The sequence below is a fragment of the Streptomyces sp. NPDC031100 genome, from assembly GCF_055570785.1.
The window spans coordinates 286,289-343,959 of the sequence record NZ_JBVIGN010000005.1 but is presented as its reverse complement, the minus strand read 5'-3'; the positions used below and the strand labels follow the sequence as shown (position 1 = coordinate 343,959).

Sequence of the window (57,671 nt, the reverse complement as noted above, 5' to 3'; positions counted from 1 at the left end):
TCGGCCGAGTCGGCGCCTGCAGCTGTTGCGGCTCCTCACCGCCCGCATTTGACTCGTTCTTTGCGGAATCCTGCAGAGAGGTGTCTTCCATGCTGTCGGCCAAGAGTCTGTTCCAGGAGATCCTCGACAACGACGAGTCCTTCCGGCTCTTCTGCTCCATCGCCGCCAGCGGGGAGTCGCAGGGCGGCTGGGAGAACGGCCGGATCGCCGCGCTGGTACCGCAGAGCGAACGCGCACTGGCCCCCAAGATCGCCCGCCACGGCGCTGACGAGGACAAGCACGGGCGCATCTTCAGCGCGTTGATGAAGAAGCGCGGCCTCACCCCGGTTCCCGTCCCGCCCGAGACCGACTACACGATGCTCCTGGAGCGCGCGGGCATCGGTCTCGCCCACGACAAGCTGAGGCGGGACGAGCCGCTCACCGTGCGGGACATCATCGTCTACCTCTCCCACAGCCGGGTCACCGAACAGCGCGCAGCCGAGCAGATGGTGATGCTCCGCAGGGTCTTCGCCGACCACCCCGACGTCGGCAAGGCCGTACGGATGATCTCGGACGACGAGGACAACCACCTCGCCTACACCCACGAGGAGCTCCTGCGCTTCGCCGCCGCCGGGCACGGCCGGCTCATCCAGCGCACCCTGCGCGAGTGCGCCCTCGCCGAGATCCGCATCCATCGGGACGTCAGCCTCGCCGTCATGACCCGCATGGGCCGCATCCTCGGCTGGTCCGGGGCCAGGACGGCCGTCCTCGCGGCCGGTGTTCACGCCCTGTACGTCTACGAGCGCCTCGGCGGCTGGCGCCGCATGGTGACCCTGCGCATGCCCGAGCACCGCAACGCCCTCGGTGGGCCCGCGACACCCGCACACGAGTTCGCCTGAGGCCCGCTCACAGCCAGCCGCGCCGCTTGAACGTCTGGTACAGCAGCACCTCCAGGGCGGCCATCAGCAGGATCACCGCCGGATACGACCACAGCCAGTGCAGCTCGGGCATGTGGTCGAAGTTCATGCCGTAGACGCCCGCGATCATCGTGGGGACAGCGGCCATCGCCGCCCAGGCGGAGATCTTCCGCATGTCGTCGTTCTGCCGCACGCTCATCTGCGCCAGATGGGCCGACAGGATGTCCGACACCAGCCGGTCCAGGCCCTCCACGGACTCGTTCACGCGCGCGAGATGGTCGTTGACGTCCCGGAAGAAGGGCCGCGCCTTCTCGTGCACGAAGGGCACGCCGACGCCGAGCGTGCCGGTACCGCCCAGCCGGGTCAGCGGGACCGCCAGGGGCACGGTGGCCCGGCGGAACTCCAGGATCTGCCGCTTGAAGGTGTAGATCCGGGACGCGGTGTGGCGGGTGCCGCCGCGGTCCGGCTCGAACACCTCGGCCTCCAGTTCCTCCAGGTCCGTCTGCAGCTCCGTCGCCACCTCCAGGTAGTGGTCGACCGTGGCGTCGGAGATCGCGTACAGCACCGCGGTGGGGCCCTTGGCCAGCATCTCCGGGTCCTCCTCCAGCCGGTGCCGTACGGCGGCGAGCGGCGAGTGCTCGCCGTGACGGACGGTCACCACGAAGCCGTCGCCGATGAAGACCATGACCTCGCCGGCCGAGACGGTGTCGCTCTTGGGCTCGTAGACCACCGGCTTGAGGACCATGAACAGCGAGTCGTCGTACACCTCCAGCTTGGGCCGCTGGTGCGCCTTGAGAGCGTCCTCGACCGCCAGTGGATGCAGCACGAACTCCTCGGTGACCAGGTCGAACTCCCGCTCCGACGGCTCGTACAGCCCGATCCACACGAACCCGCCCGCCGCCCGCGCCTCGTCCAGCGCGTCGGAGAGGTCCTCCGGGCCCTCGGTACGGTGCCCGTCCCGGTACACGGCACAGTCCACGATCACGGAGCGCATTCTCCCGCCGCCCGGCCACCTGCGCATGTCGGGATGCGCTTACCCTGGGCCGCATGCCCACGCTGATCCTCGTCAGGCACGGACGGTCGACCGCGAACACCTCGGGCGTGCTCGCCGGGTGGACGCCAGGCGTCGCCCTGGACGAGCGGGGGGCCGCACAGGCCGCCGCGCTGCCCGGCCGCCTCGAGGGGCTGCCGATCTCCGAGGTCGTCGCAAGCCCCCTGCAGCGCTGCCAGGAGACCGTACGGCCGCTCCTCGACGCCCGGCCCGGGCTGCGCGCCCACACCGACGAGCGGATCGGGGAGTGCCACTACGGGGACTGGTCGGGCCGCAAGCTCGCCGAGCTGAAGGACGAGCCCCTGATGGAGGTCGTCCAGGCGCACCCGTCGGCCGCCGCCTTCCCCGGCGGCGAGTCCCTGCGTGCCATGCAGACCCGCGCCGCCGAGGCCGTACGCGAGTGGAACGCGCGCGTGGAGCGCGACCACGGCGCCGACGCGATCTACCTCATGTGTTCGCACGGCGACATCATCAAGTCGCTCGTCGCGGACGCCCTCGGACTTCACCTCGACCTCTTCCAGCGGATCTCCGTGGAACCGTGTTCCGTCACCGCGATCCGTTACACCCGCCTCAGGCCGTTTCTCGTTCGTCTCGGCGACACCGGCGATTTCGCCTCCCTTGCCCCACGCGAGGAACCTCCGGGGGACGACGCACCGGTCGGAGGTGGTGCGGGCGCACCGTGATCGTCGGCCGCAGTAGGGTGAAGCGATCCGCACAGTCGCCTTCCCGCTCGGCCCGCATTGCCGTAACTCTCGAATCCAATGGAGACAGGACGTGTCCCGTCAGGTGTTCCTCTACGATCCGCCGGACCGCTTCGTGGCCGGCACGGTCGGGCTGCCCGGACGCCGTACGTTCTTCCTCCAGGCCACCGCAGGTGCCCGAGTGACCAGCGTGGCTCTGGAGAAGACCCAGGTCGCCGCGCTCGCCGAGCGCATGGACGAGCTGCTGGACGAGGTCGTACGGCGCAGTGGCGGCAGCGCCGCCGTCCCCGCCGTGGCACCCACGGAGATCGCCGACACCGCCCCCCTGGACACCCCCATCGAGGAGGAGTTCCGTGTCGGCACCATGGCCCTCGCCTGGGACGGCGAGGAACAGCGCATGATCGTCGAGGCCCAGGCCCTCGTGGAGCTGGAGGCCGACACCGAGGAGGATCTCGCCGAGGCCGAGGAGCGGCTGCTCCAGGACGAGGAGAACGGGCCCCCGATGCTGCGGGTCCGGCTGACCGGCGCGCAGGCCAGGGCCTTCGCCAAGCGCGCCCTGGACGTCGTCAACGCCGGGCGGCCGCCGTGCCCGCTGTGCAGCCTCCCGCTCGATCCGGAAGGACACGTATGTCCGCGCCAGAACGGATACCGCCGCGGAGCGTGACCGCCGCCGAACTGCTCGCCGTCGGTGAGCTGAAGGTGCGCGGCCGGATCCGCGAGGCGTCCAACGCGGCGCTGTTCTGCACGGTCGTGTACGACGGCAGCGAAGCCTCCTGTGTGTACAAGCCCGTGGCCGGCGAGCGTCCGCTGTGGGACTTCCCCGACGGCACCCTGGCCGGCCGCGAGGTGGCCGCCTACGAGGTCTCCGAGGCCACCGGCTGGGGGCTCGTGCCCCCGACCGTGCTGCGCGACGGCCCCTACGGCGAGGGCATGTGCCAGCTGTGGATCGACGTCAGCCCCGAGTCCGAGCTGCTCGCCCTGGTCGACGGCGAGGAGCCGGAGCCCGGCTGGAAGGCGATCGGCTTCGCCGAGGTCGGCGAGGGCCGCACCGCGCTGCTCGTGCACGCCGACGACGAGCGGCTGCGCCGGCTCGCCGTCCTCGACGCGGTGATCAACAACGCCGACCGCAAGGGCGGCCATCTGCTGCCCACCACCGACGGCCGGCTCTACGCCATCGACCACGGGGTCACCTTCAACATCGAGAACAAGCTGCGCACGCTGCTGTGGGGCTGGGCCGGGGAACCGCTCGCCCCGGACGCCGTCGAGGTGCTCCAGGAGCTGAAGAAGTCCCTCGCCGAGGGCGGGGAGCTGGCCGCGCGCCTGGCCCCACTGATCACGTCGGCCGAAATCGATGCCACGCGCGCGCGGGTCGAGGCGCTGCTCGCCTCCGGACGGCACCCGGAGCCGGGCGGGCAGTGGCCGGCGATCCCCTGGCCACCGGTGTAAGCACATCGGGCGCCGAGGTTCAAGAACGCCCAACCGGTCATCCGGCCTGATCCCGTTCGTATACGCAGCTCGTGGCCGGTTAGGCTCATGTACATGCATGCCTGGCCCGCTTCCGAGGTCCCCGCCCTGCCTGGTCAGGGCCGCGACCTGAGGATCCACGACACCGCGACCGGCGGTCCGGTGACCCTCGACCCCGGTCCTGTCGCCCGTATCTACGTCTGCGGCATCACGCCGTACGACGCGACCCACATGGGTCACGCGGCGACCTACAACGCGTTCGACCTGGTTCAGCGCGTGTGGCTCGACACCAAGCGGCAGGTCCACTACGTCCAGAACGTCACCGACGTCGACGATCCGCTGCTGGAGCGCGCGGAGCGGGACGGCGTCGACTGGGTCGCCCTCGCCGAGAAGGAGACGGCCCTCTTCCGCGAGGACATGACCGCTCTGCGCATGCTCCCGCCGCAGCACTACATAGGCGCCGTCGAGGCGATACCCGGCATCGTCCCGCTCGTGGCGCGGCTGCGTGACCTCGGCGCGGCCTACGAGCTGGAGGGCGACATCTACTTCTCGGTCGAGTCCGACCCGCACTTCGGCCAGGTCTCGAACCTCGACGCGGCCGCGATGCGGCTGCTGTCCGCCGAGCGCGGCGGCGACCCGGACCGCCCGGGCAAGAAGAACCCGCTCGACCCGATGCTGTGGATGGCCGCCCGTGAGGGCGAGCCCAGCTGGGACGGCGGCTCGCTCGGCCGCGGCCGCCCCGGCTGGCACATCGAGTGCGTGGCCATCGCCCTCGACCACCTCGGCATGGGCTTCGACGTCCAGGGCGGCGGCTCCGACCTGGCCTTCCCGCACCACGAGATGGGCGCCTCCCACGCCCAGGTGCTCACCGGCGACTTCCCCATGGCCAAGGCGTACGTGCACGCCGGCATGGTCGCCCTGCACGGCGAGAAGATGTCCAAGTCCAAGGGCAACCTCGTCTTCGTCTCCCGGCTGCGCCGGGACGGCGTCGACCCGGCCGCCATCCGGCTGTCCCTGCTCGCCCACCACTACCGCGCCGACTGGGAGTGGACCGACCAGGTGCTCCAGGACGCCGTGGACCGCCTCGGCCGCTGGCGCTCGGCCGTCTCCCGGCCCGACGGCCCGTCCGCCGACGCGCTCGTGGAGGACATCCGCGAGGCGCTGGCCCAGGACCTGGACGCGCCCGCCGCGCTGGCCGCGGTGGACCGCTGGGCGGCCCGCCAGGAGGCGGAGGGCGGCACCGACACCGGCGCGCCCGGCCTCGTGACCCGGGCGGTGGACGCGCTGCTCGGCGTGGCGCTGTAGCCGTAGGCACGACGAAGGGGCGGTTCCCACCAGGGGAACCGCCCCTTTGTTGCCTGTCTCAGTCCTCCGAGGTGTCCTCGTCGCCGCCCTCGGCGGAACCCTCTGCGGGTCCCTCGGCGGCGCCGTCCGAGAGGCCCTCCGCGGCCCCGGAGGCTCCCGGCTTGGGCGGTTTGGGCGGCCGGTTCCTGCCGCCGGGGCCGTCCCGCAGGTACGAGGCGTCCCCGCCGTCCGCCGTGGCGTGTCCGCCGGGCGGGCTGACGTCCCGGCGCCTCAGATACCGCTCGAACTCGCGCGCGATCGCCTCGCCGGAGGCCTCCGGCAGCTCGGCGGTGTCCCGGGCCTCCTCCAGCGTCTGGACGTACTCCGCGACCTCGCTGTCCTCGGCCGCCAGCTGGTCCACGCCCACCTGCCAGGCGCGCGCGTCCTCGGGCAGCTCGCCCTGCGGGATGCGCAGGTCGAGCAGGTCCTCCAGGCGGTTCAGCAGCGCCAGCGTGGCCTTCGGGTTGGGCGGCTGGGACACGTAGTGCGGTACGGCCGCCCACAGCGACACCGCCGGGACGCCCGCGTGCGTGCACGCCTCCTGCAGGACGCCGACGATGCCCGTCGGACCCTCGTACTTGGTCTCCTCCAGGTCCATGCGCCGGGCCAGGTCGGGGTCGGAGGTGACCCCGCTGACCGGCACCGGACGCGTGTGCGGGGTGTCACCGAGCAGGGCGCCCAGGACGACCACCAGCTCCACGCCCAGCTCGTGCGCGAAGCCGAGCAGCTCGTTGCAGAACGAGCGCCAGCGCATGGACGGTTCGATGCCGCGGACCAGCACCAGGTCGCGCGGCTTCTCGCCGCCGACCCGGACCACCGACAACCTTGTCGTCGGCCACGTGATCTTGCGCACTCCGCCGTCCATGAACACCGTGGGGCGGTTCACCTGGAAGTCGTAGTAGTCCTCGGCGTCCAGCGCCGCGAACACCTCGCCCTTCCACTCGCGTTCCAGATGCGCGACCGCCGTGGAGGCGGCGTCGCCGGCATCGTTCCAGCCCTCGAACGCGGCCACCATGACTGGGTCGATCAGCTCGGGAACCCCCTCCAGCTCGATCACCCAGTGCCTCCTTCCGACGTGCCCTCGCCTGACGTCCCAACCTTACGGCGTCCGGCGGGGGCGTCCGCAGCCCCCCGGGCCGGGGGATGCACGGATCACTGCCCCGTTCGCCGGTGTGGAACACCCGCCGTCGAAGCGGAGCCCCGCGCGCCGCACACCGGCACGTCACAGGGTGCTGCGCAGCCACTGCTCCACGCTCGCGATGTGCACCGTGGCCCAGGAGCGGGCCGCCTCCGCGTCCCGGTCGCGCAGCGCGGCGAGGATCGCCCGGTGCTCGCGCAGGGTGCGCACGACCGCGTCCTCCTGGGTGAGCCCCCGCCAGATCCGGGCCCGCGTGGTCGGGCCGGACAGACCGTCAAGCAGCGAGCAGAGCACCGAGTTGCCGGCGCTCTGCACGATGCCCCGGTGGAACTCCAGGTCGCAGGCGACCAGCTCCTCCACCGAGGGCTCGGCGCCGAGCGCGTCCAACTGGGCCGACAGCGCGTCGAGTTGCTGCTCGCTGATCCGCGAGGCCGCCAGCGCAGTCGCGGCCGGCTCCAGGATCCGGCGTACCGCGAGGAACTCCAGCACGGTGTCGTCGCGGTGGAAGTCCACGACGAAACTCATCGCCTCCAGCAGCAACTGCGGATCGAGGCTGGTGACATACGTGCCGTCGCCCTGCCGCACGTCCAGGATCCGGATCAGCGACAGGGCCCGTACGGCCTCCCGCAGGGAGTTGCGGGACAGGCCCAGCTCGGCGGCGAGTTCGCTCTCCTTCGGCAGCCGGTCGCCCGGGCGCAGGGCACCGGAGACGATCATGTCCTTGATCTTCTCGATCGCCTCGTCGGTGACTGCCATGACCGGCCTCCCTGTCGCCCAGACATCGGATGTCTCGGCACATTATGTGGGGGAGCATCCGACGGCTGTCAGCTCGCGTCGAACCACTCCTTGCCGGCGGCCCAGTGCGCGACCCAGCCGGCGAAGCCGGACCCGGCCGTGGTGTGACCGAACTCCGCGCCGAACGGTAGGGCGCCCTCACCGGTGATCTGCCATATGTGGCCCCGGTGGGGGCCGGTGACGATCAGGTGCCAGTTCATGCCGCAGCCGTCGGTGCCCAGCATGATCGAGCCGTGGCGGTGGACGCGCTCGATGACGGCATCGGGGTCCTCGTACGGCCCGTCGTCCTCCTCCCACAGCCACAACTCCGTGAGCGGGAACGGCTCGCCCGGCTTCTGGTCCTCCCCCTCTCCGGCGAGTCCCAGGAGCCCGTACGACGGCGGTCCCTGGTGCGACCCGTCGGTCATCTCCGCCACGAACGTCCGGTACGGCTCCGGCAGCACGATCCCGTGCTTCGTCTCGAAGGCCCGCACCGCCTCCCAGCCCAGCGCCGACTCGCCACCGTCGTCGACGCCGAACGCCTCCCGCAGGGCCGCCAGCTCACCGGGATCCGCATGATCGTTGTTCATACGGCCATGGAATCACCCGGCACTGACAACGGCCCCGGGCAGACGAAGAAGGGCGGCCCCATCGGCGTGGGGCCGCCCCTCTCACCCTCCGGCCCCTCGTGCGGGAGGGGCCGTCCCTCATCCGTTCCGGCCCCGGTCAGGGGGAGGGGCCGGCCGGGACCTACTTCTTGTCGAGCAGGTCCTGGACCTTGGCGCGGACCTCGTCCGTGGCCAGGCCCCGGATGGTCAGCGTCGTCCGGCGGCGCAGCACGTCGTCCGGCGTCTCGGCCCACTCGTGGTCGCGGGCCCAGACGACCTGCGCCCAGATCTCCGGGGCGTCCGGGTGGACGCGCTCGGCCAGCTCCGGGTTCTCGTTCGCGATACGGGCGATGTCGAAGGCCAGCGAACCGTAGTGGGTGGCCAGGTGCTTGGCGGTGTCGGCGGCCATGCGCGGGCCGGGCGCCGGGTGGTCCACCAGCAGGCGGTGGGCGACGGCGCGCGGGTTGGCGACGCCGGGCAGCGGGAGCTTCTTCGGCAGCGAGGAGATCGGCTCGAAGTCGTCGCCGAGCGGGTGGCCCGGCAGCGCCTCCAGCTTCTGCATCACGGTGCGGCCGATGTGACGGAACGTCGTCCACTTGCCGCCGGCCACGGACAGCATGCCGCCCTTGCCCTCGGTGACGACGGTCTCGCGCTTGGCCTTGGCCGTGTCACCGGGGCCGCCCGGCAGCACGCGCAGGCCGGCGAAGGCGTAGGTGATCAGGTCGCGCTGCAGCTGCTGGTCCCGGACGGAGAACGCGGCCTCGTCCAGGATCTGGGCTATGTCCTTCTCGTTGACCGCGACGTCCGCCGGGTCGCCCTCGTACTCCTCGTCGGTGGTGCCGAGCAGCAGCATGTCCTCCCAGGGGAGGGCGAAGGTGATGCGGTACTTGTCGATGGGCGTCGCGAGCGCCGCCTTCCAGGGGGAGGTGCGCTTGAGGACCAGGTGCGCGCCCTTGGACAGGCGGATGGACGGCGCCGCGTTCGGGTCCTCCATCCTGCGCAGGTGGTCGACCCAGGGGCCGGTCGCGTTCAGGACGAGACGGGCGCTCACGCCGAACTCGTCGCCGGACGTCCGGTCCCTCAGCTCGGCACCCGTCACCCGGCCCTTGGTGAAGCGCAGGCCGGTGACCTCGGCGTGGTTGAGGACGACCGCGCCCGACTCGACGGCCGCACGGACCGTCATCAGCGCCATGCGCGCGTCGTTCATCTGGTCGTCGCCGTACACGGCCACGGCCTTGAGGTTCTCGGTGCGCAGCTCGGGCACGTCCTGCGCGGCCTTCGCGGGGCTGAGCAGGTGGCCGACGCCGTCGCCGAACGCGGAGAGCGCGGAGTAGGCGAAGACGCCCGCGCCGAGCTTCGCCGCGCCGTGCGGCCCGCCCTTGTACACGGGGAGGTAGAAGGTGAGCGGGTTCGCCAGGTGGGGGGCCACCTGGCGGGAGACCGCACGGCGCTCGAAGTGGTTCTCCGCCACCAGCTTCACCGCGCCGGTCTGCAGGTAGCGCAGACCGCCGTGGAGCAGCTTGGAGGAGGCGGAGGAGGTGGCGCCGGCGAAGTCGCCGGCGTCGACCAGCGCCACCCTGAGTCCGGACTGCGCGGCGTGCCAGGCGGTGGAGATGCCCAGGATGCCGCCGCCGATCACAAGGAGGTCGTACGACGCCTTGGCGAGCTGCTCCCTGGTCTCGGCGCGGCTCGGGTTGGAGCCGGAGGCCGGGTGCGTTCCCAGGGCAGGCACGGACTGCAGGGTGGACTGACTGGTCATATCGGGTACTTACTCCTCGTCAGAGCTGTCAGAGCTGTCTGATCGGCTCAGCTCTCGTGCTCGATCCAGCCCATGGTCCGGTCGACGGCCTTGAGCCAGTTCTTGTACTCACGGTCGCGGGTCTCCGCGTCCATGTGGGGGGTCCACTCGGCGGCCCGGCGCCAGTTGGCGCGCAGTTCGTCGGTGCTGGACCAGAAGCCGACGGCGAGACCGGCGGCGTAGGCGGCGCCGAGGCAGGTGGTCTCGGCGACCATCGGGCGCACCACCGGTGCGTCCAGGACGTCCGCCAGGGTCTGCATCAGCAGGTTGTTGGAGGTCATGCCGCCGTCGACCTTCAGGGCCACCAGCTCGTCGCCGGAGTCCTTGACCATGGCGTCGGCGATCTCCCGGGTCTGCCAGGCGGTGGCCTCCAGGACGGCGCGCGCGAGGTGCGCCTTGGTGACGTACCGGGTCAGACCGGCGATCACACCGCGGGCGTCGGAGCGCCAGTGCGGGGCGAACAGACCGGAGAAGGCCGGCACGAAGTAGGCGCCGCCGTTGTCCTCGACCGAGAGCGCGAGCGTCTCGATCTCGGCGGCGGTGGAGATCAGGCCCATCTGGTCGCGCATCCACTGCACCAGCGAGCCGGTGACGGCGATCGAGCCCTCCAGGGCGTACACGGTCGGCTGCTCGCCGATCTTGTAGCCGACCGTGGTCAGCAGGCCCGCGTAGGAGTTGATGATCTTGTCACCGGTGTTCATCACCATGAAGGTGCCGGTGCCGTAGGTGGACTTGGTCTCGCCCTCGGCGAAGCAGCACTGGCCGAACAGGGCCGCCTGCTGGTCGCCGAGCGCGGAGGCGACCGGGATGCCGCCGAGCAGGTCGCCCAGCTTGCCGCCGGTGACCTCGCCGTAGACCTCGGCGGAGGAGCGGATCTCCGGGAGGATCGCCAGCGGGACACCGATGGACTCGGCGATCTTCTCGTCCCACTGCATGGTGTGCAGATTCATCAGCATGGTGCGGGAGGCGTTGGTCACGTCGGTGACGTGGTGGCCGCCGTTGACACCGCCGGTCAGGTTCCAGATGACCCAGGTGTCCATGGTGCCGAAGAGGATGTCGCCCGCCTCGGCGCGCTCGCGCAGGCCGTCGACGTGGTCGAGCAGCCAGCGGGCCTTGGGGCCGGAGAAGTACGACGCGAGCGGGAGGCCGGTCTCGCGGCGGAAGCGGTCCTGGCCGACGTTGCGGCCCAGCTCCTTGCAGAGGGCGTCGGTGCGGGTGTCCTGCCAGACGATGGCGTTGTGGACGGGCTCACCGGTGTTCTTGTCCCACAGCACGGTGGTCTCGCGCTGGTTGGTGATGCCGATGGCCTTGATGTCGTCGCGGGTGATGCCGGCCTTCTGGATGGCTCCGGCGACGACCTCCTGGACGTTGGTCCAGATCTCGTTGGCGTTGTGCTCGACCCAGCCCGGCTTCGGGAAGATCTGCTCGTGCTCCTTCTGGTCGACGGAGACGATCCGGCCGTCCTTGTCGAAGACGATGCAGCGCGAGGAGGTCGTGCCCTGGTCGATAGCCGCGATGAACGGGCCTGCGGTGTGGGCGTCGGTCACTGTGTGCTCCTGAAAGATCCGTGGTGATGAAGCTGTACGTACGGCGCGTGCTCGAAGACTCGGTGCTTCCTAAGCAAAGGCGACGTTGTAGATGCCTGCAGCGACGGCGGCGCCGATCAGCGGACCGACCACCGGGATCCAGGCGTAGCTCCAGTCGGAGCCGCCCTTGTTGGGCAGAGGCAGGAGGGCGTGCACGATGCGCGGGCCGAGGTCACGGGCCGGGTTGATCGCGTAGCCGGTCGGGCCGCCGAGCGAGAGGCCGATGCCGACGACCACGAACGAGGTGATCAGGGCACCCAGGGTGCCCAGGCCGTTGCCCTTGTCGTTCAGGCCCTGCGTGAGGACGGCGAGCACCAGCACCACGGTGCCGATGATCTCGGTGAGGAGGTTCTGCACCGCGTTCCGGATCTCCGGACCGGTGGAGAAGATGCCCAGGACCGGGCCGGCCCCCTTCTCCTGGGCCTCGACGGCCTTGGCCGCCGTGGCCTGCGCCCCCGGACCGCCGACGATCTCCTTGTCGGTGAGGTGCGCGTGGAACTGGCCGTAGTAGGCGACCCAGACCAGGGCCGCGCCGATCATGGCGCCGAGCAGCTGGCCGCCCCAGTAGGTGGGCAGGTTGCTGAAGTCCTTGTCCTTGATCGCGAGCGCGAGCGTAACGGCCGGGTTCAGGTGGGCGCCGGAGAGCGGCGCCGAGGTGTAGACGGCCGTCAGCACGGCGAAACCCCACCCGAAGGTGATGGCGAGCCAACCGGCGTTACGGGCCTTGGAGGCCTTCAGCGTCACGGCGGCGCAGACGCCGCCACCGAGCAGGATGAGTATGGCGGTACCGATGGTCTCGCCGATGAAGATGTCGGAGCTGGACACCCGCGACTCCTTTGTCCTTCGTCCAGGGAAGCCGAACCCCGGGTCCCGCCGGGGGTTCTGGCGCCCTCGGGGGTGAGAGCGAATCCGGCCCTTGGCGTTGTCACACTCTAGCGCGTATTGCCGGTAGGTGTTCGACAATGCCGACCGATGGACGGGAGTCTTGCTTCGGCTTACGCATGCGTCAAGGGTTCTGTTATCGAAAACAGGATCGTTATTGATCGCTGCCGGTTATCGCTCTTCATGCGCTGACGTGCCTTATGACCCAATATGTCCATCTCAGGGTAGGGCGAGAACCGGAACGCCGCCCTGCGTCCCGGTCGTCCCCCGGTGGGTCACTGCTGGTCAGCGGCTCAGCGGCCGCTCAGAAACGCCCCGCGCCCAGGTCGCGGGAGACCGCGCGGGCACAGTCCCGCACTGCCGCGATCAGCTCGGGGCGCACCTCGCCGTCCCGGCCGATCCGTTCCACGGCGCCGGTGATGCCGACCGCGCCCACGGGCATCCGGCGCCGGTCGTGGATGGGGGCGGCGATCGAGGCCACGCCCTCCCAGGTCTCCTCCACGTCCGCCGCGTACCCACGCGCGCGCGTGATGTCGAGAAGGTGCTCGAACTCCTCCAGGCCGCACACCGTGCGCTCCGTGAAGGGTTTGCGATCGGCCTCCAGGGCCTCGCTGTGCGCCACCGGGTCGTACGCCGACAGCACCTTGCCCAGGGCCGTGGAGTGCAGCGGCTGCATGGCCCCTATCTCCAGCACCTGCCGGCTGTCGTCGGGCCGGAAGACGTGGTGCACGATCAGCACGCCCTGCTGGTGCAGGACGCCCAGATACACGCTCTCCCCGCTGGAGCGGGCCAGGTCGTCGGTCCACACCAGGGCCCGCGCCCGCAGCTCGTGCACATCCAGATAGGTGGTGCCCAGGCGCAGCAGCTCGGCGCCCAGCTGATAGCGGCCGGAGGCGTCGTCCTGTTCGACGAACCCCTCCTGCTGGAGGGTGCGCAGGATGCCGTGGGCCGTGCCCTTGGCGAGGCCCAGCGACGAGGCGATGTCCGACAGGCCCAGCCGTCGCTCGCCGCCCGCGAGCAGCCGCAGCATCGCGGCCGCCCGTTCGAGCGACTGGATGTTCCGTGCCATCGCCGTCCTGCCTCCGTCCTCTTCGCCATGTCGGCAGCCGCCGGCGGGAACTGCCGGGCCCTGCCAGGTACTGCCGTACACCATCGTCAACGACGTTCGGCAATGTCGAACACTACCGGTCGACGTCGACCTCCCGCTAATAAACGGTCGACACCTGTTACATCTCCCGTGACCTGCGCGTGGCAGCTCGGCCGTCCGGGTCGGCGCCCGGCGTCCGCCTCGTGGACGCCGGTGCCCATCCAAGCTCACTCCCGGTTACTCTGGCGCCGTGCCCCTCGCCCGGCCCTGCCGGGGAAGGCGCATAGCCGACAGCCGTCGCATCCCAGGGAGCCCCTTCATGGCCTCGTTGCCAACGACCCCTTCCGCCGACAGCCGGACCCGTGTGTCCGCGCTCCGAGAGGCGCTCGCCACCCGTGTGGTGGTCGCCGACGGAGCGATGGGCACGATGCTCCAGGCCCAGGAGCCGACGCTCGAGGACTTCCAGAATCTCGAGGGCTGCAACGAGATTCTCAACCTCACCCGCCCCGACATCGTCCGTTCCGTCCACGAGGCGTACTTCGCCGTGGGCGTCGACTGCGTCGAGACCAACACCTTCGGGGCCAACCACTCGGCCGCGGCCGAGTACGACATCGCCGACCGCGTCCACGAGCTGTCCGAGGCGGGCGCCCGCGTGGCCCGCGAGGTCGCTGACGAGTTCACCGCCGAGGACGGCCGGCCCCGCTGGGTCCTCGGCTCCATCGGCCCCGGCACCAAGCTGCCCACCCTCGGCCACGCCCCCTACACCACCCTGCGCGACGCCTACCAGCGCAACGCCGAGGGCCTGGTCGCCGGCGGCGCCGACGCGCTGCTCGTGGAGACCACCCAGGACCTGCTGCAGACCAAGGCGGCCGTGCTCGGCGCCCGCCGGGGGCTTACCGCCCTGGGCCTGGACCTGCCGGTCATCGTGTCCGTCACCGTCGAGACCACCGGAACCATGCTCCTCGGCTCCGAGATCGGCGCGGCCCTCACCGCGCTGGAGCCGCTCGGCATCGACATGATCGGCCTGAACTGCGCCACCGGCCCGGCCGAGATGAGCGAGCACCTGCGCTACCTCGCCCGCAACGCCCGTATCCCGCTGTCCTGCATGCCGAACGCGGGCCTGCCGGTCCTCGGCAAGGACGGCGCCCACTACCCGCTGACCGCGCCGGAGCTGGCCGACGCGCAGGAGACCTTCGTCCGCGAGTACGGCCTCTCGCTGGTCGGCGGCTGCTGCGGCACGACCCCCGAGCACCTGCGGCAGGTCGTGGAGCGCGTGCGGGGCCTCACCCCGCCCCAGCGGCACCCGCAGCCCGAGCCGGGCGCGGCCTCCCTCTACCAGACGGTCCCGTTCCGCCAGGACACCTCCTACCTGGCGATCGGCGAGCGCACCAATGCCAACGGCTCCAAGAAGTTCCGCGAGGCCATGCTGGACGCCCGCTGGGACGACTGTGTGGAGATGGCGCGCGAGCAGATCCGCGAGGGCGCGCACATGCTCGACCTGTGCGTGGACTACGTCGGCCGCGACGGCGTCGCCGACATGGAGGAGCTGGCCGGCCGCTTCGCCACCGCCTCCACCCTGCCGATCGTCCTGGACTCCACCGAGGTCGACGTCATCCGGGCGGGCCTGGAGAAGCTCGGCGGCCGCGCGGTGATCAACTCGGTCAACTACGAGGACGGCGACGGACCCGAGTCCCGGTTCGCCAAGGTCACCGGGCTGGCCCAGGAGCACGGCGCCGCGCTGATCGCGCTGACCATCGACGAGGAGGGCCAGGCCCGCACCCCCGAGAAGAAGGTCGAGATCGCCGAACGGCTGATCGACGACCTGACGGGGAACTGGGGCATCCGCGAGGAGGACATCCTCGTCGACACCCTGACCTTCACCATCTGCACGGGCCAGGAGGAGTCCCGCAAGGACGGCATCGCCACCATCGAGGCGATCCGCGAGCTGAAGAAGCGGCACCCGGCGGTGCAGACCACGCTGGGCCTGTCGAACATCTCCTTCGGCCTCAACCCCGCCGCGCGGATCCTGCTGAACTCCGTCTTCCTGGACGAGTGCGTGAAGGCCGGCCTGGACTCGGCGATCGTGCACGCCTCGAAGATCCTGCCGATCGCCCGCTTCGACGAGGAGCAGGTCGGCACCGCACTCGACCTGATCTACGACCGCCGCGCCGAGGGCTACGACCCCCTCCAGAAGCTCATGCAGCTCTTCGAGGGCGCCACCGCCAAGTCCCTGAAGGCGGGCAAGGCCGAGGAGCTGGCCGCCCTGCCGCTGGAGGAGCGGCTCAAGCGCCGCATCATCGACGGCGAGCGCAACGGCCTGGAGGCCGACCTCGACACGGCCCTGGAAACCCGCCCCGCCCTGGACATCGTCAACGACACCCTCCTGGACGGCATGAAGGTCGTCGGTGAACTGTTCGGCTCGGGCCAGATGCAGCTGCCGTTCGTGCTCCAGTCCGCCGAGGTCATGAAGTCGGCCGTCGCCTACCTCGAACCGCACATGGAGAAGTCGGACGCCGAGGGCAAGGGCACCATCGTGCTGGCGACCGTGCGCGGCGACGTGCACGACATCGGCAAGAACCTGGTCGACATCATCCTGTCCAACAACGGCTACAACGTGGTCAACCTGGGCATCAAGCAGCCGGTCTCCGCGATCCTGGAGGCCGCCGAGGAGCACCGCGCCGACGTCATCGGCATGTCCGGCCTGCTGGTCAAGTCCACGGTGATCATGAAGGAGAACCTGGAGGAGCTCAACCAGCGCGGCCTCGCCGCCCGCTTCCCGGTCATCCTCGGCGGCGCCGCCCTGACCCGCGCCTACGTCGAGCAGGACCTGCACGAGATCTACGAGGGCGAGGTCCGCTACGCCCGCGACGCCTTCGAGGGGCTGCGTCTGATGGACGCCCTGATCGGCGTCAAGCGGGGTGTGCCCGGGGCAAAGCTGCCCGAGCTCAAGCAGCGCCGGGTACGGGCGGCGGCCGCGGTCCAGGCCGAGGAGCGTCCGCAGGAGGGGCACGTCCGTTCCGACGTCGCCACCGACAACCCCGTGCCGACCCCGCCGTTCTGGGACACCCGGGTCATCAAGGGCATCCAGCTCAAGGAGTACGCGAGCTGGCTGGACGAGGGCGCGCTGTTCAAGGGCCAGTGGGGGCTCAAGCAGGCCCGCACCGGGGACGGTCCCTCCTACGAGGAGCTGGCGGAGACCGAGGGCCGCCCGCGGCTGCGCGGCCTGCTCGACAAGCTCCAGACCGAGAACCTGCTCGAAGCGGCCGTCGTCTACGGCTACTTCCCCTGTGTCTCCAAGGACGACGACCTGATCATCCTGGACGAACGGGGCAACGAGCGCACCCGGTTCACCTTCCCCCGCCAGCGCCGCGGCCGCCGGCTGTGCCTGGCCGACTTCTTCCGCCCGGAGGAGTCGGGGGAGACGGACGTGGTCGGCCTGCAGGTCGTCACCGTCGGCTCCCGCATCGGCGAGGAGACGGCCAAACTCTTCGCGTCGAACTCCTACCGCGACTACCTCGAACTGCACGGCCTGTCCGTGCAGTTGGCCGAGGCACTCGCCGAGTACTGGCACGCCCGCGTCCGCGCCGAACTCGGCTTCGCCGGCGAGGACCCGGCCGACATCGAGGACATGTTCGCCCTGAAGTACCGGGGTGCCCGCTTCTCCCTCGGCTACGGCGCCTGCCCCGACCTGGAGGACCGCGCCAAGATCGCCGAACTGCTCCGTCCCGAGCGGATCGGCGTCCACCTGTCCGAGGAGTTCCAGCTCCACCCCGAACAGTCCACCGACGCGATCGTGATCCACCACCCGGAGGCGAAGTACTTCAATGCACGGTGAGGCGTGCCGCACAGCGCACTGATCGGATAAGTCGTACACTGGTCGGTCCATCGCAGGCCGGTTTCCTTCGTGGGAACCGGCCTGGTCGTCCCTCAAGGAGGTGCGCCAGGATGACCAGCACGGTCCCCGCGCTCGGAACCCGTACAGCCGAAGGCTCCGCCCTGCAGGCGGTGCTCCTCGACATGGACGGCACCCTGGTGGACACCGAGGGCTTCTGGTGGGACGTCGAGGTGGAGGTCTTCGCCGCCCTCGGCCACACCCTGGACGAAACATGGCGCCACGTCGTGGTCGGCGGTCCCATGACCCGCAGCGCGGGGTTCCTGATCGAGGCCACCGGCGCCGACATCACCCTCGCCGAGCTCACGACCCTGCTCAACGAAGGGTTCGAGGACCGTATCGACCGCGCCCTGCCGCTGATGCCCGGCGCCGCCCGGCTGCTCGCCGAGCTGTACGAGTTCGAGATCCCGACCGCCCTGGTCTCCGCCTCCCACCGGCGCATCATCGACCGGGTGCTGGCCTCCCTGGGCCCCCAGCACTTCGCCCTGACCGTGGCCGGCGACGAGGTGTCGCGCACCAAGCCGTACCCGGACCCGTATCTGCTCGCCGCCGCCGGGCTCGGTGCCGATCCGGCCAGGTGCGCGGTGATCGAGGACACCACGACCGGCGTCGAGGCCGCCGAAGCGGCCGGCTGCCGGGTGGTCGCCGTGCCCTCGGTGGCGCCCATCCCGCCGACCGACCGGCGTACGGTCGTGACCTCACTCGAAGAGGTCGACCTGGCATTTCTGCGTGGCCTGATGACGGAAATGCGCTAGCCGTTCACCCAGCGTGCAAAGCGCATTGGGCGGGCTGGACAAAATTCCGGGGAAGTACACCCACGCGGAATTCGAAGCAGGCCGACCGGCTGAATTCCGTTCACCACCAATCCGGTTGGAAGTGTGATGTTCGCCACGCCTTTGGGGCTCGACAACGTTGCCCGGGTGTGCTGACCGGCCCTGTCGGGTGCTGTCGGGCGTGCCCTTGTGTCCCGATTGGTGGAAGGCTGCGCCAATCCTGCCGCTGTCGGGTTTTCGGTGTGTCCACACCCGGTTTCACTGCGTGATGGGGCCTCAACTCACGCGGCTGTGAACCCTCGTGCGGGCGCGGACTAATCTCGTCGCGAGAACATCGCCGCAACCCCCGTGATCCGCCGCGCCACCCCTGCATGCCGGGTACACGGAATCGAACAGCTCTGGAGAAACCCCCGCATGAACCGCAAGACTTTGGTGCTGCCGGCAGTGGCCGGCCTGCTGACGCCGGTTCTGGCCGCGTGCGGCGGATCCGGCAGCGGGAGCAAGAGCGGGGATGCCATCGTCGTCGGTACCACGGACCGGTTCACCGCCACGAGCGATGCGCCGGCGCCCCTCGACCCGGCCTACGCCTACGACGTCGGCACCTGGAACGTCCTGCGCCAGACCGTGCAGACCCTGATGACCCAGCCCAAGGGCGAGGGTGACCCGGTGCCGGAGGCGGCCGAGAGCTGCTCCTTCACCGACAGCGGCAACGAGCGCTACGCCTGCAAGCTGCGCGACGGCCTGAAGTTCGCAGGCGGCGACACGGTCACCGCCGAGGACGTCAAGTACTCCATCGAGCGTGCCCTGCGCATCAAGGCCGACAGTGGTGTCGCCGCCCTGCTGAACACCATCGACACGATCGAGACCCAGGGCGAGCGCGAGGTCATCTTCCACCTCAAGACGGCCGACGCCACCTTCCCGTACAAGCTGTCCACTCCGGTCGCCGGCATCATCGACCCCAAGGACTACGAGAAGGACAAGCTGCGCGACGGCTTCGAGGTCGACGGCTCCGGCCCGTACACCTACAAGGCCGAGGTCAAGGACAACGCGGTCGTCAGCGCCACCTTCACCAAGAACCCCTCGTACAAGGGCAGTCTGAAGGTGAACAACGGCGAGGTCGTGATGCGCTCCTACGACGACGCGAAGGCCATGGCCGACGCGATCGACAACGGCGACATCGACGTCATGAGCCGGACCATGTCGCCCTCCCAGATCGACAAGCTCGACGGCGGCGGCGACGCGAACGTCGACCTGGTCGACATGCCGGGCCTGGAGATCCGCTACCTGGCCTTCAACACCAACGCCTCCACCGTCAAGACCAAGGCCGTCCGCCAGGCCATGGCCCAGGTCATCAACCGCGGCGAACTCGTCTCCAAGGTCTACGGCACCCAGGCCGAGCCGCTGTACTCGCTGGTCCCGGCGACCCTCACGGGCCACTCCAACTCGTTCTTCAACAAGTACGGCAACCCCAGCGTCGCCAAGGCGAAGGACCTGCTGAGCAAGGCCGGCATCAGCACCCCGGTGAAGCTGACGCTGCACTACACGACCGACCACTACGGCTCGGCCACCAAGCAGGAGTTCGAGATCCTGCAGAAGCAGCTCAACGACACCGGCCTGTTCGACGTCAGCATCCAGGGCCACCCCTGGGCGACCTTCCGGCCCGCCGAGCGGAAGGGCCAGTACGACGTCTACGGCATGGGCTGGTTCCCCGACTTCCCGGACGCCGACAACTACATCGCGCCCTTCCTCGACAAGGACAACTTCCTCGGCTCGCCGTACTCCAACAGCACCATCCAGCGCTCGCTGATCCCGGAGTCCCGCCGCGAGGCCGACCGGCTCAACGCCGCCAAGAGCCTGACCGAGATCCAGGACATCGTCGCCGAGGACGTCCCCGTGCTGCCGCTGTGGCAGGGCAAGCAGTACGTCGCCGCACGGGACAACATCACGGGCGTCTCCTACGCGCTCAACTCCTCCTCGACGCTTCAGCTGTGGGAGCTCGGCCGCGGTGTGAGCGGCTGACGGCTCTCTCTGTCCGGGGCACGCAACGGGGGCCCCGGATGTCCGGGGCATGCAACGGGGGCTCCGGACTGACGAACCGACGACAAGGCACAGAGTGAACATGCGCAACCAGTGGCCAGTCCTGCCGATCGTGGCCGGGCTGGCCTCCGGCCTGTTGACGGGCTGCGGCTCCGAGAGCGGCGACTCCGGAGGTACCGGCTCCTCCGTGGTGATGGGGATGTCCGACGACGTCCTCGCCACGGACCCGGCCTCCGGTTACGACCCCGGCTCCTGGCTGCTGTTCAACAACGTCTTCCAGTCGCTGCTCGGCTTCCCCAAGGGCGGTACGCAGCCCGAGCCGGAGGCGGCGAAGGACTGCACCTTCACCGACAGCCGGGCGATGGTGTACAAGTGCGAGCTCAAGGACGGCCTGACGTTCAGCAACGGTGACGCCCTCACCTCGAAGGACGTGAAGTTCTCCTTCGACCGCATGCTGAAGATCGCCGACAGCGCGGGTCCGGCCATCATGTTCCCGATGCTCGACAAGGTCGAGACCCCGGACGCGAAGACGGTCGTCTTCCGGCTCAAGGTCCCGGACGCCACCTTCCCCAGCAAGATCGCCTCCGGTGCCGGCTCCATCGTCGACCACCGGCAGTACGACGCGAACGGCCTGCGCACCGACGACAAGGCCGTCGGCTCCGGGCCCTACAAGCTGGACTCCTTCGACAAGGACGAGGCCGTCTTCTCGGTCAACTCCCACTACCGGGGCACGGCCAAGGTCAAGAACTCCGGCGTCACCCTGAAGTTCTTCCACGGCGACCGGACCGCCCTGAAGAAGGCCCTGGAAGGCGGTGACATCGACCTCGCCTACCGCGGTCTGACCGCGACCGACATCGCCGACCTCGACAAGCAGGACGGCAGCAAGGGCGTCGACGTCATCGAGGGCAGCAGCGCCGAGGTCCAGCACCTGGTCTTCAACATGAAGGACCCGGTGGCCGGCAAACTCGGCGTCCGCAAGGCCATGGCCTACCTCCTCGACCGGGACGCCCTGGTCAGCAACGTCTACCAGGGCACCGCCACCCCCCTGTACTCGATCATCCCGGCGGGCATCGCGGGCCACAACACGGCCTTCTTCGACACCTACGGCGCCCGCCCCTCCAGGGCCAAGGCCGCCGCCGCGCTGCGCGCCGAGGGCATCACCGGCAAGGTGAAGCTCACGCTCCACTCCACGCCGTCCCGCTACGGCCCCGCCACCGACGAGGAGCTGAAGGCCATCGCCGCCCAGCTCAACGCGAGCGGACTGTTCCAGGCCGACGTGAAGTCCGTCGCCTTCGACGAGTACGAGAAGGACATCGCCCAGGGCAAGTACGGCGTGTACGTGAAGGGCTGGGTGCCCGACTACCCGGACGCCGACAACTTCACGGCACCCTTCTTCGGCAAGGGCAACGTGCTGGACAACAACTACGACAACAGCACGATCACCGGCTCCCTCATCCCCGGCACGGCCGCACAGAGCGACCGTTCGGCGACCGACGCGGACTTCGGGAAGCTCCAGGACATCGTCGCCGACGAGCTGCCCGTGCTGCCGGTCTGGCAGGCCAAGCAGTACGCGGTGGTCCGTGACGGCGTCTACGGCCTGGAGTACTGCCTGGACGCCTCGACGGTGTTCCGGTTCTGGGAACTCAACAAGGGCTGAGCGGTACATACGCAGAGGGCGCTGCTTCCTTGGGAGGAAGCAGCGCCCTCTGCTGCGTACACGTCCTACTGTTGCGCGCCGGGCCGCACCAGGCCGCTCTCGTACGCATACACCGCGGCCTGCACCCGGTCCCTGAGGCCCAGCTTGGTCAGGACGTGCCCGACATGCGTCTTGACCGTGGTCTCGCTGACGAACAGGTCGGCGGCGATCTCGGCGTTGGACAGCCCGCGCGCCACCAGCTTCAGCACCTCCACCTCGCGATCGGTGAGGGTGTGCAGGGTGTCCGGCACGGGCTCCTCGCCGGAGGGCAGATGCGTGGCGTACTTGTCCAGCAGACGGCGGGTGATGCTCGGCGCCAGCATGGCCTCACCGGCGGCGACGACCCGGATCGCCTGCACCAGCTCGTTGGCGGGCGCGTCCTTGAGCAGGAAGCCGCTCGCCCCGGCCCGCAGCGCCTCCACCACGTACTCGTCCAGGTCGAAGGTGGTCAGCACCAGCACCTTCGCCGGGCCGTCCCGGCCCGGCCCGCTGATCTGCCGGGTCGCCTCCACCCCGTCCATCCGCGGCATCCGGATATCCATGAGCACGACATCCGGCTGCAGGGCACGCACCTGGTCGAGGGCCTGCAGACCGTCACCGGCCTCGCCCACGACCGCGAGATCCTGCTCGGCCTCCAGGATCATCCGGAAACCGGTACGCAGCAACGGCTGGTCGTCGACCAGTAGGACGCGGATGGCCACGTGACACTCCTTCGCTAGTCCCGCCCCATTCTGCCCTGCGGCACGCCACCCGACTCGGGCGCCCTCACCGGAAGCGGATAGGGCGGGGGAGTGCCGCCGAACTCCGGGCAGTGCGCCTGGTGGTCGCACCAGCCGCACAGCTTGGTCGGCCGCGGCCGCCACTCACCGGTCTCCGTGGCCTGCCGGATGGCCTCCCACAGGGCGAGCAGCTTGCGCTCCACACGCTCCAGGTCGGCGAGGACGGGGTCGTAGGTCAGCACGTCGCCGCTGCCGAGATAGACCAGCTGCAGCCGGCGCGGGACGACCCGCTTCAGCCGCCACACCACCAGGGCGTAGAACTTCATCTGGAAGAGCGCGCCCTCCGTGTACTCCGGCCGCGGCGCCTTGCCCGTCTTGTAGTCGACGATCCGCACCTCGCCGGTGGGCGCCACGTCCACCCGGTCGATGATCCCGCGCAGCCGCAGCCCCGAGTCCAGCTCGGCCTCCACGAACAGCTCCCGCTCGGCGGGCTCCAGCCGCGACGGGTCCTCCAGCGTGAACCAGCGCTCCACGAGCTGCTCGGCCTCGCCGAGCCAGCGCGCGAGCCGCTCGCCCTCCGGATCGTCGGCGAACAGCTCGCCGACCTCCGGCCTGTTCTCCCGCAGCCGGTCCCACTGCCCGGGGATCAACGCCTTGGCCCGCGGCGCAGTCCGTTCCGCTGCGGGAGCGTCGAACAGTCGCTCCAGCACGGCATGCACCAGCGTCCCCCGGGTCGCCGCCTCACTCGGCTTCTCCGGCAGCCGGTCGATCACCCGGAACCGATACAGCAAGGGACACTGCATGAAGTCACCGGCCCGGGAAGGGGACAAGGAGGTGGGCGCGACGACCACACGCTCACCGACCGCCTCGCCGCCGGCACCGGAGGCTTCCTCGACCGCGCCCGGCAGGGCCCCCGCGTCCTCGCTGCTGCTGTCCATGACCACAGACCATACGGCCCGGCACTGACAGTGACCCAGCCGCGGGCCGCGTCGGCCGTCCGACGGCGGGGCAAACACAAGGGGTGCCGGGGCGGAACGTGTCACCACGGCCGCATACCATCGACACCAGACCCTTCCGCCCGGCAGGCGCGGAAGACGCTTCGAACGAGGGGACACCGTGGACGTGAGCGGCGGGAGCGGGCAACCGCGGTCCGGCAAAGAAGAGCCGACCGAGCACCCCGCAGGTCCGACGACCCCGGCGACCGACCCCACGGACCACCCCGGTCCGGAGCCCCACGACGCCCCGAACCCCCCGGACCACACGCCGCTCGCACCCCGGGACGGGGCCACAGCCCAGGGCACGGACGAGTACGCAGCCACCACGGACCCGCACCCGAAGCCCGACGAGACCAGGCAGACCGCAGACCCCGAGCCGACGACCGGCGATGACACCCGAGCCGCGTCCCCGGAGCCGGTGACCGGCGATGACGTCCAGGCCGTGCATCGGGAGCCGAGGGCCCGCGAGGACGCGGAGGACGCGAGCGCGGAGACGAGGACCGACGAGGCTCCGCAAGAAGCGCGCCCGGCCGCCCCTGAGGAAGCCCCGGATGTGAGGCCGCAGGTGCGGGGCGGGGGAGAGGCGGACGGTGCTGGAGGCCGGGCCGGGTACGACGAGCCCCGGTCCCTCGCCCACTCCGGGATCGCCAAGGGCGAGCCGCCGCGGCCGCGCTCCGAGGAACCCGGTGGCGGGCTGCTGATGGGCCGTCTCTTCGGTGTGCCGGTGTACGTCGCGCCGAGCTGGTTCCTCGTCGCCGCGCTGATCACCTGGGTCTTCGGCGGCCAGCTCGACCGCGTGCTGCCGGAACTGGGCGCCGCCCGCTACCTGGTGTCCCTGTTCTTCGCCGTCGCCTTCTACGCCTCCGTCCTGGTCCACGAACTGGCCCACACGGTCGCCGCGATCCGCTTCAAGCTGCCCGTCCGCCGCATCCAGCTCCAGTTCTTCGGCGGCGTCTCGGAGATCGAGAAGGAGGCCGAGACCCCGGGCCGGGAGTTCGTCCTGGCCTTCGTCGGGCCGCTCTTCTCGCTCGTCCTCGCCGGGCTGTTCTACGTCGCCATGAGACCGGTGGAGCCCGACACCGTCCCGGGCGTCCTGCTGGCCGGCCTGATGATCTCCAACCTCATCGTCGCCGTCTTCAACCTGCTGCCCGGCCTCCCCCTGGACGGCGGCCGCATGCTCCGCGCCGTCGTCTGGAAGATCACCGGCAGGCCCATGAGCGGCACCGTCGCCGCCGCCTGGGTCGGCCGCGCCCTCGCCCTCTCCGTCCTGGTCGGCCTCCCGCTGCTCAACCAGTCCGGAGCACTCGGCGGCGGCAACGAGGAGATCAGCGGCATGGACACCGTCACCGACGCGCTGCTCGCCGCCATCCTCGCCGCGATCATCTGGACCGGCGCCGGCAACAGCCTGCGCATGGCCCGCCTGCGCGAGCACCTCCCCGAGCTGCGCGCCCGCACCCTGACCCGGCGGGCCGTACCCGTACAGACCGACACCCCGCTCTCCGAGGCCCTGCGCCGCGCCAACGCCGCCGGCGCCCGCGCCCTGGTGATCGTCGACGCCGACGGCAACCCCCTCTCCCTCGTGCGCGAGGCCGCCATCGTCGGCGTACCCGAGCACCGCCGCCCCTGGGTGGCGGTCAGCGGCCTCGCCCAGGACCTGACCGACGGCATGCGGGTCTCCGCCGAGCTGGCGGGGGAGGAACTGCTGGACGCCCTGCGGGCCGCCCCGGCGACCGAGTACCTGGTGGTCGAGGAGACCGGCGAGATCTACGGCGTCCTGTCCGCCGCCGACGTCGAGCGCGCCTTCGTGAAGGCCATGGCCAGGCCCTCCTAGTGGTCGGCGGCCTCCTCAGGTGCCGGTAGTCTGTTCACATGTCCGAACCGACCGGTGCCGCCCGCAGGCGCGGGCCCTTCAAGGTCGGGGACCAGGTTCAGCTGACCGACCCCAAGGGCCGCCACTACACGTTCACGCTCGAAGCCGGGAAGAACTTCCACACCCACAAGGGCTCCTTCCCGCACGACGAACTGATCGGTGCTCCCGAGGGCAGCGTTGTCCGCACCACCGGCAACGTGGCCTACCTCGCGCTGCGCCCCCTGCTCCCCGACTACGTCCTGTCCATGCCCCGCGGGGCAGCCGTCGTCTACCCGAAGGACGCGGGGCAGATCCTCGCCTTCGCCGACATCTTCCCCGGCGCCCGCGTCGTGGAGGCCGGCGTCGGCTCCGGCTCGCTCAGCAGCTTCCTGCTGCGCGCCATCGGCGACCAGGGCATGCTGCACTCCTACGAGCGCCGCGAGGACTTCGCCGAGATCGCCCAGCAGAACGTGGAGCGCTACTTCGGCGGCCCGCACCCCGCCTGGCGGCTCACCGTCGGCGACCTCCAGGACAACCTGTCCGACACCGACGTGGACCGCGTCATCCTGGACATGCTCGCCCCCTGGGAGTGCCTGGAGGCCGTCTCCAAGGCGCTGGTCCCCGGCGGCATCCTGTGCTGCTACGTGGCCACCACCACCCAGCTCGCCCGGACCGTCGAATCCATCCGCGAGATCGGCTGCTTCAACGAGCCGACCGCCTGGGAGACGATGATCCGCAACTGGCACATCGAGGGCCTGGCCGTCCGCCCGGACCACCGGATGATCGGCCACACCGGCTTCCTGCTGACCGCCCGTCGCCTCGCCGACGGCGTCGAGCCCCCCATGCGCCGCCGCCGCCCCGCCAAGGGCGCCTACGGCGAGGACTACGCCGGCCCCAACGCCGACGGCGGCGCCGGCCGCTGACCTCCCCCGCCGAGCACAACGCAAGGGCGCCGCGGCAGAGTTCCCCGACCGACTCCGGGAACTCTGCCACGGCGCCCGTCCGTTGATCCGGAACGAGGATCCGTACGACCCCGCGCGCGTGAGCGCCCCTCGCCCGCGGGAATCCCGTACCGTGCCTGCGGGAATCCCGTACGGACCCCGCCGTTCCCCCGCACTGTGACGTGTGGCACCATGCTGGCCACCCCCACCGGCACAGCCCTCACAGGAGACACTCCTAGTGCAGCAATCCGCCGTTCCGGAGCTCGCCCACACGCACACCCGGCCCATCCACTGGGTCGCCACAGCCACCGCGGTCGCCGGTGTGATCGCTCTGTCCTCCGTCGTGCAGCCCGGATCGGCCACGGCAGCCCAGCCCGCCCCCGGCACCGAAGCCAAGTCGGCCCCCGCCGCCGTCGCACCGCCCAGCACGACGGGCGTGGACTTCCCCCTCGAGTGCGGCCCGGTGAAGGCCGTGGTCGTGAAGCAGGCCACCGGCGACCTGGACGGGGACGGCAGGCCGGAAACCGTCGCGGTCGTGCACTGCGACGCCCCCATGGGCACCCCGCCGGACGGGGTCTACGTCCTGACCCGGGGAGCGGACGGTGGCACGGCCCGCGTGGTCGCCACGCTCGTCGAGCCCAAGGACCGGCTGACCGTCACCGACTTCGCCCTGCGCGCGCGGGCCGTCAGCGCCACCCTGCTCGGCTACTCCTCGGCCGACGTGCCCAGTTGCTGCCCCGACGTGAAGACCCCGGCCAAGTGGCAGTGGAACGGCAGCGCGTTCCTCCGCTCCACCCCGGCCGGGGCCCACGGCGTCTGACGTCCGACCCACCCGGGCCCGACCGGGACTCACTCCGCGTCGGGCCCGTACACCTCCACCCTGTCCGAAACCCGGCGTACGTGGATGCACTCGCCGGGACACTCCTTCGCCGAGTCCACGATGTCCGCGAGCAGCGGAAGCGGCACCGGCGTCGTGGCCCCCCGGTCCTGGAGCAGCACGTCGTCCGCGCCCTTCACATAGGCCAGCCCGTCGATGTCCAGCTCGAACACCTCGGGCGCGTACTGGACGCAGATTCCGTCGCCGGTACACAGGTCCTGGTCGATCCAGACCTCCAGCGCCTCGCCGCCCGGGGCCTCCTGCTGCACGGTCATCTCTCCTGCCGTCGGTTCGCCGGGCGGCGCTCCCGGCGCGAACGCCAGCCGGGTCCGCTCCAGCGGCTGTTGAACACCTCGACCCTACCTCCGCCCGCATTCCGGCCGGGGTCGACCGGTATGGGGTTTCCTCCCGTACCCTCTTGGGTACGAGCGCGCGACCGAGGATGGGAGCCCCCGGAGACCGGGGCGAACATTTCAGGCCGCCCAACGGTGACGCCGACCATCCCGGACCGTCGCTCTGCGTGATGATCGCAACAAGCGTCCTCACGCCTGCCTGCGTACCGGACGACCGGCCCGGAACGGACAACTCCTGCCAGTCCTGAAGGGTTTTGACCGTCCCCGACAAGGAACAAGCCGCTTCTGAATCACGTTGAGTGGGTATCCCCTCCGTGCGAGAGGGAGCGCACCGGGTGACCGACGACACACCTTGACAGTCATTGTGATCTAGGGGTTTCAATCGACACCCACCCAGGTAGGGTCTGGAAGCGTCCAGCTCCCCTTGGAGGAGGTGAGGACCGTGGCAGCCCACGACGACGACATGAACCGCGGCATCCGCCCGGGACGAGGGTCCGACGACCCGGCCGGGCAGATCGCCTACCTTGAGCAGGAGATCGCCGTCCTGCGACGAAAGCTCGCCGACTCTCCGCGACACACGAGGATTCTCGAAGAGCGGATCGTCGAGCTGCAGACGAACCTGGCCGGCGTCTCCGCACAGAACGAACGACTGGCCAACACGCTCCGCGAGGCCCGCGACCAGATCGTGGCCCTCAAGGAAGAGGTCGACCGGCTCGCCCAGCCGCCGGCCGGCTTCGGCGTCTTCCTGACGGCCAACGAGGACGGCACCGCCGACATCTTCACCGGCGGCCGCAAGCTCCGCGTGAACGTGAGTCCCAGCGTGGAGCTGGACGACCTCAGGCGCGGCCAGGAAGTCATGCTCAACGAAGCGCTCAACGTGGTCGAGGCCATGGAGTTCGAGCTCATCGGCGACATCGTCACCCTCAAGGAGATCCTCGAGGACGGCGAGCGTGCCCTCGTGCTGGGGCACACCGACGAGGAGCGGGTGGTGCGGCTCGCCGAGCCGCTGCTGGACGTCACCATCCGCCCCGGCGACGCCCTCCTGCTCGAACCCCGCTCCGGCTACGTCTACGAGGTCGTGCCCAAGAGCGAGGTCGAGGAACTCGTCCTCGAAGAGGTCCCCGACATCGGTTACGAAGCCATCGGCGGCCTCGGCAACCAGATCGAGGCGATCCGCGACGCCGTCGAGCTGCCCTACCTCTACCCGGACCTGTTCAAGGAGCACGAGCTGCGGCCCCCGAAGGGCGTCCTGCTCTACGGGCCTCCCGGCTGCGGCAAGACGCTGATCGCCAAGGCCGTGGCCAACTCGCTGGCCAAGAAGGTCGCCGAGGTGACCGGCCAGGCCGCCGGCAAGAGCTTCTTCCTCAACATCAAGGGCCCCGAGCTGCTCAACAAGTACGTCGGCGAGACCGAGCGGCAGATCCGCCTCGTCTTCCAGCGTGCGCGCGAGAAGGCCAGCGAAGGCACCCCCGTGATCGTCTTCTTCGACGAGATGGAGTCCCTCTTCCGCACCCGCGGCTCCGGCGTCAGCTCGGACGTGGAGAACACCATCGTCCCGCAGCTGCTCGCCGAGATCGACGGCGTGGAGGGCCTGGAGAACGTGGTCGTGATCGGCGCCTCCAACCGCGAGGACATGATCGACCCCGCCATCCTGCGCCCCGGCCGGCTCGACGTGAAGATCAAGATCGAGCGTCCGGACGCCGAGGCGGCCAAGGACATCTTCGGCAAGTACCTCACCGAGCGTCTCCCCCTGCACGCGGACGACCTCGGCGAGCACGGCGGCGACAAGTCCATGACCGTCCAGAGCATGATCCAGACGGCGGTCGAGCAGATGTACGCCGAATCCGAGGAGAACCGCTTCCTGGAGGTCACCTACGCCAACGGCGACAAGGAAGTCCTCTACTTCAAGGACTTCAATTCCGGCGCCATGATCGAGAACATCGTGGGCCGCGCCAAGAAGATGGCGATCAAGGACTTCCTGGAGAAGAACCAGAAGGGTCTCCGCGTCTCCCACCTGCTCCAGGCCTGCGTGGACGAGTTCAAGGAGAACGAGGACCTGCCCAACACCACCAACCCGGACGACTGGGCCCGGATCTCCGGAAAGAAGGGCGAGCGGATCGTGTACATCCGTACGCTCATCACCGGAAAGCAGGGCGCGGACACCGGCCGCTCCATCGACACGGTGGCGAACACCGGTCAGTACCTGTAACGGCAGGGCGGCTGCGGGTGCCCTCGTCGGGTACCCGCAGCCGACTGTTTTTCAGGCCACGACCGGAGCAGGCAATGACGCAAATGATCTCCCCACCAGCGCAAAGGCGTTCTAGGCTCTTTCCTACCGCCGAATCGCGCAGTGCGGGGACGGGCACCGCACACGCACCGGAGCGCCAGCGGTACTTGAGCGGCGCCCACGACCGAGGGTGCCGCCGGGCAAGGAGGGCCGCATGACCGTACGGCGAGTAATGGGCATCGAGACGGAGTACGGGATCTCCGTCCCCGGCCACCCCAACGCCAATGCCATGCTCACCTCGTCCCAGATCGTCAACGCCTACGCGGCGGCGATGCACCGGGCCCGCCGGGCCCGCTGGGACTTCGAGGAGGAGAACCCGCTGCGCGACGCACGAGGCTTCGACCTCGCCCGGGAGGCCGCCGACGCCAGCCAGCTCACCGACGAGGACATCGGCCTCGCCAACGTGATCCTCACCAACGGTGCGCGCCTGTACGTGGACCACGCCCACCCCGAATACAGCGCCCCCGAGGTGACCAACCCCCGCGACGCCGTCCTCTGGGACAAGGCCGGCGAGCGGATCATGGCCGAAGCCGCCGAGCGGGCCGCCCAGCTCCCCGGCGCCCAGCCGATCCACCTCTACAAGAACAACACCGACAACAAAGGCGCCTCCTACGGCACGCACGAGAACTACCTGATGAAGCGGGAGACCCCCTTCTCGGACATCGTGCGCCACCTCACACCCTTCTTCGTCTCCCGTCAGGTCTTCGCCGGAGCGGGCCGCGTCGGCATCGGCCAGGACGGGCACGAACACGGCTTCCAGCTCAGCCAGCGCGCGGACTACTTCGAGGTCGAGGTGGGCCTCGAGACCACCCTCAAGCGCCCGATCATCAACACCCGCGACGAGCCGCACGCCGACGCCGAGAAGTACCGCCGTCTGCACGTGATCATCGGCGACGCCAACCTCTCCGAGATCTCCACCTACCTCAAGCTGGGCACGACCGCCCTGGTCCTGTCCATGATCGAGGACAGCTTCATCGCGGTCGACCTCGCGGTCGACCAGCCCGTCCGCACCCTCCACCAGATCTCGCACGACCCCTCCCTCAAGCGCCTGGTCACCCTCCGCAGCGGCCGGACACTCACCGCGGTCCAGTTGCAGATGGAGTACTTCGAGCTGTCCCGCAAATACGTGGAGGAGCGCTTCGGGGCCGACGCCGACGAGCAGACCAAGGACGTGCTCTCCCGCTGGGAGGACACCCTCAACCGGCTCGAGAACGACCCCATGAGCCTCGCCGGCGAGCTGGACTGGGTCGCCAAGCGCGAGCTGATGGAGGGCTACCGCCGCCGCGACGGCCTCGACTGGGACGCCGCCCGGCTCCACCTCGTCGACCTCCAGTACGCCGACGTACGCGCCGAGAAGGGCCTCTACAACCGCCTGGCGGCCCGCGGGCGCATGAAGCGCCTGCTGGACGAGTCCGAGGTCGACAGGGCACGCACCAAGCCTCCGGAGGACACCCGCGCCTACTTCCGCGGCCGCTGCCTCGAGCAGTACGCGGACGACGTGGCCGCGGCGTCCTGGGACTCGGTCATCTTCGACCTGCCCGGCCGGGACTCCCTCCAGCGCGTTCCAACCCTCGAACCGCTACGCGGAACGCGAAATCACGTCAAGGAGCTGCTGGACCGCTGCCGCACGGCGGAAGACCTGGTCAGGGTCCTGTCAGGCGGCTGAGCGGGATCAGCGGGCACTCGTACCGTCCCGGGCGGTCAGGGTGGAAATCCCACCGCCCGGGAATCATCGAGGTGGCCCCCGTACGTTGTCGAAACTGCGGGGCCGATGTCGGACCCGGCTTGTAGGGTCTGATCATCACCGATCGGCAGGCGAACTGAGCGGGGTGAGGGTTATGGCAACCAAGGACACCGGCGGCGGCCAGCAGAAGGCCACACGCTCCACCGAGGAGGTCGAGGAGCAGGCGCAGGACGCGCAGGCTTCGGAGGACCTCAAGGAGCGGCACGAGAAGCTGAGCGATGACGTGGACTCCGTCCTGGACGAGATTGACGATGTCCTGGAGGAGAACGCAGAGGATTTCGTTCGGTCATTCGTTCAGAAAGGCGGCCAGTAGCCTTCGAATCGAAGGTTGCGGGGGCGGAGAAGTTGGCAAGCGAAGAAGGTGTGAAGCGCTGCGTGCGGTGCGGCGAGTGGAAGCCGCACGCAGCCTTCGCTAAGCGGCGATCGAACCTCGACGCTCTGCAGCGACATTGCCGGGAGTGTGCATCGGACTACCACCGGACGCGCCAGCAGAGCCTCGGTAAGAAGGTCAGGCCCAAGGTGGAGGTTCCCGATGGGCACAAGCACTGCCTGAAGTGTGGGGAGGTCAAGCCCTGGAGCGAGTGGCATCGCAATGCCACCGCTTCGGATGGGTTGTCGACACGCTGCAAAGCGTGCCGGGCCACTGAGGGACGAGCAAACCACCTCAAGCGCAACTACGGCCTCACCGAAGCCGAGCGTGACGCAATGGTCGCCACTCAACGCGGGCTCTGTGCGATCTGTCTGGACGCCCCGGCTGTGCATGTGGATCACTGCCACAAGACGGGTAGGGTCCGAGGCGTACTGTGCTTCAACTGCAACTCGGCCATCGGCAAATTGAGGGATGATCCCGACGTGGGTCGTCGTGCTGTTGCCTATCTGGAAGGAAACTTGTGGAAGCCAACACTCGTAGCACCGGGCGTCTACCAGCTGCCTTCCTGACGCCTGGGTCCTCTTCGTTCATGGACTTCCTGTCGGCGCACCAGCCGGAGATGCTGCCCGGCAACCGGCAGCTGCCCCCGACGCAGGGCGTGATCGAGGCGCCCCACGGCACCACCATCGTCGGCGTGACCTTCCCCGGGGGCGTCGTGCTCGCCGGTGACCGCCGGGCCACGATGGGCAATGTCATCGCCCAGCGGGACATCGAGAAGGTCTTCCCGGCGGACGAGTACTCGGCTGTCGGCATCGCCGGCACCGCTGGTCTCGCCGTCGAGATGGTCAAGCTCTTCCAGCTGGAGCTGGAGCACTTCGAGAAGGTCGAGGGTGCCCAGTTGTCGCTGGAGGGCAAGGCGAACCGCCTGTCGACCATGATCCGTTCCAATCTCGGCATGGCCATGCAGGGGCTGGCCGTGGTCCCGCTGTTCGCCGGGTACGACCTGGACCGGGAGAAGGGGCGCATCTTCTCCTACGACGTCACGGGCGGCCGCTCCGAGGAGCACAACTTCGCGGCGACGGGCTCCGGCTCGATCTTCGCGCGCGGTGCCATGAAGAAGCTGTTCCGTGACGATCTGACCGAGGAGCAGGCCACGACCCTGGTGGTCCAGGCCCTGTACGACGCGGCAGACGACGACTCGGCGACCGGTGGTCCCGATGTCGCCCGCCGGATCTACCCGATCATCACCGTGATCACCGAGGACGGTTTCCGCCGGCTCTCCGAGGACGAGGCCTCCGAGCTCTCCCGCGCGGTGCTCCAGCGCCGCCTGGAGGAGCCCGACGGTCCCAAGGCCGCCCTGCTCTGAGCGCGGGCCCGGTTCTTATCAAGGTGATCCAGTGACCATGACAGAAAGGGACGGATAACCGGTGTCGACGCCGTTCTATGTCTCACCCCAGCAGGCCATGGCCGACCGGGCGGAGTACGCCCGCAAGGGCATCGCCCGTGGCCGCAGCCTGGTCGTGCTGCAGTACGCCGACGGCATCGTGTTCGTCGGCGAGAACCCGTCCCGCGCGCTGCACAAGTTCAGCGAGATCTACGACCGGATCGGCTTCGCGGCCGCCGGCAAGTACAACGAGTACGAGAACCTCCGCATCGGCGGCGTCCGCTACGCCGACCTGCGCGGTTACACCTACGACCGGGACGACGTGACCGCCCGTGGTCTCGCCAACGTCTACGCCCAGACCCTGGGCACGATCTTCTCCAGCGCCGCGGAGAAGCCGTACGAGGTGGAGCTGGTCGTCGCCGAGGTAGGGGAGACCCCCGAGGGCGACCAGATCTACCGGCTGCCGCACGACGGATCGATCGTCGACGAGCACGGTTCGGTCGCGGTCGGCGGCAACGCGGAACTGATCAGCAACTATCTGGACCAGCGCCACCAGGACGGCATGTCCCTGGCCGAGGCGCTGAAGCTGGCCGTGCAGGCCCTGTCGCGCGAGTCGAACGGCACGCAGCGGGAGATCCCCGCCGAGCGCCTGGAGGTCGCGGTGCTGGACCGCACGCGCCCGCAGTCGCGCAAGTTCAAGCGTGTCGTCGGCCGCCAGCTCGCCCGCCTCCTGGAGGAGGGTGGCGCGGCCACCGAGGCGGAGAGCTCCGAAGAGGAGGGCTCCGAGGAGGAGTAGACCCGCCGCATCCCGCTCTGTGTGCCCCGACCGGTTCTCCGGTCGGGGCACACCGCGTTTCAGGACCTGCGAGGTGGCGCCGTGGAGGCCCGTACGACCAGTTCGACGGGGATGTCCCCGCCGTCCGGCTCACGGCCGTCCAGGACCGCGAGCAGGGCCTCCATCCCGCGTTCTCCGAACAGCTCGGCGTCCAGCCGTACCGTCGTCAGCTCGGGGTCGATGGCGGTGGCCAGGGCCAGGTCGTCCAGGCCGGTCACCGAGACGTCGTCCGGGATGCGCAGGCCGAGGCGGCGCAGGGCCTTGTAGGCGCCGGCGGCCAGCTTGTCGTCGTCGCAGACCACCGCCGTGGGACGGGGGCCGGGTGCGGTGAGGGCGGCTTCGGTGGCGGCCAGGGCTCCCTCGATGGAGATCGGCGCGGGAGCCGTGCGGATCTCCGTCCCCGGCACGGCGGTCAGCCGCGTGGCCAGCTCCTGTGCGCGCATCTCGAACGTCCAGGAGGGCACGTCCGCGGCGAGGTGCAGGAAGCGGCGGTGGCCGAGGCCCAGCAGGTGCTCGGCGACCTGCCGGACGCCGTCGGCGATGTCCAGGTTCACCGTCGCCGCGCCCAGGCTGCCCTCGGGGTCGCTGTCGAGCATGACCAGCGGGAGCTGGTCGCCGCGGATCGCGGTGAGCGCGTCGGCGGCCATCGAGGACGCGATGACGCCGTCCAGGGCGGCCTGTGCGGAGGCGAAGGGGTTGCGGGCGGGGCCGATGCCCTCGGGGGAGGGGTAGAGCACGACGCCGAAGCCGTGCCGGGCCGCCACCCGTGCCGCGCCTGTGTAGACGCCGGCGAAGAATTCCGTCGTCAGGGCGGGCACGACGAGCAGGACCGTGCGGGTGCGGCCCAGGCGCAGGTTGCGGGCGGCGAGGTTGGGCCGGTAGCCGAGGTCGCGGGCGGCTTCCCGTACCCGCTCGGCGGTGGTCTCCGAGACCCGGCCGCGCCATTTGTCGCCGAGCACGAGCGAGACGGCCGCCTGGGAGACGCCGGCCGCCTGCGCGACGTCACGGCTGGTCGGGCGCGTGCTGCTGCGTGCCACCGTGGGCCTGCTCCTTCGTCTGGACGCTTGAACAGCGCACATGGTACGTATGACAGGGAACGTTATACGTAACACTTGGAGGGTGGGCATGGCCGCGGGATACCTGGAGATCCTCAGGGCGAGGCACGCGGCCCGGCTGCTGACCGGCACCCTGGTGGGCCGGCTGCCCAACGCGACCGCCGCGATCGCCCTGGTGCTCTTCGTCCGCGCCGAGGGCGGCACGTACAGCCTGGCGGGTGCCCTCGCGGCCGTGTACGGCGTCGCCAACGCGGTGGGCCAGCCGGTGCTGGGCCGGCTCGTGGACCTGTACGGGCAGCCGCGCGTCCAGCTCCCCGCCGCCGTCCTCTCGGCCCTTGCCATGACGGTCTTCGCCTTCTCCGGTACCGACCCGCTGCCCCTCGCGTACGCCGCCGTCGCGGCCGCGGGCCTCTTCACCCCGCCCCTGGAGGGCGGGCTGCGCGCCCTGTGGCCCTCCGTGCTGCGCCGCGAGGAGCAGGTGCACACCGCGTACGCCATGGACGCCGTCGCGCAGGAAGTGATGTTCACGGTCGGCCCGTTGCTGGTGACCCTGTGCGCGTCCCTGTGGTCGGAGCGTGCCGCCCTGCTGGTGCTCAATGCCGTCGGCGTCCTCGGTGCCCTCTCCGTGGTCGTCTCGCCGCCTTCGCGCGCGTGGCGCTCGGCCCCGCGCGAGGCGCACTGGCTGGGTGCCCTGCGCTCGCCCGGCCTGCTCGCGCTGCTCGGCGCCTTCCTGTTCGTCGGCGTCGCGCTCGGGTCCATCACCGTGGCCTCGGTGCCGTACGCCGACGACCACGGTGGCGACGCCGTCTACGGCTGGCTGATGGCCGCACTCGGCCTTGGCGCCCTCATCGGCGGCACCGTCTACGGCGCGCGCCGGTGGAGCGGCACGCCCGAGCGGCGACTGCGGATGCTGGTGGCGCTTCTGGCGCTGTGTTACCTGCCGCTGATGCTCATGCCGGGCGCGGTCGCCATGGTGCTGCTCACCGTGGTGTCCGGAGTGTTCCTCGCCCCCTGCATCGCCTGCGCCTTCATCATCGTCGACCGGCATGCCCCGAGCGGAACCGTCACCGAGGCGTTCTCCTGGCTTGTGACGACGTTCACCGTGGGTGCCTCGGTCGGAACGGGGCTGGCGGGCCCCGTGGTCCAGGCCGGCGGCGCGCTGTGGGGATTCGCGCTCCCGGGTGCGGCGGGGGCCGTGTCCCTGCTGGTCCTGCTCGCCACCGGAGGGGTCCTCGCAGCTCCCGCGCGGGGCGGGGTTGTTGCGGCTTCATCGGAAAATGATCCAAATCGTGCTGCCGAACCCCGTTTCAGCTCAGGGGATCGGGCGTAATGTTCCCTCATGGACCGCCGCATTTTCGGGCTGGAGAACGAGTACGGCGTCACGTGCACGTTCAGGGGACAGCGGCGCCTGTCTCCTGACGAGGTGGCGCGGTACCTCTTCCGCCGTGTCGTGTCATGGGGCCGCAGCAGCAATGTCTTTCTGCGAAACGGCGCCCGGCTCTATCTCGACGTGGGGTCACATCCGGAATACGCGACACCCGAATGTGACAACGTGATCGAACTGGTCACCCACGACAAGGCCGGCGAGCGCATTCTCGAAGGACTCCTGGTGGACGCGGAACGACGCCTGCACGAGGAGGGAATCGCGGGCGACGTCTACCTCTTCAAGAACAACACCGACTCGGCGGGCAACTCCTACGGCTGCCACGAGAACTATCTGGTGGCCCGGCACGGGGAGTTCTCCCGGCTCGCGGACATTCTCATCCCCTTCCTGGTGACCAGGCAGCTGCTGTGCGGCGCGGGCAAGGTCCTGCAGACCCCGCGCGGCGCCGTCTACTGTGTCAGCCAGCGCGCGGAGCACATCTGGGAGGGCGTCTCCTCGGCGACGACCCGCTCCCGGCCCATCATCAACACCCGCGACGAACCGCACGCGGATGCCGAGCGCTACCGCCGCCTGCACGTCATCGTGGGCGACTCGAACATGTCCGAGACGACCATGCTGCTCAAGGTCGGCGCCACCGACCTGGTGCTGCGCATGATCGAGGCGGGCACCGTGATGCGCGACCTCACCCTGGAGAACCCGATCCGGGCGATCCGCGAGGTCAGCCATGACATCACCGGCCGGCGCAAGGTGCGCCTGGCCAGCGGCCGGGAGGCCTCCGCGCTGGAGGTGCAGCGAGAGTACTTCGACAAGGCCGTGGACTTCTGCGACCGCCGGGGGATCCGCACCGGCACCGTCGCACAGGTCCTGGAGCTGTGGGGCCGTACCCTCGACGCGATCGAGACCGAGGAACTCGACCGGATCGGCACCGAGATCGACTGGGTCATGAAATACAAGCTCATCGAGCGGTACCGGGCCAAGAACAACATGACCATGTCCCACCCGCGGGTCGCTCAGATAGACCTCGCCTACCACGACATCCACCGCCGTCGTGGCCTGTACTACCTGCTGGAGCGCAAGGGCCAAGCCGCCCGGATCTGCAACGACTTGAAGATCTTCGAGGGCAAGTCGGTTCCCCCGCAGACCACTCGGGCCCGGCTGCGCGGCGACTTCATCCGCCGGGCACAGGAACAGCGCCGGGACTTCACGGTCGACTGGGTGCATCTCAAGCTCAACGACCAGGCACAGCGCACCGTGTTGTGCAAGGACCCGTTCCGTTCGGTGGACGACCGGGTGGAGAAGCTCATCGCCGGAATGTGACAAAGGTAAGCGAGTCAAGCGTTTCCGCGTCGAATTGCCGGAACGCCACACGGGCGCCGTACGTTTCCCGTACGGCGCCCTTCTCGCGTCGTAGAGTTGCGCGCACGCCCATCCACAAGATCGACCGATTACGAGGCATCTCCGTGCGCCGACGCTCACTCCTCCTCGCCGCTGTACCCGCAGGGCTGGTCACGCTCGCCGGATGCGGCGACGACAAGTCCGACTCCAGCAAGGCCGGCGCGTCTGCGTCGCCCTCGGGGTCCTCCGCGCCCCCGCCCAAGATCGTGGAAGGGCCGCTGCCGGCGATCACGGCGGGCACGAAGTTCGGCGAGAAGCCCACCGTGGCCAAGGGAGCGGGCGACCCCTCGGAGAACCTCGCGGTCAAGACGGTCATCGCGGGCGGCGGGCGCACGGTCGCGGAGAACGACTTCATCCAGGCCAACTACCTGGGCCAGATCTGGAGCACCGCCAAGGTCTTCGACAACTCCTACGACCGTCACCGCCCGCTGCTCATGCAGCTCGCCCAGGGCAGCATCATCGACGGCTGGCGGTACGCGATCGCGGGCAAGAAGACCGGCAGCCGCATCGAGATCGCCGTCCCGCCCAAGCTGGGGTACGGGAAGGAGGGGAACCCGCAGGCCGGCATCAAGGGCACCGACACCCTGGTCTTCGTCATCGACCTGATCGACTCCTTCAACTCCAAGAGCTCCGCCAAGGGCAAGTCCGTCGCGCAGACCGACGCCGACCTGCCGAAGGTCGGCACCAACACCGACGGCAAGGAGCCCGAGATCACCGTCCCGAAGTCCGACCCGCCCAAGAAGCTGGTGTCGAACTACGTCCTGGAGGGCGACGGCGCCGAGCTGAAGGCGGACCAGGCGGTCCTGTGCCAGTTCAAGGGCGTCGTCTGGGACAGCGGCAAGACCTTCGAGCAGACGTACGGCTCCGGGCGGCTCGGCCAGTTCTCGCTGGAGCAGATGCAGCAGACCATCAAGGGCCTCGCCCAGGGGCTGACCGGCAAGAAGGTGGGCAGCAGGGTGCTGATCGTCGCCCCGCCGGACCTGGCCTACGGCGACAAGCCGCCGAGCGGCGGCCCGGTGAAGAAGGGCTCCACCCTCGTGTTCTCGGTGGACATCCTGGCCGCCCTGTAGGCGCGGCCACGCACACCTGTCCGTGGCGGGCGGCAGACCTGCGGGGATGAAAGACTGTCCGTGTTTCGTGTCGTACACAAGCAGGAGCTTTTGACGTGAACATCGACAAGCCTGAGATCGACTTCCCGGGCGGCGAGCCGCCGGCGGACCTCGAGATCAAGGACATCTGGGAGGGCGAGGGCGAGGTGGCGCAGGCGGGCCAGACCGTCACCGTCCACTACGTCGGCGTGGCCTTCAGCACGGGCGAGGAGTTCGACGCCAGCTGGAACCGCGGCACCCCGTTCCGCTTCCCGCTGGGTGGCGGCCGTGTCATCAAGGGCTGGGACCAGGGCGTGCAGGGCATGAAGGTCGGCGGCCGCCGCCAGCTGACCATCCCGGCCCACCTCGCCTACGGTGACCAGAGCCCGACGCCCGCGATCAAGCCGGGCGAGACCCTGATCTTCGTGGTCGACCTGCTCGCCGTCTGATCGCCGGATCCGACCGGACCCGATCATCTGGGGCCCATGCCTGTCCAGGCATGGGCCCTCGGCTTTTGCGGTGGTACGGGGGAGCGGTACGGTCATCGATCGTAAGCACCATATGGGAGGCGTAGGGCGTCGATGGCCATTGCCAAGGCAGAGCGGCTGATGAACCTCGCGCTGTGTCTGCTCGGGACACGGCGGCCGCTCAGCAAGCGTGAGCTGCGCGAGTCCATCGAGGCCTACCTTGAAGCGGGGTCCGACGACTCCTTCAACCGCATGTTCGAGCGGGACAAGGACGACCTGCGCGAGCTGGGCCTGGTCATCGAGACCGTCGAGAACCTCGACGGCGAGGTCGGTTACCTCGCCCGCCGCGACAGCAACCGCCTGCCTCCCATCACTCTGGACGCCGAGGAGGCCGCCGCCCTGGGCCTGGCCGCCAAGGTCTGGCAGCAGGCCCGTCTGGCCGGGGCTGCCAGCGGCGCCCTGCAGAAGCTGCGCGCGGCCGGGCTGCCGGAGGACGTCGATCCGTACGAGACCCATGGCGCCCTGGAGCCGCGCATCCCGGTGCACGAGGCCGCCTTCGAACCGCTGATGCTGGCCTGCCGCGACCGCCGCCCGGTCGTCTTCGACTACCGCAAGGCCACCGCAGCCCACCCCGAGCCCCGGAACGTCGAGCCATGGGCGCTGGAGTGCTGGCGCGGCCACTGGTACCTGGCCGGCTGGGACCGCGACCGCGGTGCCGAGCGCGTCTTCCGGCTCTCCCGCATCACCGGCAAGGTCCGCTCGCGCGGGACGGGCTTCACCGCAGCCGTGCCCGACGTCGTCACCGTCCGCGAGACCGTGGCCGGTTGGGCGGGCGAGATCGCCGACCGTTCGGCGTTGATCAGGCTGCGTTCCGGCGCCGGTTACCCCCTTCGGGCGAAAGCCACCGAGGTCCGGGAACTCGGCGACGGATGGGACGAGTTGGAGATTCCGTACGGGCACGGCCTGGACGCCTGGCTGGTGGAGTTCGGACCCGACGTGGTGGTCCTGGAGCCGGCCGAGCTGCGGGCCGACGTGATGGACCGGCTGCGTGCCGTGGCCAAGGGCTGAGGGGGAGCGGAGCAGAACCATGGCAGGCAAACCGGTCAGGCCCGTGAACGCCATCGACCAGACCCGGCGGATGCTCTCCCTGGTCACCTACCTCAGGGAGCGCCCCGGCGCGCGGATCGCGGACGTCGCGCGCGCCTTCGGCATCACCGAGGACGAGCTGGTCTCGGACCTCGATCTGCTGCCCATGTGCGGCACCAGCTTCCGCGGCGGCGACCTGCTGGACATCGACACCGACGGCGAGCGCATCTGGTGGCACAACCCGGCCGCGCTCGGCGAGGAGGCGGCCGAGCCGCTCCGGCTCGCCGCCGACGAGGCCACGGCCCTGCTGGTGGCCGCCCGCGCGGTGTCGACCCTGCCCGGCCTGCGGGAGAGCGACCGCCAGGCCCTGCTGCGGGCGACCGCCAAGGTGGAGGCGGCGGCCGGTGAGACCGCCGGCGCCAGCTCCCGCCTCTCGGTGACCTTCGAGTCCGAGGGCGGCGTCTTCGCCGACGTGGACCGGGCGATCTCCGAGCGCCGTCGGCTGTGGATCCGCTACTACTCACCGGCGCGCGACGAGGTCACCGAGCGCGAGATCGACCCCATCCGCCTGGTCAGCGTCGGCCACACCTACGTCGAGGCCTGGTGCCGCCGCTCCGAGGCCCGGCGCACCTTCCGGCTCGACCGGGTCGCCGAGATCAGGATCCTGGACGAGCCCTCCGCGCCCCCGGAGATCGAGCTGCGGGACCTCTCCGAGGCCCTGGTGCAGCCGGCTGCAGAGGATCCGGAGGTCGTGATCGAGGTCGGCCCGGGCGGCCGCTGGGTCGCCGAGTACTACCCGCACGACAGCGCCGATGAGCTTCCCGACGGCGGGCTGCGTATCACTCTGCGCACCCCTGATCCGGCCTCCCTGCGCCGACTGGCCCTGCGTCTCGGCGGCGACGGCAGGATCGTCTCGCCGTCCGAGCTGGCCGACAGCGCCCGCCGGGCGGCCCGCGAGGCACTGGCGGCGTACGACACGGACACACCGCCGACGGCGGTGCACGGTGTCCACGACGGTGGGAACGACGGGCAGTTCGACAGGCAGGAGCAAGGGCTTTGAACGAGTCTCCGGGGTCCGGTGCTGGTCAAATGACGGTGGCGGCCGCCTTCGCCGGCATGAAGAGAGTGGTCCCCGTGGTGTTCAAGGCCGGCTGCCCGGACTGCCGGGGCCGCTTCGAACTCTCCGCGAGCGCCCTGCGCCTCGCCATCGGCGCCACCAGCCGGACGACGTTCTACTGCTTCACCTGCCCCGACTGCGGCGCCTCGGTGCGCAAGCCCGCCGGGGAGCGCATCGTCGAGCTGCTCACCGGCGGCGGCGTGCGGACCCTGCGGCTGCACTCCACGGTGTAGGACCGTCTAGGCTCGACGTCATGTTCTGGCCGATGTTCGCGGTAGCCGTGGGTTTCCTGGGTCTCGCCGTTCTGGGCGTGCTCGCCGTCCGGGTCTTCCTGGAGGCGCGACGCCTCGGGCAGCAGGTCGCGGACTCCGCGCGCCGTATCAACAGGGCGGCCGAGAACCTGGAGCGGGCGGCCGTGAGTGCGGCCCGTGCCGTGGACACGCTGTGAGGGACATCGCCGGAGTCCGTGATTCGATCATGGGAAACGGTTTGGGCCACTTCGCCCTGTCATGCTGAGCGTCGGTACAGGTACGCTGCTGATCGCGGTGCGAAGAGCGAGGCGCGCACCGCGGACCGGGAGTACGCACGGGGATTGCCTCTCGTTCACCCCTGAGCGTTACGATCGCTGCCAGCACGACCAATCGGACGCATGTCCGACTGGTCGGACAGCACCCCAACCCAGCCGCCTCGGTGAGAAGGTAAAGACTTATGTTCGGAAGGCTCGGACCTACCGAGATCATTCTCATCCTCGTCATCGTCGTGCTGCTCTTCGGCGCGAAGAAGCTTCCGGACATGGCTCGCTCGCTCGGCAAGTCCGCGCGCATCCTCAAGAGCGAGGCCAAGGCGATGAAGGAGGAGAGCAACACCTCCGCCCAGGCGCCCAGCTCCAATGAGCAGCCTCCCTCCCAGCGCACCATCCAGGCGGCCCCCGGCGACGTGAGCAGCTCGCGGCCGGTCAACGAGCCGACGGACACCACCCAGCGCTGACGCAGAGCCGGAACCCTCCGGCCTGCCGCACGAGATGAGGACGTGGGTTGCTCAAGTCTGCCCGCAAGAAGGAGAAGGATCCCGAGGGGCGGATGCCCCTTGCGGATCACCTTCGTGAGCTCCGCAACCGGCTCGCGAAGGCACTGCTGGCCATCGTCGTCGTGACGGTCGTCGCCGCCTTCTTCTACAACGACATCATCAACTTCCTGACGAGGCCCATCCTCGACTCGATCGGTTGCCCGCAGACCTTCGAGGAGCTGGCGAAGTCCAGCGGCAAGACCCAGTGCGCGGAGATCACGATCAACGGTCTCCTCGCCCCCTTCACGCTGGCCCTTCAGGTCTCGCTGATGGCGGGTGTCGTGCTCGCGTCGCCGATCTGGCTCTACCAGCTGTGGGCCTTCGTCGCCCCGGGTCTGCACCGGCACGAGAAGAAGTACGCCTACGCCTTCGTCTTCACCGGCGCCCCGCTGTTCTTCGCCGGTGGCTTCTTCGCGTACAAGGTGCTGCCCACCACGGCGAAGGTGCTGATCGACTTCACGCCGAACGGGGCCATCAGGAACTTCCTGCCGCTGGACGACCTGCTCCAGCTGGTCACGCGCATGGTGATCGTCTTCGGTCTCTCCTTCGAGCTGCCGCTGCTGCTGATCATGCTCAACCTCACCGGGGTGCTCACCGGCCAGCGGATGCTCGGCTGGTGGCGCGCCATGATCCTGGGCATCACGATCTTCGCGGCCGTTGCGACGCCGAGCACCGACCCGCTGTCCATGCTGGCCCTCGCCGGGCCGATCTGGGTGCTGTACTTCGCCGCGGTCGCCTTCTCGCTGGCCAACGACAAGCGCAAGCGGCGTCGTGCGGCCGAGGGTCCCGCCGACGACGAGGCCTCCGACCTGGACCTCACCCCCGAGGACATCGGCGAGGTGGAACCCGTCCCGGCGCACCGGGCCCTGCCCGAGCAGGCGGGTACGGACCGGGTCAACGGCTACGACGACGTGACCTGACCGTTCACCAGCCGCTGAACGCTGCCCCCGTCCTTCAGGACGGGGGCATCCGTCTTTGCCGATCACCCCACGTTCGGGATAATGATCGTCCTGTTGTCAGTGGGGCCCGGTACGCTCGAAAGCACGATGACAGAGGACCTCTCACCGGCCGAGCGGTACGCGGCAGCCCGGAAGCGGGCAGCCGAGCAGGCCACCGCGCTCGCATCCTTCCGCGAGATGTACGACTTCGGCCTCGACCCCTTCCAGATCGAGGCCTGCCAGGCCCTCGAAGCGGGGAAGGGTGTGCTGGTGGCCGCCCCCACCGGCTCGGGCAAGACGATCGTGGGCGAGTTCGCCGTCCACCTCGCCCTCATGCAGGGCAAGAAGTGCTTCTACACGACCCCCATCAAGGCGCTGTCGAACCAGAAGTACGCCGACCTGTGCCGCCGCTACGGGGACGGCATGGTCGGCCTGCTCACCGGCGACAACAGCATCAACTCCGACGCCCCGGTGGTCGTGATGACCACCGAGGTGCTGCGGAACATGCTGTACGCCGGCTCGCAGACCCTCCTCGGCCTCGGCTACGTGGTCATGGACGAGGTGCACTACCTCTCCGACCGCTTCCGTGGCGCCGTCTGGGAGGAAGTGATCATCCACCTGCCCGAGTCGGTGACCCTGGTGTCCCTGTCGGCGACCGTGTCCAACGCCGAGGAGTTCGGTGACTGGCTGGACACCGTCCGTGGCGACACCGAGGTGATCGTCGCCGAGCACCGGCCCGTGCCGCTGTTCCAGCACGTGCTCGCCGGGCGCCGGATGTACGACCTGTTCGAGGAGGGCGAGGGCCACAAGAAGGCCGTCAACCCCGACCTCGTCCGCCTCGCCCGCATGGAGGCGACCCGGCCGTCGTACCAGGACCGCCGGCGCGGCCGCGCCATGCGCGAGGCCGACCGCGAGCGCGAGCGCAGACAGCGCTCGCGCGTGTGGACACCGGGTCGCCCCGAGGTCATCGAGCGCCTGGACTCCGAGGGTCTGCTCCCGGCCATCACCTTCATCTTCAGCCGCGCCGCCTGCGAGGCCGCCGTCCAGCAGTGCCTGTACGCGGGCCTCAGGCTCAACGACGAGGAGGCGCGGGAGCAGGTCCGTGAGCTGGTCGAGGAGCGCACGGCCGGCATCCCGCCCGAGGACCTGCACGTCCTCGGCTACTACGAGTGGCTGGAGGGCCTGGAGCGCGGCATCGCCGCCCACCACGCGGGCATGCTGCCGACCTTCAAGGAGGTCGTCGAGGAACTGTTCGTGCGCGGACTGGTCAAGGCCGTGTTCGCCACCGAGACCCTCGCGCTCGGCATCAACATGCCGGCCCGCTCGGTGGTCCTGGAGAAGCTCGTCAAGTGGAACGGCGAGCAGCACGCCGACATCACCCCTGGCGAGTACACCCAGTTGACGGGCCGCGCCGGCCGCCGGGGCATCGACATCGAGGGCCACGCGGTCGTGCTCTGGCAGCGCGGCATGAGCCCCGAGCACCTCGCCGGTCTCGCGGGCACGCGCACGTACCCGCTGCGCTCCAGCTTCAAGCCGTCGTACAACATGGCGGTCAACCTGGTCGAGCAGTTCGGCCGGCACCGCTCGCGCGAGTTGCTGGAGACGTCCTTCGCGCAGTTCCAGGCCGACAAGTCGGTCGTCGGGATCTCCCGCCAGGTGCAGCGCAACGAGGAGGGCCTGGAGGGCTACAAGGCCTCCATGACCTGCCACCTCGGCGACTTCGAGGAGTACGCGCGGCTGCGGCGGGAGTTGAAGGACCGCGAGACCGAACTGGCCCGGCAGGGCGCGAACCAGCGCCGTGCCGACGCCGCCGTCGCCCTGGAGAAGCTCAAGCCGGGGGACGTCATTCACGTGCCGACGGGCAAGTACGCCGGCCTGGCGCTCGTGCTGGATCCGGGCCTGCCCGCCGGCCGGTCCAACGGCCACCGGGGCTTCGACCACCACGACGGCCCGCGCCCGCTGGTGCTGACCGCCGAACGGCAGGTCAAGCGGCTGGCGTCGATGGACTTCCCGGTGCCGGTCGAGCCGCTGGACCGGATGCGGATCCCGAAGAGCTTCAACCCGCGCTCCCCGCAGTCCCGTCGGGACCTCACCTCGGCGCTGCGCTCCAAGGCCGGGCACATCCCGCCGGAGCGGGCGCGCAAGAAGCGGTCCCAGGCAGCGGACGACCGTGAGATCGCCCGGCTGCGCACGGCGATCCGCGCCCATCCCTGCCACGGCTGCAACGACCGTGAGGACCACGCCCGTTGGGCCGAGCGCTACCACCGCCTGATGCGCGACACCTCGCAGCTGGAGCGTCGTATCGAGGGCCGTACGAACACCATCGCGCGGACCTTCGACCGGATCGTGGCGCTGCTGACCGAGCTGGACTACCTGCGCGGCGACGAGGTCACCGAGCACGGCAAGCGGCTCGCCCGGCTCTACGGCGAACTCGACCTGCTGGCCAGCGAATGCCTGCGCGAGGGCGTCTGGGAGGGTCTCGGCCCGGCCGAACTCGCCGCCTGCGTCTCGGCGCTGGTGTACGAGGCACGGGTCGGCGACGACGCCATGGCGCCCAAGCTGCCCTCCGGCAAGGCGAAGGCCGCGCTCGGCGAGATGGTCCGGATCTGGGGCCGGCTGGACGCGCTGGAGGAGGAGTTCCGGATCAACCAGACCGAGGGGGTCGGCCAGCGCGAGCCGGACCTGGGCTTCGCCTGGGCCGTCTACATGTGGGCCTCGGGGACGGGGCTCGACGAGGTGCTGCGCGAGGCGGAGATGCCCGCGGGTGACTTCGTGCGGTGGTGCAAGCAGGTCATCGATGTCCTCGGTCAGATCTCCGCGGCTTCGCCTGCGGAAGGCTCGACGGTGGCGAAGGCCGCGCGCAAGGCGGTCGATGCGGTGCTGCGCGGGGTTGTCGCCTACTCGTCGGTGGGGTGATCTTTCGTTGGCGGGCGCGGGTGGGCTGTGGCCGGCCGCGCCCGCGCGGCCCAGCCGCGTATCCGTACAGCCCGGTGCCCCTAAGCCGTTGATCTGATCGGCGCCCTCATTCACTCATCACGGTGAGTTGCTTTCGCATGCCCGAACGCCATTACGCCCTGTGTTCGAACAAGTGCTCAGCGTGTAAATAAGCCGAGCGTACTCCTGTTGCGTGGGCGATTTCAGGTGCTTGCCGAATATGACACGGCGATGATCCGGTCGGACTAAGCTCGCCCGCGGCGCACCGAGTTGAGGTGTATTCGTGCGCCTGTTCCCAAACTTCCAGTAGATCCCCTCTGTTCCATGAACCTTCCCCCCGAAAGCCCCCTCGACACCCAGCCGATTCGTCTCAGAAGGCATCCATGGTGAGTGTTCAGAAGCCTCCCGGCGGCCGTGAACGTCCCTTTGCGCGCGTGCTGTTGCTGCCGGCCATAGCGATGGCCGCGGCGACCGGGGCCGCGATCGCCCTGGCCCCGGCCTCAGCCCGGATCGCCATCGGCACGTGCGGGGCCGTGGCCCTGGTGTTGGTCCTCTCCACGGCCGCCGAGGCCGTCCGCCGCGGCCGCCGACTCCGCGAGGCGCAGGCCGAGCACGCCCGTCACACCGCGTATCTGGAGCGCCGCCTCGCCGCCCATGACGCGGAGATCGTCCGCCTCGGCACCGAGGTCCTGCCCACCGCGCTGCGCCGGCTCCGCTACGGAGAACCGCTCAGAGACGCGATGCGCAAGACCGTCGACAACGACCCCGAACTGCGCCACATGCCCGAGTCGCAGCGCACCCTGCTGCGCACGGCGCTGAAGGGCGCCGACTTCGAGATCTCGATGCGCGACGCCACCGAGCGCTCCTACGTCAGCATCGCCCGCCGCATCCAGGCCATCGTCCACCAGCAGGCCAACGAACTGCGGGAGATGGAGGAGGACCACGGCCGCAACCCCGAGGTCTTCGACGACCTGCTGCGCATCGACCACGGCACCGCGCTGATCGGCCGCCTCGCCGACACCATCTCCGTGCTCGGCGGCGGCCGCCCCGGCCGTCAGTGGCCGAAGCCCGTGTCGCTGTACAGCGTGATGCGCGGTGCCATGTCCCGGATCCTGGAGTACCGGCGCATCGAGCTGAACTCCATCGTCAACATCAACATCAAGGGCACCTCCGTCGAGCCGATCATCCACGCGGCCGCCGAGCTCCTCGACAACGCCACCCGCTACTCGCCGCCCTCGACCAAGGTGCACGTCACCGCCGCCGAGGTGCAGACCGGCCTGGTCATCGAGATCGAGGACGCCGGCGTCAGCCTCAGCGAGGAAGGCCGCGCCCGCATCGAGAAGGCGATCCACGACGCGATGGCGGGCGACGACGCGGAGAACCTGGGCGCGAACCCGCGCCTCGGCCTCGCCGTCGTCGGCCGGCTCTGCAAGGCCTTCGACATGCAGGTCTCGCTGCGCGCCTCCGCCTACGGCGGCGTCCGCGCGATCCTCGTCGTACCGCGCGTCATGACCACCACCGAGCCCGGCGTCGGCGCCGCGCACGGCATCGGTGCCACCGGCGTGCCGAGGCCCGAACTCGGCGCGGTGGAGGGCCCGAAGCGCCCGCCCAAGAAGCGCCGCCCCACCAGCCCCCGCATCCCCGCCGGGATCTCCATGGAGGACGACGTCCCCGAGGTCACCGAGTGGACGGCGGGCGGTCTGCCGCAGCGCCGCAGCCGGGTCAAGACCCCGCTCAGCCAGCGGATCGCCGAACAGGCCGCCATCGAGCGCGCCGAGCGCGAGGGCAGGCCGACCATCTGGTCGCAGGCCAAGCCCGAACCCGAGCCCGAGCCCGAGATCGACCCCGAGATCCAGAAGCTCAGGGACCGGCCGCCGGGCATGTGGATCGACGACTTCTTCGACGGACTCAGGAAGGGCATGCCCGAGGGCGCCACCGCGCCCGAACTGACCGACTTCACGCGGAACCCGACCAAGTACCTGCACCTGCTCAACGATTCGGACACCGCCACCGAGGCCGCCATCGAGGCCGACGACGAGGGGGACCTCAAGTGATCCAGCAGCGAGGCAACTTCGACTGGATGCTCAAGCAGCTCAACGACGGCGTACCGGGCATCCAGATGATCGTGGTCCTCTCCGCCGACGGACTGCGCATCGCCCGCTACGGCGGCGACCCCGACGCCGCCGACCGGGTGGCCGCCGCCTGCGCGGGCGTACAGAGCCTCGCCGGCGCCATCATCCAGGAGATCGAGGGCGCCAGCGACATGAAGCTCGTCGTCATCGAGATCGAGGGCGGCTACTTCTACCTCATGGACGCCGGCGCCAACGCCTATCTCGCCGTGCTCGCCGACGTGACCTGCGAGCCGGGTCGGATGGCCGGCATGATGCGCGACCTCGTCGTCCGGATCGGAGCCCATCTCACCAGTCCGCCCCGGCGGAACGGGCAGACCGTATGACTCCTCCGCGACGCAAGCGGCGCCAGCCGCAGCCACTGCCGCCTCCACCGCCGCCGCCCCCCGAGCCGGCGGACGGCGAGGAATCGCCCAGGAACCCCGAACGGCTGTACACCATCGCCGACACCGCCGACGGAGGCCGGGCCGAACTCGACCTGGTCACCTTGATCGTGGCACGCTCCGCGCCGCCCCCGTCCGCCTCACCGGAGGAGGCGGCAGTGCTCCGGCTCTGCACCGCCCCCCTGTCCGTGGCCGAGCTCTCGGCCTACCTCAACCTGCCGTTCAGCGCGATGACCGTCCTGATCACCGAGCTGATCGTGAACGAACTGGTGCAGGCGCGCGCCCCGATCGTCCGCCAGGCGGTCCCCGACCGATCACTCCTCGAAGCGGTGATGCATGGACTTCAACGGCTCTGACACGCTCCCCGGCCCACGGAGCGAGGACCATCTCCCGCACACGGCACAGGCCGCGGTGAAGATCGTGATCGTGGGCGGCTTCGGTGTCGGCAAGACCACCATGGTCGGTTCGGTCAGCGAGATCAGACCGCTGACCACCGAGGAGACCATGACCCAGGCCGGCATCGGGATCGACGACAACTACGGATCCGAGTCCAAGACGGCCACCACCGTGGCCATGGACTTCGGCCGCATCAGCATCACCGACAAGCTGGTGCTCTACCTCTTCGGCACCCCCGGCCAGGAACGCTTCTGGTTCCTGTGGAACGGCCTGTTCGAAGGCGCGCTCGGCGCGGTCGTCCTGGTCGACACCCGGCGCCTGGAGGTCAGCTTCGACGTCATGGGGCGGCTGGAGGAACGCGGCGTCCCCTTCGTCGTCGCCGTCAACTCCTTCCCCGACGCGCCCCGTTACCCCGTCGACGAACTGCGCACCGCGCTGGACCTGGCCCCGGAGATCCCGATCATCGAGTGCGACGTGCGCCGCCGTGCCTCCAGCAAGGACGTGCTGCTGACCCTGATGCGCTTCCTGCACTCGCTCGCCCTGTCCGGCGCTCTTACCTGACCCGCACCCGATCTACCCCCACCTTCCGTTCCGGAGCGACACTGTGACGCCTGAACCCCAATCCCTGACCGGCACCGACCCCACCTCCGGCCCGCCTCCCGGCTGCCCGGCGCACGGCCGCGGCCCCGGGGGACTGCACCGGCTCTACGGCCCCGACGCGGAGGACCTGGGCGACCTCTACGAGAGCCTGCGGGAGGAGCACGGCCCCGTGGCGCCCGTGCTGCTCCACGAGGACGTCCCCATGTGGGTGGTCCTCGGGCACGCCGAGAACCTCCACCTGGTGCGCAGCCCCTCCCAGTACGCACGCGACAGCCGGATCTGGACCCCGCTCCAGGAAGGCATGGTCAAGCCCGACCACCCGCTCATGCCGCACATCGCCTGGCAGCCCATCTGCTCGCACGCCGAGGGCGACGAGCACCAGCGGCTGCGCGCGGCGGTCACCGGCGCCATGTCGACCATCGACCACCGCACCATGCGCCGTCACATCGGCCGCTACACCCAGGAGCTGGTCAACGACTTCTGTGAGCGGGGCCGGGCCGACCTGGTCTCCCAGTTCGCCGAGCATCTGCCGATGGCCGTCATGTGCGAGATCCTCGGCATGTCCGAGGAGTACAACGACCGGATGGTGCAGGCCGCCCGCGATGCGCTCAAGGGCACCGAGACCGCCATCCAGAGCCATGCCTACGTCATGGACGCGCTGAGCCGGCTCACCACCCGCCGCCGCGCCCGGCCCGAGGACGACTTCACCAGTCACCTCATCACCCACCCCGCGGGACTGACCGACGACGAGGTCCGCGAACACCTGCGCCTCGTCCTCTTCGCGGCCTACGAGGCCACCGCCAACCTGCTCGCCAACGCACTGCGCATGGTCCTCACCGAGCCGGGCTTCCGCGCCCAGCTCAACGGCGGCCAGATGACGGTGCCGGAGGCGATCGAGCAGTCCCTGTGGGACGAGCCGCCGTTCAGCACCGTCCTCGGCTACTTCGCCAAGCAGGACACGGAACTGGGCGGCCAGCGCATCCGCAAGGGCGACGGGTTGCTCTTCGCGCCCGCCCCGGGCAACGTCGACCCGCGTGTCCGCCCGGACCTGTCCGCCAACATGCAGGGCAACCGCTCCCACCTCGCCTTCGGCGGCGGCCCCCACGAGTGCCCCGGCCAGGACATCGGCCGTGCCATCGCCGACGTCGGCGTGGACGCCCTGCTGATGCGGCTGTCGGACATCCAGCTGGACTGCGCCGAGGAGGACCTGCGCTGGCGGCAGTCCATCGCCTCCCGGCACCTGGTGGCCCTGCCGGTGCGCTTCGAACCGAAGCCCCAGCAGGACGTCGGCCTTCCGCCGAGCCCGTCCCCCATCCCGCCGCAGCGCGCCAACTGGGAGGTCGGCACCATCCGCACGGAGACGCCCCCCGTCCCGGACGCCCTCCCGGCGCCCTCGACCCCCGCGCCCGAGCCCGCGCCCGCCCCCGCGGCACCGGAGGCGCCCCGCCGCGAGAACGTGTGGCGGCGGATGCTGCGCTGGTGGCGGGGGGACTGAGCGGCCTTACGGCTCCTCGCCCGCCCACCGCTGCGGGCAGGGCCATGCCTGCAGCGTCCGTCCGCTGACGAAGGTGTGCTCCGCCCCCGTGACCGGATCGGTGAACTCCAGCCTCCGCGCGAGCAGTTGCAGCGGACGCCGGAAGTCACCGGGCGGTACGGGGGCGGTCACCTCCGGATACAGCGGGTCGCCGAGGATGGGCACACCCAGCGCGTTCAGATGCACCCGCAGCTGATGGGTCTGCCCGGTCTCCGGGACGAGCCGGTACCGGCCCAGCCCGCCCCGGTGCTCGGCCAGCTCCACCCGGGTCACCGCGTTCGGCTCGCCCTCGACCTCCCGGGCGGCCGGCACCCCGCGCTCCTTCACGATCCGGCTGCGCACCGTCCGGGGCAGCTCGAGCGCGGGATCGTACGGCGCGACGGCCTCGTACTCCTTGCGCACCTGCCGGTCCCGGAACAGCGTCTGGTACGCGCCGCGCTCCTCCGGCCGCACCGTGAACAGCACAAGGCCGGCCGTGAGCCGGTCCAGCCGGTGCGCGGCGGTCAACGAGGGAAGGTCCAGCTCGCGCCGCAGCCGGGCCAGCGCCGTCTGGGTGACATGGGTGCCGCGCGGGGTCGTCGCGAGGAAGTGCGGCTTGTCGGCCACGACGATGTGCGCGTCCCGGTGGACCACCTCCACCGGGAACGGCACCGGCACCTCGGCCGCCAACTCCCGGTGGAACCACACGAACATCCCCGGCTGGTACGGCGCGTCCGGCGCCACCGCCCGCCCGTCGGCCCCCACGACCTGCCCCGCGTCGACCATCGCCCCGACCACACCGGGTCCGGCCCCCGTCAGCCGTGCCACGAGGTACTCCCGCACGGTCGCCCACGCCCCGTCGAACGGCAGCCGCACCCGCACCGGGTCGACACCGTCGCGCTGGGGGAGCGGGGCGGGCGGGAGTGGCGTACGGCGTCTCACCAGGTCAAGGGTACGGGTGCCGGGGTGACACCCCCCTTGCTCCTTCGCGCCGTTCAGGCGGCCGCCGCGCCGCCGCTCTCCTGCTCGGCCTCGATCCGGGCGTTCCACTCCCGCTTGGAGGCCTGCCAGCCGTCCTCGTTGTGCCCGAGGCGCCAGTAGCCGGAGATCGACAGGTCCTCGCGCGGAACCTGCAGCTCGACCCGGAGCAGCCGGCGCAGTTCCTTCACGAAGCCCGCCTCGCCGTGCACGAACGCCTGCAGCCGGCCCTCGGGGAACCGAAGGCCGTGGACGGCCGCCAGCAGGGCCTCGCCCACCGGCCGGTCCCCGCGGTGCAGCCAGACGATCTCCACATCGGAGTCGATCTTCTGCTCCTCCTCGGGGCCGGACACCTCCACGAAGGCGTGCGCCCGGGTGCCGGCGGGCAGCGTCTCCAGGGTGCGGGCGATCGCGGGCAGCGCGCTCTCGTCACCGACGAGCAGGTGCCAGTCGGCGCTCGGGTCGGGCGCGTACGCACCGCCGGGGCCCATGAGGCGCACGCTCTCACCGGGCTGCACCCGCAGGGCCCACGGTCCGGCCAGACCCTCGTCGCCGTGGACCACGAAGTCCAGGGTCAGCTCCCGGTGCCCGGGGTCCCAGGCGCGCACCGTGTACGTCCGTGTCACCGGCCAGTGCTCGCGGGGGAACTCCGCACGGATCCGCTCCAGGTCGAAGGGTTCCGGGTAGGTCACGCCCGCGGGGCCGAACAGCAGCTTCACATAGTGGTCGGTACAGGTGTCCGCGGCGAAACCGGCCAGACCCTGGCCGCCGAGCACCACACGCTGCATGTGCGGGGTCAGCCGCTCGGTGCGCACCACCTGGGCGGTATAGGGCGTGCGCGGCTTTCGTCCCGGGCGCTCTGCCATCGCGGCCTCCTGCTGCATTGGTTAGGTTTACCTAAGTTAGCATCTCTCTTCGTTGAACAGGCCTTCCATGCGGGCTCGATGAACGCGTTTTGCCGGAATATTCCGGTCGGGCCTCACTCCCCGAGCGTGACGAGCAGGCGTTGCAGGGAGCTCCCCAGTCCCCAGTGTGCCGCCAGCCACTCGAGACCCGCCGGATCCCGCGGGGTGCGCGGCAGCGTGGTCTCGACGTCCGGCAGCGGGACGTCGTCGGCCACCTTCACCACCTTCGGCGCGACCGCCACATAGGGCCGGGCCTCGGCCAGCCGCACCCGCTGCGACGGCGTGAGCTTCGACCGCGGGTCGTCGACCGCCGCCATGATCCCGGCCAGGTCGCCGAACTCGGCGAGCAGCTTGGCGGCCGTCTTCTCGCCGATGCCGGGCACACCCGGCAGGCCGTCGCTCGGATCGCCGCGCAGCAGCGCCAGATCCGCGTACCCCCGGCCGTCGACCCCGTACTTCTCGCGCAGCACCGCCTCGTCGGTCAGCTGCAGCGTGCCGACGCCCTTGAGCGGGTACAGCACGCGGATCCCGCGCTTGTCGTCGACGAGCTGATACAGGTCGCGGTCGCCGGTGACGATGTCCACCGGTCCGTCGGCACGCGCGGTGAACGTGCCGATCACGTCGTCCGCCTCGTACCCCTCGACCCCCACCCGGGCGATGCCGACCGCGTCCAGCACGGCCTCGATGACCGGCACCTGCGGCAAGAGCGTGTCCGGCACCTGCTCCTCGTCCGGCGCGCCCTCGTGCTCCTCGGCGACACGGTGCGCCTTGTACGTGGGGATCAGCTCCACCCGCCAGTGCGGCCGCCAGTCGGCGTCCATGCAGGCCACCAGCTGGTCCGGCCGGTGGTCCCGCACGAGGCGGTCGATGAAGTCGAGCAGTCCGCGCACGGCGTTCACCGGCGTGCCGTCCGGCGCCCGCACGGAGTCCGGCACGCCGAAGTAGGCGCGGAAGTACAGCGAGGCGGTGTCGAGAAGCATGAGTCGTCCGGTCACGCTCGCATCATGCCGTACGGCACTGACGGCGACGGTGTGCTGCGCAACGGGTTGCGGCCTGCGCATCCGCCGTGAACTGGCCCACGTGCGCGTTTGACGTGCACCGACGCGGGCAGGCGCGGCCTCTGTCCTGTCCGTCGAGAGAGAGGTACGTGTGTCATCCAGGCTTGAGGCCCAGCATCTGTTCAAGGTGTTCGGCAGACGACCGGACCAGGCGGTGGAGCGGCTGCGCAAGGGCGCCGACCGGGAGGAGCTGCGCGCCGACGGCACCACCGCCGCCGTGATCGACGCCTCCTTCGCCGTCGAGGCCGGCGAGATCTTCGTCGTCATGGGCCTGTCGGGCTCCGGCAAGTCCACCCTGCTGCGCATGCTCAACGGCCTGCTGGAGCCGACCGCCGGCCAGGTCCGATTCGACGGCCGGGATCTGACCGGGCTCACCGACCGAGGGCTGCGCGAGCTGCGCTCGAAGAAGATCAGCATGGTCTTCCAGCACTTCGCGCTCTTCCCGCACCGCAGCGTCCGCGACAACGCCGCCTACGGCCTGAGCGTGCAGGGCGTGCCCCGCGCCGAGCGCGAGCGCCGCGCCGACGAGGCGCTCGCCCTGTGCGGCCTGGCCGGCTGGGAGGACTCCTGGCCCGACGAGCTGTCCGGCGGCATGCAGCAGCGCGTCGGCCTCGCCCGCGCCCTCGCCACCGACGCCGACGTGCTCCTGATGGACGAGTCCTTCAGCGCCCTGGACCCGCTGATCCGCCGCGACATGCAGGACCAGCTCCTGGAACTCCAGAAGACCCTGAAGAAGACCATCGTGTTCATCACCCACGACCTCAACGAGGCCATGCGCCTGGGCGACCGCATCGCCGTCATGCGCGGCGGCCGCATCGTGCAGACCGGCACCGCCGAGGACATCCTGCTGCGCCCCGCGAACGAGTACGTCGCCTCCTTCATCCAGGACGTCGACCGCTCCCGCGTGCTGACCGCCGCCGCCGTGATGGACACCGAGGTCCACGGCGACGAGGCCGACTGCGGCTGCGAGACGGCCACCCCCGAGACGCCGTTCGCCGAGCTGTGCGCGATCAGCGCCCGCCTCACCCACCCGGTCGCCGTCCTCGACGCCGACCGCGCGCTCGTGGGTGTCGTACCCCGGCAGCGTCTCGTCGGCTTCCTCGGCGACGAACAGGGCGAACCCGCCGCGTGCGACAACGGCGGGAAGGTGATCACCCGTGCCTAGGCTGCACCTCGGCGACTGGGTCGACTCCGGCGTCGACTGGCTGGTCGCCCACCTGTCCTGGCTGTTCGACGCGATACGCGCGGTCGTGGAGGGCATGTACGACGGCATCGACGCAGTCCTGACCGCGCCCGAGCCGCTGCTGCTGGCCGGCATCCTCGCGGTGACCGCCTGGTGGCTGCGCGGCCTGGTCGCGGGCGTCCTCGCCTTCGCCGGGTTCGCGCTGGTCGACTCGCTCGACCTGTGGGACCGGGCCATGTCCACCCTGGCGCTGGTCCTCGTCGCCACCGTCATCGCCCTGGTGATCTCCCTCCCGCTGGGCATCTGGGCAGCCCGCTCCAAGGCGGTCAGCGCCGCCGTACGGCCCGTCCTGGACCTGCTCCAGACGATGCCGTCGATGGTCCTGCTGATCCCGGCCATCCTCTTCTTCGGCCTCGGCACGGCGGCCGGTGTCATCGCGACCCTGATCTTCGCGCTCGCGCCCGGTGTCCGCATGACCGAGCTGGGCATCAGGCAGGTCGACGCCGAACTGGTCGAGGCCGCCGAGGCGTTCGGCACCACCCCGCGCGACACCCTGCTGCGCGTCCAGCTGCCGCTCGCCCTGCCGACCATCATGGCCGGCGTCAACCAGGTGATCATGCTGGGCCTGTCCATGGTGGTCATTGCCGGCATGGTCGGCACCGGCGGCCTGGGCGGCGCGGTCAACGAGGCGATCGGCCGGCTCGACATCGGCTTCGGCTTCGAGGCGGGCGTCGGCATCGTCGTCCTCGCCATCTACCTGGACCGCATGACCGGCGCGCTCGGCACCCAGCTCTCCCCGCTGGGCCGCAGGGCCGCCGCGAAGGCGCGGACGAGCGTGTGGTCGTACCGCCTGCGCCCCCAGGTCGCCGTCATCGGCGTGGTCGTCCTCGCGCTCGTCGCGGGCGGAATGGGGATCTTCGGCTCCGCCGGCACCTCCGAGGCCTCCGGCACGAACGTCGGCAAGGGCAAGGAGATCAGGATCGGCTACATCCCCTGGGACGAGGGCATCGCCTCCACCTTCCTCTGGAAGGAGCTGCTGGAGCGGCGCGGCTTCAAGGTCACCACCACCCAGTACGCGGCCGGCCCCCTCTACACCGGCCTCGCCACCGGCCGGCTCGACTTCCAGACCGACTCCTGGCTGCCGACCACGCACGCCGAGTACTGGAAGAAGTACGGCGAGCAGCTGGACGACCTCGGCAAGTGGTACGGCCCCACGTCCCTGGAGCTGACCGTCCCCTCCTATGTCAAGGACGTGAGCTCCCTGGCGGACCTCAAGGCCCACGCCTCCGAGTTCGGCGGGAAGATCGTCGGCATCGAGCCCAGCGCGGGCATGATGGGCCTGCTCAAGAGCAAGGTCCTCAAGGAGTACGGCCTCGAGGGCTCGTACGACGTCGTCGACGGCTCCACGCCCGCGATGCTCGCCGAGCTCAAGCGCGCCTACGCCAGGAAGCAGCCGGTCGTCGTCACCCTGTGGTCCCCGCACTGGGCCTACAGCGACTACGGCCTGAAGAAGCTGAAGGATCCCCAGGGCGCCTGGGGCCGGGGAGACGGCGTGCACACCCTCGCCCGCAAGGGCTTCGCCGCCGACAACCCCGAGGCCGGACAGTGGCTGAAGAACTTCTCGATGACCGAGAAGCAGCTCACCGGCCTGGAGGCGCAGATCCAGAAGACGGGCAAGGGCAGGGAGCAGGACGCCGTGCGCACCTGGCTGAAGCAGCACCCGGGTCTGGTCGACACCTGGGCGCCGGTCGCCCAGGAGGGTGCAAAGAGCCGGGCGGCCGGGTGACCTGACCGTTCCGGACCGCCGCCCGAGGGGGGGGGGGGGGGGGGGGGGGGGGGGGGGGGGGGGGGGGGGGGGGGCGTGGGGGGGGGGGGGGGGGGGGGGGGAGGGGGGGGGAGGGGGGGGGGAGGGGTAC

At 70.2% G+C, this 57,671-nt stretch carries 51 protein-coding genes; 36 read left to right on the top strand and 15 right to left on the bottom strand.

Annotated elements, in window-relative coordinates:
* Nucleotides 1–89 precede the first annotated feature (89 nt).
* On the top strand, nt 90–878 hold the full coding sequence (locus ACZ5DS_RS17395; protein WP_468238933.1) for a ferritin-like domain-containing protein: 789 nt from the start codon (nt 90–92) through the stop codon (nt 876–878).
* Between the two features lie 7 nt (nt 879–885).
* Here ACZ5DS_RS17395 and corA read toward each other — a convergent pair whose 3' ends face one another.
* The gene (corA, locus tag ACZ5DS_RS17390; RefSeq protein ID WP_468238931.1) at nt 886–1,881 is read right to left on the bottom strand and encodes a magnesium/cobalt transporter CorA; all 996 of its coding nucleotides are present in this window, start codon (nt 1,879–1,881) and stop codon (nt 886–888) included.
* 62 nt (nt 1,882–1,943) lie between these two features.
* On the opposite strand from corA, the gene ACZ5DS_RS17385 reads away from it, so the two are divergent.
* The 4 genes from ACZ5DS_RS17385 to mshC all read left to right on the top strand — a co-directional run bounded on the left by ACZ5DS_RS17385 (nt 1,944) and on the right by mshC (nt 5,417).
* The gene (locus tag ACZ5DS_RS17385) at nt 1,944–2,630 is read left to right on the top strand and encodes a histidine phosphatase family protein (protein WP_468238929.1); all 687 of its coding nucleotides are present in this window, start codon (nt 1,944–1,946) and stop codon (nt 2,628–2,630) included.
* A 91-nt stretch (nt 2,631–2,721) separates the two neighbouring features.
* Complete coding sequence (locus tag ACZ5DS_RS17380; protein ID WP_468238926.1) at nt 2,722–3,312, top strand: DUF3090 domain-containing protein; 591 nt, start codon at nt 2,722–2,724, stop codon at nt 3,310–3,312.
* Nucleotides 3,276–4,094 (top strand): SCO1664 family protein, encoded by an 819-nt coding sequence (locus ACZ5DS_RS17375; RefSeq protein ID WP_468238923.1) that lies wholly within the window; start codon nt 3,276–3,278, stop codon nt 4,092–4,094. The genes ACZ5DS_RS17380 and ACZ5DS_RS17375 overlap by 37 nt, the downstream gene beginning before the upstream one ends.
* Before the next feature lie 93 nt (nt 4,095–4,187).
* Nucleotides 4,188–5,417: a cysteine--1-D-myo-inosityl 2-amino-2-deoxy-alpha-D-glucopyranoside ligase gene (gene mshC, locus ACZ5DS_RS17370; RefSeq protein ID WP_468238921.1), complete on the top strand. Its 1,230-nt coding sequence runs from the start codon at nt 4,188–4,190 to the stop codon at nt 5,415–5,417.
* A gap of 58 nt (nt 5,418–5,475) precedes the next feature.
* On the opposite strand, the gene ACZ5DS_RS17365 is transcribed toward mshC, so the two are convergent.
* The 7 genes from ACZ5DS_RS17365 to ACZ5DS_RS17335 form a co-directional block, all read right to left on the bottom strand.
* Nucleotides 5,476–6,513, bottom strand: coding sequence for a PAC2 family protein (locus ACZ5DS_RS17365; protein WP_468238918.1), 1,038 nt, complete (start codon nt 6,511–6,513; stop codon nt 5,476–5,478).
* A 165-nt stretch (nt 6,514–6,678) separates the two neighbouring features.
* A complete protein-coding gene (locus tag ACZ5DS_RS17360; RefSeq protein WP_468238916.1) occupies nt 6,679–7,350 on the bottom strand; it encodes a FadR/GntR family transcriptional regulator in 672 nt (223 codons plus the stop codon).
* Between the two features lie 68 nt (nt 7,351–7,418).
* Nucleotides 7,419–7,958 (bottom strand): SMI1/KNR4 family protein, encoded by a 540-nt coding sequence (locus ACZ5DS_RS17355; RefSeq protein ID WP_468238913.1) that lies wholly within the window; start codon nt 7,956–7,958, stop codon nt 7,419–7,421.
* 160 nt (nt 7,959–8,118) lie between these two features.
* Nucleotides 8,119–9,735, bottom strand: coding sequence for a glycerol-3-phosphate dehydrogenase/oxidase (locus ACZ5DS_RS17350; protein WP_468238911.1), 1,617 nt, complete (start codon nt 9,733–9,735; stop codon nt 8,119–8,121).
* Between the two features lie 47 nt (nt 9,736–9,782).
* Entirely contained in the window at nt 9,783–11,321 is a 1,539-nt protein-coding gene (gene glpK / locus ACZ5DS_RS17345) for a glycerol kinase GlpK (protein ID WP_468238909.1), read from the bottom strand.
* Nucleotides 11,322–11,390: 69 nt separating this feature from the next.
* The gene (locus ACZ5DS_RS17340; protein ID WP_468238906.1) at nt 11,391–12,185 is read right to left on the bottom strand and encodes an MIP/aquaporin family protein; all 795 of its coding nucleotides are present in this window, start codon (nt 12,183–12,185) and stop codon (nt 11,391–11,393) included.
* Nucleotides 12,186–12,546: 361 nt separating this feature from the next.
* Nucleotides 12,547–13,311 carry an IclR family transcriptional regulator gene (locus ACZ5DS_RS17335; protein WP_468238904.1) on the bottom strand — a complete coding sequence of 255 codons (765 nt, stop codon included), beginning with the start codon at nt 13,309–13,311 and terminating at the stop codon, nt 12,547–12,549.
* Between the two features lie 337 nt (nt 13,312–13,648).
* On the opposite strand from ACZ5DS_RS17335, the gene metH reads away from it, so the two are divergent.
* The 4 genes from metH (at nt 13,649) to ACZ5DS_RS17315 (ending at nt 21,688) form a co-directional block, all read left to right on the top strand.
* The gene (gene metH / locus ACZ5DS_RS17330) at nt 13,649–17,164 is read left to right on the top strand and encodes a methionine synthase (protein ID WP_468238902.1); all 3,516 of its coding nucleotides are present in this window, start codon (nt 13,649–13,651) and stop codon (nt 17,162–17,164) included.
* Nucleotides 17,165–17,274: 110 nt separating this feature from the next.
* Nucleotides 17,275–17,976 carry an HAD family hydrolase gene (locus ACZ5DS_RS17325; protein WP_468238899.1) on the top strand — a complete coding sequence of 234 codons (702 nt, stop codon included), beginning with the start codon at nt 17,275–17,277 and terminating at the stop codon, nt 17,974–17,976.
* 432 nt (nt 17,977–18,408) lie between these two features.
* Nucleotides 18,409–20,013, top strand: a complete 1,605-nt coding sequence (locus ACZ5DS_RS17320) for an ABC transporter substrate-binding protein (RefSeq protein WP_468238897.1) — start codon at nt 18,409–18,411, stop codon at nt 20,011–20,013.
* A 94-nt stretch (nt 20,014–20,107) separates the two neighbouring features.
* Nucleotides 20,108–21,688 (top strand): ABC transporter substrate-binding protein, encoded by a 1,581-nt coding sequence (locus ACZ5DS_RS17315; RefSeq protein ID WP_468238894.1) that lies wholly within the window; start codon nt 20,108–20,110, stop codon nt 21,686–21,688.
* Nucleotides 21,689–21,753: 65 nt separating this feature from the next.
* On the opposite strand, the gene ACZ5DS_RS17310 is transcribed toward ACZ5DS_RS17315, so the two are convergent.
* Nucleotides 21,754–22,428 carry a response regulator gene (locus ACZ5DS_RS17310; protein WP_468238892.1) on the bottom strand — a complete coding sequence of 225 codons (675 nt, stop codon included), beginning with the start codon at nt 22,426–22,428 and terminating at the stop codon, nt 21,754–21,756.
* A gap of 14 nt (nt 22,429–22,442) precedes the next feature.
* On the bottom strand, nt 22,443–23,384 hold the full coding sequence (locus tag ACZ5DS_RS17305) for a RecB family exonuclease (protein ID WP_468238890.1): 942 nt from the start codon (nt 23,382–23,384) through the stop codon (nt 22,443–22,445).
* Between the two features lie 178 nt (nt 23,385–23,562).
* On the opposite strand from ACZ5DS_RS17305, the gene ACZ5DS_RS17300 reads away from it, so the two are divergent.
* The 3 genes from ACZ5DS_RS17300 to ACZ5DS_RS17290 all read left to right on the top strand — a co-directional run bounded on the left by ACZ5DS_RS17300 (nt 23,563) and on the right by ACZ5DS_RS17290 (nt 27,051).
* On the top strand, nt 23,563–25,272 hold the full coding sequence (locus ACZ5DS_RS17300; protein WP_468238887.1) for a site-2 protease family protein: 1,710 nt from the start codon (nt 23,563–23,565) through the stop codon (nt 25,270–25,272).
* 38 nt (nt 25,273–25,310) lie between these two features.
* Nucleotides 25,311–26,213, top strand: a complete 903-nt coding sequence (locus ACZ5DS_RS17295) for a tRNA (adenine-N1)-methyltransferase (RefSeq protein WP_384476017.1) — start codon at nt 25,311–25,313, stop codon at nt 26,211–26,213.
* Nucleotides 26,214–26,469: 256 nt separating this feature from the next.
* Entirely contained in the window at nt 26,470–27,051 is a 582-nt protein-coding gene (locus ACZ5DS_RS17290; RefSeq protein WP_468238884.1) for a hypothetical protein, read from the top strand.
* 29 nt (nt 27,052–27,080) lie between these two features.
* Here ACZ5DS_RS17290 and ACZ5DS_RS17285 read toward each other — a convergent pair whose 3' ends face one another.
* Nucleotides 27,081–27,383: a ferredoxin gene (locus tag ACZ5DS_RS17285; RefSeq protein ID WP_468238882.1), complete on the bottom strand. Its 303-nt coding sequence runs from the start codon at nt 27,381–27,383 to the stop codon at nt 27,081–27,083.
* Between the two features lie 520 nt (nt 27,384–27,903).
* On the opposite strand from ACZ5DS_RS17285, the gene arc reads away from it, so the two are divergent.
* The 6 genes from arc to prcA all read left to right on the top strand — a co-directional run bounded on the left by arc (nt 27,904) and on the right by prcA (nt 34,042).
* The gene (gene arc / locus ACZ5DS_RS17280) at nt 27,904–29,670 is read left to right on the top strand and encodes a proteasome ATPase (RefSeq protein WP_468238879.1); all 1,767 of its coding nucleotides are present in this window, start codon (nt 27,904–27,906) and stop codon (nt 29,668–29,670) included.
* A gap of 232 nt (nt 29,671–29,902) precedes the next feature.
* Nucleotides 29,903–31,414 (top strand): depupylase/deamidase Dop, encoded by a 1,512-nt coding sequence (gene dop / locus ACZ5DS_RS17275; RefSeq protein WP_468238877.1) that lies wholly within the window; start codon nt 29,903–29,905, stop codon nt 31,412–31,414.
* A gap of 172 nt (nt 31,415–31,586) precedes the next feature.
* Nucleotides 31,587–31,805: a ubiquitin-like protein Pup gene (locus ACZ5DS_RS17270; protein WP_030608326.1), complete on the top strand. Its 219-nt coding sequence runs from the start codon at nt 31,587–31,589 to the stop codon at nt 31,803–31,805.
* A 32-nt stretch (nt 31,806–31,837) separates the two neighbouring features.
* Nucleotides 31,838–32,431, top strand: a complete 594-nt coding sequence (locus tag ACZ5DS_RS17265; protein WP_468238874.1) for an endonuclease domain-containing protein — start codon at nt 31,838–31,840, stop codon at nt 32,429–32,431.
* A complete protein-coding gene (prcB, locus tag ACZ5DS_RS17260) occupies nt 32,383–33,228 on the top strand; it encodes a proteasome subunit beta (RefSeq protein WP_468238871.1) in 846 nt (281 codons plus the stop codon). Before ACZ5DS_RS17265 ends, prcB begins: the two co-directional genes overlap by 49 nt.
* Before the next feature lie 61 nt (nt 33,229–33,289).
* Complete coding sequence (gene prcA, locus ACZ5DS_RS17255) at nt 33,290–34,042, top strand: proteasome subunit alpha (protein ID WP_468238869.1); 753 nt, start codon at nt 33,290–33,292, stop codon at nt 34,040–34,042.
* A 59-nt stretch (nt 34,043–34,101) separates the two neighbouring features.
* On the opposite strand, the gene ACZ5DS_RS17250 is transcribed toward prcA, so the two are convergent.
* Nucleotides 34,102–35,118: a LacI family DNA-binding transcriptional regulator gene (locus ACZ5DS_RS17250; RefSeq protein WP_468238866.1), complete on the bottom strand. Its 1,017-nt coding sequence runs from the start codon at nt 35,116–35,118 to the stop codon at nt 34,102–34,104.
* Between the two features lie 88 nt (nt 35,119–35,206).
* On the opposite strand from ACZ5DS_RS17250, the gene ACZ5DS_RS17245 reads away from it, so the two are divergent.
* The 16 genes from ACZ5DS_RS17245 (at nt 35,207) to ACZ5DS_RS17170 (ending at nt 51,613) form a co-directional block, all read left to right on the top strand.
* Nucleotides 35,207–36,466, top strand: coding sequence for an MFS transporter (locus ACZ5DS_RS17245; protein ID WP_468238864.1), 1,260 nt, complete (start codon nt 35,207–35,209; stop codon nt 36,464–36,466).
* A gap of 9 nt (nt 36,467–36,475) precedes the next feature.
* The gene (gene pafA / locus ACZ5DS_RS17240; protein WP_100825288.1) at nt 36,476–37,837 is read left to right on the top strand and encodes a Pup--protein ligase; all 1,362 of its coding nucleotides are present in this window, start codon (nt 36,476–36,478) and stop codon (nt 37,835–37,837) included.
* Between the two features lie 143 nt (nt 37,838–37,980).
* Nucleotides 37,981–38,985 (top strand): FKBP-type peptidyl-prolyl cis-trans isomerase, encoded by a 1,005-nt coding sequence (locus ACZ5DS_RS17235; protein WP_468238860.1) that lies wholly within the window; start codon nt 37,981–37,983, stop codon nt 38,983–38,985.
* 95 nt (nt 38,986–39,080) lie between these two features.
* On the top strand, nt 39,081–39,452 hold the full coding sequence (locus ACZ5DS_RS17230; RefSeq protein WP_468238857.1) for an FKBP-type peptidyl-prolyl cis-trans isomerase: 372 nt from the start codon (nt 39,081–39,083) through the stop codon (nt 39,450–39,452).
* Between the two features lie 132 nt (nt 39,453–39,584).
* Nucleotides 39,585–40,538 (top strand): helix-turn-helix transcriptional regulator, encoded by a 954-nt coding sequence (locus ACZ5DS_RS17225; protein WP_468238854.1) that lies wholly within the window; start codon nt 39,585–39,587, stop codon nt 40,536–40,538.
* Between the two features lie 19 nt (nt 40,539–40,557).
* Nucleotides 40,558–41,616, top strand: coding sequence for a helix-turn-helix transcriptional regulator (locus tag ACZ5DS_RS17220; protein ID WP_468238851.1), 1,059 nt, complete (start codon nt 40,558–40,560; stop codon nt 41,614–41,616).
* A 29-nt stretch (nt 41,617–41,645) separates the two neighbouring features.
* The gene (locus ACZ5DS_RS17215; protein WP_468238848.1) at nt 41,646–41,906 is read left to right on the top strand and encodes a hypothetical protein; all 261 of its coding nucleotides are present in this window, start codon (nt 41,646–41,648) and stop codon (nt 41,904–41,906) included.
* Between the two features lie 20 nt (nt 41,907–41,926).
* Entirely contained in the window at nt 41,927–42,121 is a 195-nt protein-coding gene (locus ACZ5DS_RS17210) for a hypothetical protein (protein ID WP_468238845.1), read from the top strand.
* 260 nt (nt 42,122–42,381) lie between these two features.
* Nucleotides 42,382–42,660, top strand: a complete 279-nt coding sequence (tatA, locus tag ACZ5DS_RS17205) for a Sec-independent protein translocase subunit TatA (protein WP_468238843.1) — start codon at nt 42,382–42,384, stop codon at nt 42,658–42,660.
* 47 nt (nt 42,661–42,707) lie between these two features.
* Complete coding sequence (gene tatC / locus ACZ5DS_RS17200) at nt 42,708–43,658, top strand: twin-arginine translocase subunit TatC (RefSeq protein WP_468238840.1); 951 nt, start codon at nt 42,708–42,710, stop codon at nt 43,656–43,658.
* Between the two features lie 81 nt (nt 43,659–43,739).
* Nucleotides 43,740–46,592: a DEAD/DEAH box helicase gene (locus ACZ5DS_RS17195; protein ID WP_468238837.1), complete on the top strand. Its 2,853-nt coding sequence runs from the start codon at nt 43,740–43,742 to the stop codon at nt 46,590–46,592.
* 401 nt (nt 46,593–46,993) lie between these two features.
* On the top strand, nt 46,994–48,664 hold the full coding sequence (locus ACZ5DS_RS17190) for a sensor histidine kinase (protein ID WP_468238835.1): 1,671 nt from the start codon (nt 46,994–46,996) through the stop codon (nt 48,662–48,664).
* Entirely contained in the window at nt 48,661–49,065 is a 405-nt protein-coding gene (locus ACZ5DS_RS17185; protein WP_468238832.1) for a roadblock/LC7 domain-containing protein, read from the top strand. Before ACZ5DS_RS17190 ends, ACZ5DS_RS17185 begins: the two co-directional genes overlap by 4 nt.
* Complete coding sequence (locus tag ACZ5DS_RS17180; protein WP_468238830.1) at nt 49,062–49,478, top strand: DUF742 domain-containing protein; 417 nt, start codon at nt 49,062–49,064, stop codon at nt 49,476–49,478. The genes ACZ5DS_RS17185 and ACZ5DS_RS17180 overlap by 4 nt, the downstream gene beginning before the upstream one ends.
* Complete coding sequence (locus tag ACZ5DS_RS17175; protein ID WP_468238827.1) at nt 49,459–50,079, top strand: GTP-binding protein; 621 nt, start codon at nt 49,459–49,461, stop codon at nt 50,077–50,079. The genes ACZ5DS_RS17180 and ACZ5DS_RS17175 overlap by 20 nt, the downstream gene beginning before the upstream one ends.
* Nucleotides 50,080–50,122: 43 nt before the next feature.
* Nucleotides 50,123–51,613, top strand: coding sequence for a cytochrome P450 (locus ACZ5DS_RS17170; RefSeq protein WP_468238824.1), 1,491 nt, complete (start codon nt 50,123–50,125; stop codon nt 51,611–51,613).
* Nucleotides 51,614–51,619: 6 nt separating this feature from the next.
* On the opposite strand, the gene ACZ5DS_RS17165 is transcribed toward ACZ5DS_RS17170, so the two are convergent.
* The 3 genes from ACZ5DS_RS17165 to ACZ5DS_RS17155 form a co-directional block, all read right to left on the bottom strand.
* Complete coding sequence (locus tag ACZ5DS_RS17165; protein WP_468238822.1) at nt 51,620–52,573, bottom strand: RluA family pseudouridine synthase; 954 nt, start codon at nt 52,571–52,573, stop codon at nt 51,620–51,622.
* 53 nt (nt 52,574–52,626) lie between these two features.
* The gene (locus ACZ5DS_RS17160) at nt 52,627–53,475 is read right to left on the bottom strand and encodes a siderophore-interacting protein (RefSeq protein WP_468238820.1); all 849 of its coding nucleotides are present in this window, start codon (nt 53,473–53,475) and stop codon (nt 52,627–52,629) included.
* Between the two features lie 113 nt (nt 53,476–53,588).
* Nucleotides 53,589–54,509, bottom strand: coding sequence for a 5'-3' exonuclease (locus ACZ5DS_RS17155; RefSeq protein ID WP_468238818.1), 921 nt, complete (start codon nt 54,507–54,509; stop codon nt 53,589–53,591).
* Nucleotides 54,510–54,663: 154 nt separating this feature from the next.
* Here ACZ5DS_RS17155 and ACZ5DS_RS17150 point away from each other — a divergent pair, with 154 nt between their 5' ends.
* Nucleotides 54,664–55,737: a quaternary amine ABC transporter ATP-binding protein gene (locus ACZ5DS_RS17150; RefSeq protein WP_468238815.1), complete on the top strand. Its 1,074-nt coding sequence runs from the start codon at nt 54,664–54,666 to the stop codon at nt 55,735–55,737.
* Nucleotides 55,730–57,541, top strand: a complete 1,812-nt coding sequence (locus ACZ5DS_RS17145) for an ABC transporter permease/substrate binding protein (protein WP_468238813.1) — start codon at nt 55,730–55,732, stop codon at nt 57,539–57,541. The genes ACZ5DS_RS17150 and ACZ5DS_RS17145 overlap by 8 nt, the downstream gene beginning before the upstream one ends.
* Nucleotides 57,542–57,671 lie beyond the last annotated feature (130 nt).

Coding starts and splice junctions, on each gene's coding strand:
- ACZ5DS_RS17395 (WP_468238933.1), top strand. CDS start 90: ATGCTGTCGGCCAAGAGTCTGTTCCAGGAGATCCTCGACAACGACGAG.
- ACZ5DS_RS17385 (WP_468238929.1), top strand. CDS start 1,944: ATGCCCACGCTGATCCTCGTCAGGCACGGACGGTCGACCGCGAACACC.
- ACZ5DS_RS17375 (WP_468238923.1), top strand. CDS start 3,276: ATGTCCGCGCCAGAACGGATACCGCCGCGGAGCGTGACCGCCGCCGAA.
- mshC (WP_468238921.1), top strand. CDS start 4,188: ATGCATGCCTGGCCCGCTTCCGAGGTCCCCGCCCTGCCTGGTCAGGGC.
- ACZ5DS_RS17360 (WP_468238916.1), bottom strand. CDS start 7,350: ATGGCAGTCACCGACGAGGCGATCGAGAAGATCAAGGACATGATCGTC.
- ACZ5DS_RS17355 (WP_468238913.1), bottom strand. CDS start 7,958: ATGAACAACGATCATGCGGATCCCGGTGAGCTGGCGGCCCTGCGGGAG.
- ACZ5DS_RS17350 (WP_468238911.1), bottom strand. CDS start 9,735: ATGACCAGTCAGTCCACCCTGCAGTCCGTGCCTGCCCTGGGAACGCAC.
- ACZ5DS_RS17335 (WP_468238904.1), bottom strand. CDS start 13,311: ATGGCACGGAACATCCAGTCGCTCGAACGGGCGGCCGCGATGCTGCGG.
- metH (WP_468238902.1), top strand. CDS start 13,649: ATGGCCTCGTTGCCAACGACCCCTTCCGCCGACAGCCGGACCCGTGTG.
- ACZ5DS_RS17325 (WP_468238899.1), top strand. CDS start 17,275: ATGACCAGCACGGTCCCCGCGCTCGGAACCCGTACAGCCGAAGGCTCC.
- ACZ5DS_RS17320 (WP_468238897.1), top strand. CDS start 18,409: ATGAACCGCAAGACTTTGGTGCTGCCGGCAGTGGCCGGCCTGCTGACG.
- ACZ5DS_RS17305 (WP_468238890.1), bottom strand. CDS start 23,384: ATGGACAGCAGCAGCGAGGACGCGGGGGCCCTGCCGGGCGCGGTCGAG.
- ACZ5DS_RS17295 (WP_384476017.1), top strand. CDS start 25,311: ATGTCCGAACCGACCGGTGCCGCCCGCAGGCGCGGGCCCTTCAAGGTC.
- ACZ5DS_RS17285 (WP_468238882.1), bottom strand. CDS start 27,383: ATGACCGTGCAGCAGGAGGCCCCGGGCGGCGAGGCGCTGGAGGTCTGG.
- dop (WP_468238877.1), top strand. CDS start 29,903: ATGACCGTACGGCGAGTAATGGGCATCGAGACGGAGTACGGGATCTCC.
- ACZ5DS_RS17270 (WP_030608326.1), top strand. CDS start 31,587: ATGGCAACCAAGGACACCGGCGGCGGCCAGCAGAAGGCCACACGCTCC.
- ACZ5DS_RS17245 (WP_468238864.1), top strand. CDS start 35,207: ATGGCCGCGGGATACCTGGAGATCCTCAGGGCGAGGCACGCGGCCCGG.
- pafA (WP_100825288.1), top strand. CDS start 36,476: ATGGACCGCCGCATTTTCGGGCTGGAGAACGAGTACGGCGTCACGTGC.
- ACZ5DS_RS17225 (WP_468238854.1), top strand. CDS start 39,585: ATGGCCATTGCCAAGGCAGAGCGGCTGATGAACCTCGCGCTGTGTCTG.
- ACZ5DS_RS17220 (WP_468238851.1), top strand. CDS start 40,558: ATGGCAGGCAAACCGGTCAGGCCCGTGAACGCCATCGACCAGACCCGG.
- ACZ5DS_RS17215 (WP_468238848.1), top strand. CDS start 41,646: ATGACGGTGGCGGCCGCCTTCGCCGGCATGAAGAGAGTGGTCCCCGTG.
- ACZ5DS_RS17210 (WP_468238845.1), top strand. CDS start 41,927: ATGTTCTGGCCGATGTTCGCGGTAGCCGTGGGTTTCCTGGGTCTCGCC.
- tatA (WP_468238843.1), top strand. CDS start 42,382: ATGTTCGGAAGGCTCGGACCTACCGAGATCATTCTCATCCTCGTCATC.
- ACZ5DS_RS17195 (WP_468238837.1), top strand. CDS start 43,740: ATGATCGTCCTGTTGTCAGTGGGGCCCGGTACGCTCGAAAGCACGATG.
- ACZ5DS_RS17190 (WP_468238835.1), top strand. CDS start 46,994: ATGGTGAGTGTTCAGAAGCCTCCCGGCGGCCGTGAACGTCCCTTTGCG.
- ACZ5DS_RS17180 (WP_468238830.1), top strand. CDS start 49,062: ATGACTCCTCCGCGACGCAAGCGGCGCCAGCCGCAGCCACTGCCGCCT.
- ACZ5DS_RS17175 (WP_468238827.1), top strand. CDS start 49,459: ATGGACTTCAACGGCTCTGACACGCTCCCCGGCCCACGGAGCGAGGAC.
- ACZ5DS_RS17160 (WP_468238820.1), bottom strand. CDS start 53,475: ATGGCAGAGCGCCCGGGACGAAAGCCGCGCACGCCCTATACCGCCCAG.